Genomic DNA, 55,540 nt, shown 5'->3' with positions numbered 1-55,540 from the left:
CACGGCTTCGTTGTGGGCGTCGGCCTGGTTGGGCAGATCGATCCGCCCGAGAACCTCAGTGATCGAGAGGCCTTGGATGGCAAAGTAGAAGCGAGGCATCTCAACCTCCTTCCGAGAACTGGCGCCTGGTACAAGCTATAGAATTAAGCTCCCGCCGCTGCCGATCCAGGACCATGCAGGCCCTCTGAGAATTTCGCTGAAGGCCGCTCATGGAACAGCGAACCCCGGCCTCTTTTGGCCGTTGGTAAGCGAGGAACTCTATCGGAGGCATGAGTCATGTATGCGTTCCGCCCCGGCAAGGCGGCCGAGTATCGCCAGCAGGCTGAGAAGATTCGCACCCTTGCCGAGCAGGTCTCGCTCCTCGAAGCCAAGTTTCACCTGTTCGAGGCGGCCCAGCACCTTGACGAGCTGGCGGCAGACGAGGAGCGCCGATAGGCTGCCGTCGCGTCGGCGATCCTATGCTATCTCGACTGTTCGTCCGCTCGCTTAGCGCTGGTACCCGCCCGCCGATCAATCTCGCCTGCAACGGCTGACCAAAACCTAAAGCCCGGCTCGCTCCCTCTGGCCCGGCAATAAAAGGCCTGCTGCCGAGCGCGGGCATAGGCCGCTGTGCCCTCATACGCGATCAGGCATACAGCTTCGTACTCGACTGCCGTGAGGCCGTCTTGAGGCCGACGCTTGGCAAGGGAGCTGCGGATATAACTGATGAGGCGCTTCATCAGTGCCAGTATGGGCACGTGATGCGGCGGGTCAATCAGATGTGTAGCGAGCGAACTCTCAACCATAGTCGAGCGGTCGTGGTTCGGATCGGTGCCTGTCGACACGACCCGGGGTGCGATCCTGCCGCCTCAGCCGGGATGGTGGATTACCGTCCGCAGGTGCTGACGTGCCCAGATGCTTGACCCCGCAACGTATTTGGCGAACTGATTGCACCATACCCGGCAATGGGATGAGTTATGGATCAGGCAGAACAGCAGAAGCTGGATCTCACCAGCATCACCACCGACATCGTTTCAGCGTATGTTGCGAACAATGCAGTTCATCGGGCCGAGCTGCCGGCCGTGATCGCGTCCGTACATGCGGCGCTTCGAGGGTTAGTCGCTCCCAAGCGACTGGAGCCTGAGAAGCCCGAGCCCGTTGTTTCGATCCGCAGGTCTGTCACGCCTGACTACCTGATCAGCCTTGAAGACGGCAAGAAGTACAAGACGCTCAAGCGCCATCTTGGAAAGCTGGGGCTAACCCCCGAACAGTATCGTGCAAAGTGGGGACTTCCCGGTGACTATCCGATCGTCGCGCCAAACTACGCGCAGAAGCGCTCCGAGCTCGCCAGAAGCAGTGGCCTCGGCCAGCAGCGGCGGAAGACCGCCGCGAAAGCAGCTGCAGCGCTGGAGGAGACCGCAACGGCTCCGGCCAAGGCTTCAACACCCAAGCGTCGCGCACCTTCCAAGAAGAAGATCAGCGAGTAAGCTCCGAGGGTCCCTGGGTGGCTTGGCAAACCACCGTCCCAACCATCCAACTCAGGCGAGGCTTGCAGCCTAACCCGGCTTGCTTCTGCCTTTGCCAGGGATCGGGCGATGCAGATACCGTTGCCGAGAGGCAATCAACTTCGTGGAAGCCGCTTTTGGCAAGCCAAGGAACAGCGCGGAGTGCTCGGCCACCCTGACGGTTCATGAGGCGAACAGGCTACCAGAGATGACGGGCGGGGCTGTAAGGGTCCCAAGACACATTGAACAGGTATCCGGCCACTAAAGCGAGGATGGCCACGTTCAGAAGGGCGAGCACGAGCAGGATGATCCGGGTCCTTTTCTCATGCCCGAACAAACTGAATTGAGCGACCGTCAGCTTCTCGCGTTGCCTCTGTTCGTCGTGACGCTCATCCTGCATGGGTTACCTCCGAACCCCCTCGCTTTATCAGCCTCGCACGGGCGCGAAAGATCATCCAGAATTTCCGAGAAGCCTGTGTGGACAATGCCTTGGTCAGCGGAACTGAGGTCATCCTTCTCCGTTGAGACTTCTCTGAATCCGTTTGTAGATCGCTTTTCATATGTCTGTGTCCGAACCCCGGATGGTCGTCCTCGTGGTCGAGGACGAGACCCTGGTGCGCATGTTCATGGCCGACTTCCTGGATGAGGCCGGGTTCAAGGTCTTCGAGGCGGTCAATGCCGACGAGGCCCTGACCGTGCTCCAAGCCCGGCCCGATGTTCAGGTGGTGGTCACCGACATTGAAATGCCAGCCGGCTCCATGAACGGGCTCAAGCTGGCGCGAACCATCCAGGAACGTTGGCCCGGCGTCAGCGTCGTGATTTCCTCGGGCCGGGAGCGCCCCGGTCCTGACGATCTGTCGGACAAAGTCGCCTTCCTCGCCAAGCCGTATCTGCCCGACACCATCGTTGCCGTGCTCCGGCAGATGGCCACGCCCCAGATGGTTGAATCGCCCGTGGCTTAGAGCACCTGACAATTGTCAGGCGGTCAGCGGACAGTGGGATTCAGGGGGATCGACAGGAGGGACCGGCCGGAGGGATCCACGATATCGAGCCGCCAGCCCTCCCAGGATGCGCCGAGTTCGATTGCCTCGGTCCTGATATCCTCGATGGCCTGCAGGGCCATTTCCTCGGCCGTGGTCAAGTCCAAGACCTCGATGCCGATATCATCCGGGATGCTCTCGTGCCCGTTCACGAGATGAAAGTAGCAGCGCATCGAGGTCTCTGAATCCAAGGCGATGCCAAGCTGCTCGGCTAAGACCTCAGGATGGCATCGATATTGCTAAGGTCTTGGTCCGCTATCTAGCCGCAGGTCAGGGCTCTGCCAATACAACTACTTGGTCACCTGCGAGTAGGGAATAAAAGCCGCATCCTTCCCGTTAACCTAACTTATGATAGTCAGCCTGCCGAGGTGGTATCGCAGTGGCATCTACGTTGCGCTGCTGTTCGGGGACGTCCGTGACAATGAAGACGAGCCTTCGCAAGAGACCAGCAGCGGCGGAGCCGTGGAGCATTCCCATGGCCGCCGTCCTCGGCTTCCTAATAGGCGTTTTCCTCGCCACCATTCGGCACCTCAGTCACGCTCATTCCGGTTACACCCCCGACGCCCTGGTCGAGCATTTCGTTCCGCAGTTGATCGGAACTGTCACGGTCTGCGCGCTTGTGTCTGCTCTCGCGGCCATGATCCTCGACCGGCTCATGCGGAAGCACTGATTCCGCTCTGACCTTCATCAAGCGGGGTCCTGTTGGCTGTACGACAGCCATGGGATTTCCAAGAGTTGCCCCAGCACCACGGCGAGGGCGAGCACAGCCAGGACCATTAACAGAGCCAGGATCACGCCAAGTCGTCTGACCTGACGGGTCGCCTCGGCCTCAACGGCATCGATCTCGCACTGTCTTTCCCGCTCCTGGAACATAACATCCCGCCTCCGCCCACCCGACGTATCAGCCTCGCGTGTGCATGAGACTGTCCGGAGCGTGGCGAGAAGGCAGACCGTTGACGGGTGCATTGCTAAGTCCGGCTCAGGAAAAGAGGCCCGCTCGGTCTCTCCGGCTGGACGGGTTTCTGCTGATTGCCTGAGCAGGCAAGCCACGTGTGGACCGTACTGCACCTTTCCGGCGTTATCGGATGGGTTGCTGGTCTATGCGTCGGTCGGAGGCGCTGCCATGGCCCAGGTCCAGAGACTACCACGGCACCAAGACAACTGGCTCCTGGCGGCCCTGGAGCCGGAGGATCTGGCCCACCTTGAGCCGGACCTGGAGGTCGTGATCCTGCCGAAGGGCACCATCCTCTACGAAGCTGGCGACACCATCCGCTACACCTACTTCCCGCATGATGCCATCGTGGGCCTGATCAACGTTATGGAGGACGGCCAGTTCGTCGAGGTGGCGTCCTTCGGGCGCGAGGGACTGTTCGGCCTGATCAGTGCCATTGTCTCGCGGGAGGCCTTCGGGCGCTATAAGGTGCAAGTTCCCGGCACCGCCTCCCGCATCGCCCTCGACCGGATGCAGCAGGCCATGCGCACCCGGGCCACGCTCCGACGGCTGGTTCTCAGCTACTCTGAGGCGCTGCTGGCCCAGACCTTTCAGACCGCCTCCTGCAATGCGATCCACACGGCGGAGGCCCGCTGCTGCAGCTGGATCCTGAACACACGGGACCGGGTGGATGAGGACGTTCTGCCGCTGACCCATGCCGATCTGGCCGAGTTTTTAGGCGTGCAACGCTCCACGATCAGCATCGCTCTCGGCACGCTTCAGACGCGAGGCCTGATCACCCAGCAGCGCGGCGGCATCATCATCGCGGACCGGGCTGGTCTCGAAGAGCTCGCGTGCGAGTGCTACGGCAAGATCCGCCAGATCTTCGCACGCTTGCTGCCCATGCCGCCGTCCTGGGCTTCCTGACATCAAGGCGGGAGGTGAAGCAAATGCCTAATCCTCGGTGGGAATGCATCGGGGGATCGATCCGGGGACTGAGCTTGCCGTTTCAGACCTGGGAGGCTCTGCGGATCGAGGGCGTCACGACCCTGGACCGGCTCCGGGCTATGGCGGACCACATTCACACGCTGCCGGGCATTGGCCCCAAGACGGCGCGATTGATCCGGGAGGAACTCGCCCGTGTGACCGCCTCAAGGGAGGGCCGCTGATGAGGTTGGACGCGCCCTCGGATCGTAATTCCCGATCAGACTAGCGATGGACTGGCCGCTTCATCGCCTGTTCAGGCCAGATATGGCGCCCTCGCAGACCAAACAGAAGCAGGAGATGCCCGATGAAGCACCTGTTCGCCTTCTCAATGCTGGCCACCCTCGCCCTCGTAATTCCGGCCCAAGCGGGCAACACGTCCTCAAACTCTAGCTCGAACTCTTCCAACGGTGTTCACACCCGGGTCGACACCATCGTCACTGACGATGGATACGGACGACGCATCTATGAACGGCGTGTTGATCGCCAGCGTGACCGGGGCGATGACCGCTCTCAGCGCCGCTGGCGGCGCGTGCGGGATGACGATTGAGTCCACAGGGGACTGGTCTCCGGCCAGTTCTGCGCCACGCGACGGCACACCTATTATCCTCTGGCTGGTTGAGGATGAGACACCACCTGTTCTCCCGCTGACAGTCGGGTATTGGACAATCAGCTCAGGAGCTCGGGTCGGCTACTGGCAAATCTTCGGAGATCCGCCACGCGTCTGCTCCGACAGGCAGATTCGTGGATGGAAGCTACTTCTTCGTGAGTAGGAAGAACGCTCGTGTAGCTCGCGGAACTCGGTCTAGCACGGCGAACAAGCGGGCGCTTAGCGATCAGCGTCTTTGACTAAGACAGCCGTGTTCCGGACGGCGCTTCCTTGAAGCAGCGGCAAAGGTGCTTCTCGCAGCCGAATTCGCCTTCGAGCAGGACTTGCGACGCCTTGTGCTCGGCGCATCGGGTCTCAACCATCTCCCAGACGAACAACTCAGCCGAGGACCGTTGTGGGAAGCCTCCGACAAACTCATCGTCGCAGAAAATCAGCCAGCCAACATTGCTGCCGACGATTTTGTAGGCGGCGTGCGATTGCGGCAAAGACGGCCTCAAGTGTTCGGAGAACGGCAGGCGGAAAACCACCTCGCCTGTATCATTCGCGACGTCAATGGCATAGTCGCGTGGATCGTGGCCTCGGGCTGCGAACACCTGTTTGAGGTGTTGGGCCGCTCGCACCACTGCGCCCCAGGCCATCTCCACATCCGGGTAATCGAGGCCGGTCTCGTCGTAACTCATCCCCCGATCCTTGCGGCGGATGTGAAGGTAGAAGCGAGGCATGGCATCTCCAAGATGCTAATTAGTGGACGGCGGAAATAAAGCCCTGCTGGCGGAAGAGTTCCGGCCACCCGTAATTTCGCATAACACGCAACATGGAACACGTTTTGAAGTGTTCGAAAAGTCTTCGGACAGACTTATGGAACGCCACGCCGGCTATTGAGTAAAACTCACTCAGAAGCAAGCCTCACCAGCGCTCGAATACTTACAAATACCAGCCTCTTGTCTGGATCTAATCTCTTGTCTCGTTAACCTAAGTGATGGGGCGTCCACTTTTGGGATTGTAACGTCAAACTATCCAGATGAGTTCAGCTTCCTGAATAGCAATCAAATAGAATTCATGACGAGTAATAAGGCGACAATTTATCGTAGCACCACGCGTTAGCCTCTCTCGAATCCCTGTACTAGACCGGAGTTCGATAATACCTCTTAGCAGAACTGCAGTCGTGTAGCCATTGCGCGCTGCTAAATTGCTGACATCCCGTCGAGTTCCCGGCTTGAGAACCGTAGTCGCTATTCTCCTGTAAGTAATCAGCTCGTGATTCATCCTGGTCGGGTGATCTTCAGCGACTTTGGCTTCCGTGCTGGCCTCGCTTTGATTATTGTCCGCTAAATGAGGTTCGAGTTGAAGCACAGCCGCTATTTTCAGGACATTGTCCAGGGTTGGTGAGAGCTTCCCACTTTCAATCCGCGAGATTGTCGAGGCGGCTATGCCAGTGGCGTGTGCGAGACCTCGCATCGACAACTTCATCTCCTTTCGCCGAGCGGAAATCTGCAGAGCAAACACGTTGCTTGTCACATTATCCCTTCCGAGTTCACGAGACCCCAAGATAAAGAAAAACCCCGGCGTTGCCACCGGGGTTCTCTCATCCGATCAGGACAAGCCGATTAGAAGTCGCGCTGAACGCGGATACGGCCTTCCCAAACGTCGTTCTTCAGGTCGACCGGATCCGGACCGCGCGGATCGATGTTGGCGTAGAGAACCTCGACACCGAGGTCCAGGCCAGCAACCGGCGACCAGATCACGTTCGTGCCGGCGCGCCACTCGGTGAAGTCAACACCGATGCCGAGGCCACCCGGGAACACGGCCGGAGCCACGTTCGGGTACTCAACACGAGCCCACGAACCGAACACGTTCTGACGGATGGTCGGGGTCCAGTAGTGACGCAGACCACCGGCGATCGACCAGCCTTCGCCGGTGTGGATGTCGCCGTCCACGCCGACGTAAGCGTCGACAACCGACTCGGTGAGCGAGCCGACGGTGACCGACGAGCCGAAGCCGAGGTAGCCGAGCGCGCCGTCAGCGTAGGACGCGGCGAGCCAGAGGGCGTCGCCAGCGGCCAGCATCGGCAGGTTCACGGAGCCCTGGAGCGAGACCGACCAGCCGAGCTCGGAGTCCGGGAAGTCGAAGATGCCAGGAGCAACTTCAACCAGGTTGTCGCTGCGCAGCTGGTGCAGAGCACCGGAGAGCTGGAGCGAACCCCAGGTGCCGGCGTACTTCAGGTTACCGACAATGTCAGGCATCGTCTGACCGGCTTCGGCGAACACCGAGGTGCCAGCGAAGGTGGTGCCAGCGAAGCGGCCTTCTTCAGCCGACAGCGTGGCCGAGAAGCCGTTGCCGAACGAGAAGGTGTAGGCGAACAGGTTCACGGTCGGGGCGTCCGAGAAGCGGAGCGTGCCGAAGTGGCCCGTCGGCAGGTCGCTGTTGTCGTAGAACGACACGACGCGACCGGCGGTGAGGCCGCCGAACTGGATGAAGGCCTGGTCGACGTTGGCCGTCGTGGCGCTGAAGCCATAGACGCCGGTGTCGCGGGTCATCTCGAAGCGCACGAAGGTGCGGAGCAGACCGTAAGCGGTGGCAGTGCGGGCATCGAGCTGGATGCGGCCACGAGCACGGAAGCCGATCGCATCCTGGGCGCGATCGGTCGGCTCGAGGTAGCGGAACTCGGCGCGAACACGGCCGCCGACGCGGAGGCAGGTTTCGGTGCCGGGGATGTAGAAGAAGCCTGCGCCGTAGGTGGAGCAGACGCGCACGTATTCGACCGGCGCAGCTTTGGCCACGGGAAGGTCGGCGGCTTGAGCCCCGGCGACAGCCGCGAGACCCGCGACCGATCCGAGGAAGAGGCTCTTAGCGAGCTTCATGGTTAAACCTCCAAAGTTTCGAGACCCTGGGGGGCCGGGTTTTTGTGCTTCGGCAGCTTCAATGAAGCCTTCAAACACGCCCCTTTTCCCCTAGTAGCTGGCGGCCCGTTTTCATTCGAACTCACCAGGAGGACGACTGGAGTGCCCTGTCGTTGCAGCCACATTATCTATGGGGTGTTCACGATCAAGCGAATGGTCGTGCTTTTCAACGCAGTTAGGTCGGTTCTTCAAGACACTGTGGCCAAATTCCAACACTTTCGATGGCCAAGAGAGTTTCCAGATAGAACCTGTAGCCTCTTGTTTACTTTTCATTCACTTGGCACAGGCTGATCGCCATAGCTTGCCATTGTTAAATACAAGAACCAGATCATCGACCAGCCTTATGCCATACACAGCAAGGGTTCCGCGCAGTAGTGCGTGTAACTCAGTTTCTATGCCGCTTCAGTACGCTTTGAATCAGAGACTTTTTTCATACTCACAGAAGGCGATTCCTGATCATTGAGGTCAGCCGCAACCTCACCTCCTCGGCCGTGCCGAGCGCTTGCGTCACAGTCGGGCGCGCTCGGCACGGCGGCCTCCATCCCCGCTGATGGCGCGTACGCGAAGATGCTCTCCGACCGGATGACGAAAGGCAAGGCGCAGCGGCTGGCCGAACTGATGCGGGCGGGCGGCACACGCGAAGCGTTAGAGGGGCTGGACAACGCGCTTCAGCGCCTGGCCAAGACGAAACGCGATGCGCTCGCTCGCCTTCTCCTGTCTGGAGAGCTTTCGCGGGCCCCTTATGCAGTAGGCCAGGATTAGACCGATCACGGCCAGGGCGACGATATCGCCGGGATAGATGGGCCGGAAGCCGTGGTGCCAGCCGTGCAGCGCGATGGCGACGGCCAAGAGTCCAATCCAGTCGGCAGCATCATGCCGCATTGGGCTCCTCCGGCTTGCGACCGATGATCCGCACCACCGGTATCGGGCGGTCTCCCCAGCCATCGAGAGCACCCGATGCGTACAAGGCCTCCATCTGCCGATCAGCGTCTGCTGTGTCAGTCGCGCGGATGACGGGGTAATACAGCTTCTCGTCACTGGCAGCGGATGCCTGTTCCAGGCGGCGGGTCCGGGTCTTCAGAGTTCGGTTCATTTCAGTCTCGCCGCTTCGAGGCTTTCCAGCCGCTCCAGAATGTCAGTAGCCTCGACGGCTCGGACATACCGGTCGACGAGCCGGGACAGGTCCTCTGCCTCGGAGGGTGTGAGGTCGCCGGACGCGACCGCCGCGACGAGAGCAGCGGATGCCTTCACCGCGTCGGCGGGCGTCTCCAGTTTCGGCAGGGCGAACATCACGGGCCGATCCTTCCGGGGCGGCATGATCCGGTCCATCACCAGCCGCATCGCCGTCGTGTCGCCTTCCAGCGCCATCTCGACAGCCTTGCGGGTCAGGGCTTCCGCCTCGCCGTCGAGAAGAGCTTCCATGGCCAACGTCGCCTTGTTGCGCGAGCCCTTGGGACGTCCGGAGTTGCCTGGCTCGAATAGTCGCCCGCCCCTCGTTTTCTTCTCGTTTTTACGAGTATTGGCTTCGTACTCTGTCATGGCTGGCCGGTTTTAGTTCTCTATTTGTTCTAAGTATCATCTGTCCTGTCTTCTCCGTCTACCGGCCAAAGGGCCGCTTAGGGTTTTCTCTTCCCTCGCGGCTTGGGCTGATCCGCAGCTCCGAAGCCGTTCGCTGCGAGCGCCTGATCGAGCAAGGCTCGGATGGCTTCCGCCTCAGTGTTGATTTTCTTTGCGAACCGAAAGGCGCGGACACGCTCCCTGAGATCAGGTGGCATGCTCAGGATGATCCGCTGTGGTGCCATCACCTTTTCTTTGGCCATTGGGGTCTCGCCTCTCATCTAGCACGGCACATCAGTGATATCAAATTCATCGTTGACATCTCGTTAATGAGGGAGCAGCCTTATTACATAGTGATATCACCGATATCTCAATTGCCGCCTTCTGGTCTGCGTTCCCTTGTCATTGTCGCTTACGAACAGGAGATTGATCCATGGCTCGAAGCACATTCCACTCCACCACTCGCACGCTAACCAAGCCCGCAGCCCAGGCCCATCCCGACGCCGCGCTACTGCTGCTCATGGACGAGCACACCAAGACCCAGGCCCGCGTCGATGCGGCTGAAATTGTCCTGCAGGCTGATCCCGGTATCCTGCCGGACAAAGCCTTCTACCGGCTCTGCGACAAGGTTTCCGACATCGAAGATGCCATTCTGGCTACGCCCACCCGCACGCCGGACGGCCTTCGGATCAAGGCGCGGATCGCAGCCCGCTACCTGCAAGCGCCCGAGGATTGGGGATGGCGCGCCTACGATGTCTTCGGGCGCTTCGTCGAAAGCATTCTGCGCCAGACGGCCTCGGGCCGCAGCGGCACGCCGCACTCCAACACGAGGAGGTGAAATGACCATGACCGAGAACAAGGACTACCTGACCAAGAGCGCCGCGCTGCTGGCGCTCGACACCGGCATCGAGATCGACACCGACGAGGATGGCCTCATCGTGATCGACGGCACGATGAAGTACATGCCTACGGAGATGGACGACGTCTTCCGGCTCAACCCGTTCTACGCGCGGGTGATGGCCGAGGCGCTACTGGAGAATGCCAGCCTTGCCGAGGGCGGGAACCTGCTCCGCCTGCCGTCGAAAGGCAGGGCCTGATGCGCGCCTGGAGGCAGGGGTTTCGCGTGTCGTGCTGCGCAGCCACCTGGCCTTAAGCCGCGTGCGATGGAAGAGGAGGCATCGATGAAGCATAAATCCGGAGACATGGCGCGCCGCCGTCAGGCCGCCTACCGCAAGGGACGGCGCGACCTTGCTGATGACATCCTGGCTCTTCTGCGCGAGGGCAGGCTCGATGCCGTCCAGGAGCGACTGCGGGCAGAGACCAAGCAGGTGGGCGGCCACACCGCCCTCCACTCTCCCGGACAGGGAGGGGAGTAGAGCCTCCAGCCCCTCGTCAAATTGGATGACTAGGCCACCGGTGGCCTAGTCATCCGCATTTTCAGACTCATCAACCTCACCGGTGTATCGACGCCAAGCGGACGCGTTGCCTCTTTTCCCGGGAACGCGCTCGATGAGGCTCCTCTTATTTAGCCGGTAGAATACCTCTTTCATTGTATTTTCAGACCGTATCCCGGTTAGATCGCGCCCAATACTATTCGTAATCTCATCATGTGTTTCGAGGTATCCCATCACCGTGTCTTCCGGTGAAGCTAACGGCGCATGTGCAATATGAACAACGACCGAGTTTTCGCGCTCCTCAATCTCGGGTTCACGCAGCCGTAGCTTGGTCATAGCTTCGAATGCGGTATTCAGACCTTCGCCAACATCCTTGTTAGGAGGGTTCGGGAATTTGTTGATGAGCCGCACAATTTTCGGGTTCCGAGCGGACTGTTCACGAAGGATGTTGCTGATTGTTATGTGCCCCGGCAGCTTACCAGGACTCTCGATCTCTATCCTGTTGTCATAAATCCGGATGTGTATATCGGCAGTGATACTGTAATCTCTATGGAGAACCGCATTCGTTACTACCTCATGCAGCGTCTCATCGGGGTACACGACGTCTTCCAAGCCATGTACGCCAAGCTTTTTCATTCCCTCTATGAGTTCTTTTGTCTTTGCGACAGCTCGGGCGATTAGATCATATATGCATCCTTCAACGGTGATAGGATCGAACACCAAGGTGTCTCTGGTCCCCTCATCCTCTTTCGACCGATACCGATATATTTTGATTGCGGAACGTTTCGGAAGTGCTGCCTGAGGCTCGTCCGCATAAAGAAGTAAGCCTGCCACTGTCGGCCTCCCCTCGCTAAGTACAAACTGGCTTTCAAGCCAATCCTCCGGCTCCGCGCTTGGTACTACAGAGAGAGCGAAATCGATTATGACTTTTGAGTTTGTTACTGTCTTCGGGCTGATGTTAAGGGTCTCATCCTCGAACGTGACAATGCCTTTATCTAAACGGAGCCGATTTAACCCATCCTCTGTATCGATTCGAAGATTTTGAGCATTCCGTCTTACGTAGGGAAGCCCATCCGTAGCCTTGAGGATGTCTTTCGTTTTCGGGATCGTGAGGTGCAGCACATAACCTTCACGGTCAGGAGCCGACAGAAAGACAGCGCGATAATGGTTACCGAGTATCCCCATACTTTCGAGGACTTGTATGTGCGCGTTCGCAGCCTCCTGATCTGGAAATCCTGCCCACCGACGGGTCTTGGTAGCCCCGCTCTTGTCCTCTGCAATGCCAACAAAGAGTTCTCCGCCCGACGTATTGGCAAAAGCTGAAACCGATTCCGACAGCTTCGCGGGCCTTATCTCAACCCGCTTAACGTCGAGATAGTGGCCTTCTTCAAGCTGGATGACTTGGTCTGCTTCTTCAATCGAAATAGTTTTTTGCTCTGGCATATCGGGCACCGGTGGCAGGGGGGCGGATTAAATGGACAGCCCGAGTGCATGTCAATGGCAGCTAAGCTTAAGTACTCAACCCTCTCTCCACGCCTTCGCGCCTGACCTACTCTCGGCTCGAACACTGGACCTGATGAGTAACCCCCACTGGAAGCCCGATCCTGGGCAACCATGCCTGCTTTGTCACGTTAGCAGGTGACCCTTCGCAGGCTGTCGACAGCCCGCGGAGAGATTGGAAACCAGCATCCAGAAGAGGAGCGGCAGATGTACAAGCTCGCTTTAGCTCTGTGTGCCTGCGTAGCCATGGCAGCGTGTTCTCCCACGACCACCGGAACCGCAGCAGGAGCCACAACGGGGGCGCTCGTCGCGGGTCCTGTCGGGGCAGTGGTTGGTGGGGTCGGCGGTGCGGCGGTGGGTACGGCCGCAGGTGCTCGGACCGCCCAGGCTGCTCCGGGTTACTGCTACGTTTACGACCGGAACGGCCGCATGATGATGAATGCGTCCGGTCAGCCGCAGCTCCGTCGCTGCTAGCGCACCGTGCGGAAAACTGGGACTAGTTTTCCGCAGCTAATGATGCGCCGCTTGAGGAAGTGAGCGTCGGACCCAAAAGTGGAGTCCACAATTGGATCCGACGCTCTAGCGATAGCCGGCTAACACGCAGCAATATAGCCGTCCTACAATTCTAGTAATTATGGGAGCAGGTCAGGCTTTGTGCCTTCTCCGTTGGGCTGGGCCGTACGCACTTACTAAGCGCCTCTTCGTGCTCTTCTCCCACCTTTTCCAGCTGGCCACGGACCACATTCTGCCGCGGCGGCACCGCCGGTGGATTCGTGAAGCGCACATCCATCAAGTGACGAAGTTCTGGGGCTGCCAAGTCCATGATGTTTGCCTTGCGCCAACGGCGACAGTAGGTTTTCTTTCGCGTGAGGACGTCCCAGAAGCCGTTTGCGTCGTATTCGACCCACAGCCTGAGTTGGCCAGTCATAGTTCAGCGGAAATCAAAGCGTCCCGTTAGAGCCATGGGACACCCCCTGAGATTTGAGCGTGGCAAACCGGCTTGCAGCGCCTATGCCATTGATATCAGTATTGTAACACAGAGTGCTGTTCGCATTTACAGTTTATTGCCCGTCAGGCGCAGTCCCCTCCAGTGCCTTATTGGCACGGGCGCTTCCCCGAGACGGTCGCAACTGCGGCCCACCTAGAGCGCCAGACGAATGGGCGCTCTTTTTGCAGGGTATCTAGTGGTGATGGGACGGGAAGCGGCCGTTTAGGACCGGCTGAAGACCGGTTATCCCTCGCAGTGGGTCCGGACAAGCGGCTGAGCCTGATTGACCAGCTAGCGCGGGCGCAGGCTGACAACCCAATACCGAGCCGAGGCTTTGGCACTGGACAGCCCTGTCTCGCACTCGGTCGGCTTGGGAGCCCACGACCGGTCAAAGTGGAAAAGGTCATCCTCGGCGCGATGGCGGGCTGTCCCTCTATAGGTGGTGTTCTGCAGGCTTATGGACGTTCCCTCGGTTCTTTGGGCCAAGACAACGGCGGAGCTTCTGCAGAGTTCAAGGGTCGCAGTGAAGATAAGTTGGGCTGGTAAGAAACCCGAATCACCGCCCACGGCGTAAGTACCCCAGGAATGCGGATTTCTGGCTGAGCAGGCGCGATGGTTCGACAGCCAAGCCGACAGCAAAGGTGGGGAAAAAGGTGGGGAAGCCATAGATATCGTTGCGAATATGCTCGCAATGACAATAACTTAACCTCTGATAATGGCGGAGAGGGTGGGATTCGAACCCACGGTGGGCTTGCACCCACGGCGGTTTTCAAGACCGCTGCCTTAAACCACTCGGCCACCTCTCCCGGACATGGCACATCCGCCCAGGTCCTGAGCCCCTCTCTCTAAGGCCGCGGGCCCCGATGCGTCAACTGAAACGGACCGTCAGCCCGAGCAGAAAGTCGACGCCCGCCCTGGCTGTTCTCTCACGACCAGTTCGTCCGTGCGGTATCCACCTGGAAATCGTCGATCGGCTGAATGTGGTCGGCAGCAGGCTGGCCGAAGTCCACTGAGGAATGGGTCCCCGTGGCCGAGGCATCACCGGCTTCGACCTGCTCCGTCCATGCACCGACGGCCCCATGGCCAAGGTCGGTTGCGCCGTCCGCCATCAGCAGGAGAATGTCGGAGCCCGCCAGATCCTGCGTGGTTCCGGAATCCGCAGCGGCCATGAGACCATGAGCCGCCGACTGGGTCGGCGGCGGATCATCAACGACGACTTCCACCGTTCTCGGTGTCGAGGCTGCACCTTCACCATCCTGCAACGTCACCGTGATACTGCGTGCTCCGGCAGTGAGACCGGATGCATCTCCACTCTCCAGCACCAGAGCCCGTAGTACATCAGCATAAGTTGCAGGTGCAGCATTGCCGCTCAGGGTCAGGGTGCCGTTGGCGGTGGAATATCCACCGCCCACCACCTCGATCCCGGTATCGCCGATCATCATGCGCCCATCCTCGTGGCGGAGGGTGTAGCCGTCGAAGTCGAGACGGTCGCTATCCTGCGCTCCCGACAGCGTGATGGTCGCGCCACGGAGCTGCGAACTGTCGATATCCTTTGCATCGACGAGACCGATCGCATCTGCCTGGGGCGCTCCAGCCGTCACATGATCCGGTGCTGTCAGCGCGAGTTCGGGTGCGTCGTTCACGGCGTCGATCACTACCGTGAAAGACGTCGTTGTCGTCGCCGTTTGGCTGGAGCGCTCTGTGCTCGTGGCTTGAAGGGTGAGATTCAGCGTTCCATTCCAGTTCTGCGCAGGGATAAGCTGCAATTCGGGCAGGCTATCAGCAGGCACGCGCCACTGGCCATTTCCCAGTGCCTCACCGTGCGAAAGCTTGAAGCTTTCGGGAACCCCGAGGATGCTGACTATCAAGGTCTCGGATCCGTCGAGGTCTACGAGCGCCGCGGACAGGTTCAGCGCAATGGCGTGGTCCTCCTGCCCAGCCGCATCCTGTGCAGTCACCTCTGGCGCATCGGCCACGGCGCTCACAGTGATCGTATGCGTGCCGGTTACCTCCCGGCTCACCGAGATGCCGTTCCCGGAATCCGTGATCGTCGCCTTCAAAGTCAGCGTGAAATCCGCATCGCTATGCTCCGCCAGCTTGACCTCCACGAGGCCGGAGCGCAGATCGGCGGTCGAAACCTGCCATATGCCTGGCGTGAGTTCCGAACCGCGATTCAGACTGGCGCCGGTTGGGAGACCCGAGACTTGCGTGAACTCCGACCAGGTCTCGGAGCCGTCGTTGTCCTGAAGCGTGAAGGTCGGGTTGAGCGCGATCGAGGTATCCTCGCCTCCCGCGCTCGCACCATCGATCGTGCCGGCATCCGCCACGGGATTGAGACTTACGGTGAAATTTACCGAGGTGCGGGCAGTCGATCCCCCAGCACTCTCGGTAGCGATGCCGGTGAGAGTGAGGGTGAACTGCCCGGCCACTTGTGGTGGCGGCGTGAAGATCAACCCATTGAGCTCCGCCTGAGTGAGCAGCCAGCTACCGTCCGACTGCTGAGTGCCCGCATTGAGGCTCGCGCCATCCGGCAGGCCGCTCAGTACGAAGGTGAGGCTTTCCGATCCATCCGTGTCACGCAAGGCGCCACCCAGGCCCGTGAGGCTGATCGCCGTGTCCTCGTTGCCGGAGAAACTGAGCACTGTCACGTCCGGCGCATCGGCGACGGCTTCGACCTGCACCCGGAAAGTCGCCTCGCTCGTAGCAGTCTCGCCATTGGTCTCCTGAGTCGTGGCACGCACGGTGAGATTGAACGTGCCGGAGAAGTTCTGCGGTGGGGTGATCGCGAGATGCGGCAGGTCAGATGGGGACACAATCCAGGTTCCGTCAGCCTGGCGTGTACCATGGGTGAGGATGGCGCCAGCCGGCATACCTGAGATGACAACCGACAGCACTTCGGATCCGTCCCGATCTGTCAGCGCGGCCGACAGGTTCAGGGCGATCGGCTGGTCCTCGAGACCGGATGCGTCGCGGGCGCTTACAACCGGCGTGTCAGCCGCCGCATCCACCTGTACCTGGAGCGTCGTACGCGTGGTGGCCACCGAACCGTTGGAGCTCTCCCGCGCGTGCGCCAGCACGGTCAAATTCATGGTCCCGCTCCAATCGGCGGGTGGCGTCACGGTCAATCCGGCAAGCTGAGACGGCGTGAGAGTCCAGCTGCCATCGCCGTTGTTGATGCCTTTCGAGAGGCGCGCGCCTTCCGGTAATCCCTCGACGACCACCGAGAGCACTTCCGAGCCGTCGGTATCCGTGAGGGTCGCCGATAGGTCGAGGTTGATACTTCCGTCCTCCTGCCCGGTCGTGTCATGCACCATGACGATAGGAGCATCGGCCGCCGGCGCGATAGAAACGGAGATCATCCGACTCGTATCCTGCGTATCGCCGTTGCTCGCTTCCCGAGTTGTCGTTTCGATCTTCAGAACGAAGGTTCCGTACTTGTCCGCAGGTGGCACGAAGCGCAAGCTCGCGAGGTTTGCCGGATCGACCGACCATTTTCCGTTGCCGATATCGATGATGCCGGTCCCTTCGAGACGAGAGCCTGCCGGAAGATCGGAGATCACGATTGAGGTGACGGTCTCACTCCCGTCGCCATCTCCTGTCGTAACGGAGAGATTCAACGGCACGGCCGAATCCTCCAACCCCGTCGACGGGTTGGCGCTGATGACCGCATTATCCGCGATCGCGCCCACGCTCACATTCAGTGCAGCCTTCGTGGTCGTCTGGCTGCCTGTGGCTTCCGTGGAGACTGCGATGACATCGAGTTTGATTGTGCCTGAGAAATCTGCCGTAGGCGTCAGGGTCAATCCATCCAGCTGATCGGGGCGCAGAACCCAGGCCCCGGTAGCGGGGTTTCTCACACCAGCCGACAGACGCGCGCCATCGGGCACGCCTTCGATGCGAATGCCGAGAATTTCCCGACCGCCGTCTGTGTCGTCGGTGCTAGCCTTGATCGACAGGGCAACGCTGTCGTCCTCGGCCGTTGCTGCATCGGCGACTTCCAACTTGGGAGCCTGCGCGACTGGTGCGCCGCCAGGCGTCGTGCCCGACCCGCCGTCGCCGCCATCGCCTCCACCGGCTGGTGCGGTGATCGTCACCGGAACCAGTTCGGTCCAGTCGGATTGGTCACCCTCCCGCTCAACCCCAACGGCCGTTACCGTCAGATTGAAGCTTCCGCTAAATCCGGCAGGCGGACGGATGGAGAGTGTCGGAAGAGCTTCGACCGGAACCAGCCATAATTTATCGCCGGCCGGAATGCCGGCCGACAGAGTCGCTCCGTCCGGCACGTTCCGAATCCAAATATACAGCGTCTCGGACCCGTCACTGTCGCCGGGGACCGCCGTGATGTGGAGCGGGATTCGACCTTCGTCCGGATTCGCGCTGTTGTGGCCGGTGCCGTTCGACGCCGAGAACGTCAGGACGGGTTTGTCGGCATCGCCGAGTGGATCCACTCCCATCTGACCGCCGATCGTGGCCCGCACACCGCCGCTGTCCTCGATCGTCATTTTGACGGTCAGCGTAGCGGCCGTGTCACTGTCGCGCGGCATGGTCAGCGTTACGCCGGCCATGTCATCGGCGGAAATCTTGTAGATACCGGTTTCATCGGCACTGACGATTGTGCCGTCTGCCAACCGCAGGATGGCGCCGTTCGGAATGCCGCTGATCAGAATGTCGCCGACGACTTTCTCCGAGTTGTCGCTGTCCCTGAGACCGGGATTGAGGTGCAGCGCTATAGGCTGATCCTCTATTCCGTGCATGGTACCCCAGTTGCCGGAAATCCCGTCGAGACCGCCAACTGCGGGATTATCCACCACCGCGACAACTTTGACCGGAAAGTCCACCCGGGTCACGGCCTGATCGCCGCCCCTCGCCTCCTGCGAGACGGCCGACACGCTCAAGTCGATGAGGCCCGCGAAGTTCGCGGGCGGCCGCAGCGTCACCAGTTTCGCCTCCGCGGCCGTCAGCGACCACGTTTCGAAGCCATTGTGGGTCCCTTGGTAGGTGCCGTGGGACAGGATAGCGCCCTGAGGAACTCCTGAGATGACGAAGCTGAGCGACTCGGATCCGTCCGCGTCCGGCAGGGTGGCCGAGAGATTGAGATGGATGGGGGTGTCCTCGTCGCCCGTGGCACCCGTGACATTCATGATCGGAGCATCTGCCACGGCCCGGACCGTGACCACGATGTCCTGTGGCTCGCTTTCGGTGTCGTCCCCGTTCGGCTCCGCCGAGATCGCGACGACCTTCAGGGTGAAGTCTTCGTCTGAATGAGCGGGAGGCGTGATGGTCAGGCTGTTCACCAGGTCAGGATCGACCACCACGCTGCCATCGACGATTGCCAGCACAACACCGTTAGCTCGGACCGCAGCTCCGTCCGGAATGCCCGAAATCCGAAAGCCCGTAATGGTTTCGGATCCATCGCGATCCGTGGTCCAGGCTGCGATGCTGAGCGGGATTTCAGTGTCCTCGTCTCCCACGGCCGGACTGACGCGCAGACCCGGCTCATCGGCAACGGCTTCGACCTCCACCTGAAAATCGATGCTCTGTGTGGCTGTCTTGCCGGTCGAACTCTCTTGAGCGGTCGCCTCGATCTTCAGATTCAGCGTCCCTGAGAAATCCGGCGGCGGCCTGAGCGCGAGGTGCGGCAGGTCCTCCGCATCCACGATCCAGGAGCCGTCGGATTGGAGAATTCCTTTCGTGAGCGAGGCCTCTGCCGGCACGCCGTAGATTCTGACCGTCAGCGTCTCCGATCCGTCGGTATCGACGAGGCTCGCGGAGAGATCGAGCGGAATCTCCACATCTTCCTCCCCCTTTACGTTCTCGGCACTCACGTTCGGCGTGTCGGTCACGGCGTTGACCGTCACCACGTTGGTGCCCGTCACATCCTTGTCGATGGTTTTGCCATTGCCCGCATCGTTCAGGATCGCTTTGAACGTGAGGGTCATCTCCTGGTTGTTGTGCGCTGGCGGAAGGATTGCCACATCGCCGGCCTGGAGGGCGGCTGTCGGAACCTTCCAAACGCCATCTTCCAACACGCCGCGATTGAGCGTCGCTCCGGATGGCACGCCGGAAATATAAGTGAACTCCGACCAGGTCTCGGAACCGTCTCCGTCCGGCGTATTGAAGTTCGGATGGAGCGTGATCCATGTGTCTTCATCGCCGGTGGCGGAGCCAGTGATGGTGCCGTCGTCCAGAACCGGATCTAGGTTCACCGTGAACGTGGCCGAGTTGCTGGCCGTCGAACCACCGACCCGCTCGGTTGCTACTGCTGTGAGCGTCAGATTGATCGTGCCGGATTGGTTCGCGGGCGGCGTGAGGATCAGGCCTTCAAGCTGATCCTTCGTGAGCAGCCATCGGCCATCCGAACGCTTGGTGCCGACATTGAGCGTCGCGCCCGAAGGCACGGTGAGCAGGAAGCGCAAACTCTCCGAACCGTCGATATCCTTCAGCGCTCCGCCCAGTCCCGTGAGCGCGACGGGTTCGTCTTCGCGACCGGAAAAATTGGTGACTGTAACATCAGGCTTGTCGGCCACCGCATCGACCCGCACCTGGAATTCGACCTTTCTGGTCTCGGTTTCGCCGTTGCTCTCCGTGGCCGTCGCCTCGATACGCAGATCCAGGGTCCCCGAAAAATCCTCCTTCGGCGTGAGCTTCAGGTTCGGAACGTCGGAGGGTGATACGATCCAGCTGCCGTCCGATTGACGGACGCCGTGCGACAGGGATGCCTCGGCAGGCACGCCGAAGATGGTGACCGAGAGCTGCTCCGAACCGTCCTGATCCTTCAGCACTGCCGAAAGACCGAGCGGGATGGCCGTATCTTCCGGCCCCCGGGCGCCAGGCGCGACGATCAGCGGCGCGTCGGCGACCTCATCCACTTCGACTTTGAAGGGCGCGCGCACGATTTCTGTCGAACCATTGGAAAGTTCCCGTGCCTCCGCCACCAGGGTGAGCGACATGGTGCCACTCCAGTCGGCCGGCGGCGTGACGGTAAGGCCTGAGAGCTGTGGCGGTGTGAGGCTCCAGGTGCCGTCGCCGTTGTCGGTGCCAGCGGAGAGGCGTGCCCCCTCCGGCAGGCCCTCGATCGTGACCGATAGAACCTCCGAGTTGTCAGTGTCCGTCAGGGCGGCAGAAAGGTTGAGCGGAATCGCCTGATCCTCTTTTCCCGACGCGTCCTTCACGCTCACATCAGGAAGGTCCGCAATCGCCTCGACCTGCACCTGGAACGGGGCATCAGTGGTGGCCGTCGCGCCATTCGTGCTCACGGACGTGGCGCGGAGGGTCAGATCGATGGTGCCGGAGAAATTTTGAGGCGGCAGGATCGACAGATCGCCCAGATCGGCCGGAGATATCTTCCAGCTGCCATCGGCCTGGGGAACACCATGCGAAAGCGTGGCGCCTGCGGGCACATTGAGAACACTGATCGAGAGAGCTTCCGAGCCATCCGTATCGGTCAGGTCAGCCGCGAGGTTAAGTGCGATCCAGCGATCCTCCTGCCCCGAGGCATCGTGGACGTCGACCTCCGGTGCGTCGGACACATTGTCGACCTCAACCTGGAAGTTGGTGCTTCGCGTCGCCGTCGAACCGTTCGAGCTTTCGCGAGCCGTGGCCTGAAGCGTCAGGTTGATCGTGCCGGAGAAGTTGGATGGTGGCGTAATGGAAAGATGGTCCAGATCGGCTGGCGGCACATTCCAGCTTCCGTCAGGCCGACGGGTTCCGTGCGAGAGAGACGCGCCGGCCGGCACACCGAGGATGCTGACCGACAGGGTCTCTGAACCATCGACATCAACAAGAGCAGCCGAGAGGTCGAGCGGGATCGGCTGATCCTCGTCCCCAGACGCGTTGATCGCCGACACCACGGGAGCATCGGCGACGGCGGTAACGGTGACGGTGTGGGTTCCTGTCACGACTCGGCTGACGCTGGTGCCATTCGCAGAGTCCGTCAGCGTCGTTGTCAGGGTGAGCGTGAAATCCTCATCGCTGTGCTCAGCCGGCCGGATGCTCACGAGACCCGCGCGCAGATCGGCCGTCGAGACCTGCCATACACCGGGTGCGATCTCGGAGCCGCGATTGAGCGAGGCTCCAGGCGGAAGACCTGCGACCTGGGTGAATTCCGCCCAGGTTTCCGAACCGTCCGCATCCGGCGTGGCGAAGGCGGGCTGGAGCAGGATCGCGTTATCTTCCGCTCCTTGGCTCGTGCCGCCGACAGCGCCAGCATCCACGACCGCATCCAGGCCTACCGTGAAAGAGGCGGAGGTGCGGGCGCTCGGCACGCCCGGCTCACTCTCGGTCGCGATGGCCGTGAGCGTGAGAGTGAATGTCCCGGATACCTGCGGCGGCGGGTTCAGGGTCAGGCCTTCGAGTTGCTCTGGAGTGAGAGCCCAGCGACCGCCGCCAAGCGGTGTGCCGACGCTAAGCGTCGCACCGGCGGGAACGCCGCTGAGCACGAAGCTCAGGTTCTCGGAGCCGTCCGTGTCCCGCAATGCACCGCCCAGGCCGGCAAGACTCACCGGCATGTCCTCCTGGCCATGTGCATTGGCGACCGTCACGTCGGGCGCGTCGGCGACCGCGTGCACTTGCACTTGGAAGGTTGCGTCGACGAGAGCCGTGCCGCCATTCACTTCCTGGGAGGTGGTGCGTAGCGTGAGAGAAAGGGTGCCCGAGAAGTTCGGAGGCGGAATGAGAGCAAGATGCGGCAGGTCGACGGGAGAGACGCTCCAGCTGCCATCGGATTGACGTGTGCCGCGTGTCAGCGAAGCGCCTTCGGGAACCCCTAGGATGCTGATCGACAATACCTCTGATCCGTCCGTATCGGCCAGGGCCGCCAAGAGATCGAGAGAGATCGGCTGATCCTCCTGCCCTTCCGCATCGGTGACCTGCACGAGCGGAGGAGAAGCCGCCGTATCCTGCGGCTCTTCCGGCTCCGGCTCGTCGGCTCCAGGCGGAGTGATCGTAACCTGCTCGTCCGGATGAGTGCTCGGCGTCGTCAGGTGCTCAGGTGCGACTGCAAAATCGGGTGTAGAAGGAACGTGACCGGACGAGCCGCGGGACGCTGCGATCTTCGGCGAGGCAACGGGATGTGATGCGACCCGCGCAACCAGGGCGGGAGTCTCAGCCAACGCGGAATCCAGCATGACTGATGTGCGTGCTTGAGCAGGGATGTCCAGATGCGCCAGCGGCCCGTCCACCGGACGGGACATTGGCTCTGTGGGAAGAGATGCGATGCCATGCGTCCCACCCATACCTCCTCCGGATGGCGCTCCAGGCATCATGCCGAATGCCGCAACCGCCTCCGTTCCTCCGACGAGATTGCCGCTAGTGGCCCCATCGCCGGCGGGAACCGTGCGCTGCACGGCACGCAGGGCTCGCAGGGCCTCCTCGTCGACCACGCTGGCGTCGAAGGGAATGGACAGGTCGGGTTGCTGGGTCATGGATGTGCTCAGCGCTCGTGGAAGGATGCGGCCATGGCCGAATAGATCGGCTTCAGCAGATATTGCAGCACCGTTTTGGTGCCGGTGGTGATGTCCGCCTGAACCGTCATGCCCGCGACGAGCTGCGCATAGCGCGGATCGTGCCCGACATGCTGCTGCTCAAGGGCAATGCGCGCGCGGTAATGCGGCTGCCGCTGCTCGTCGAGGAAGGTGCCTGCTGACACGCGCTCCACCCTGCCCTCGACGGAGCCGAAGCGGGCGTAGTCGAAGGCCTGGACCTTCACATGCACCTGCTGCCCGACTTCGATGAATCCGATGTCGCGCGGCATCAGCCGGACATCGGCCACGAGTTGCGTATCCTGCGGCATGATCTCGGCGACCAGTCCGCCCGGCGGAAGCACGGTTCCGGGACGATGCACCGCAAGACCTCGCACGACTCCGCCGATGGGAGCGCGGAGCAGAATACGCTCGGCACGGTCCTCCATCCTCCGGACAACCTCCGTCGTCTCGGCAATTTCCAGAGCGACGCGCGCCGCTTCCTGGCGAGCCTCGTCGACCGCGGCCGATTGCGTCTCGACGACACGGGCTTCGGCTTCGGCGAGACTGCGTTGAGCGGTGGCACGCTGGCCGCTCAGCCGCTCATGCTCGGCTTTCGCGCTCATGAAAAGCCGCTGGGCTTCCAGGACCGATAGGCGCGTCGTGAGGCCGTTGCGGGCGAGATCCTCGCGAATGCCGAGTTCTTTGGAGTGCAGCTCCATCTGCTCCTGCACGGCGGCAATCTGTCCGGCCAGAGTTGCCAGATCGCCGCGGCGCTGTGCCACCTGCTCCTGCAGAACCGAAACACGGTCGGCCAGCGCCCGCAGGCGCGCGTTCAGCGCGGCGCGCTGAGGCTCGACGAAGAGTCTCGAGGTCAGGGGCGCTACGGTTTGCGCATCGCCACCGGCATGGGCGACGATCCCAGCCGTCGGTCCCTGGCGACCACGCAGGTCGAGAGCGACGATGTTGCCTTCTGCCGCCGCCGCAAGGCGCTGTGCCTGGAGTTGCAGGGAGTCGAGCCGGTGCCGGGCCTGCGACAGCTCGGCCTGGGCCGCCGCATCGCTCATGCGCAGCAGGGGCTGCCCTTCCTCCACCGCTTCGCCCTCGGTTACCAGCACTTCGGCGACGATTCCGCCCTCGAGGTGCTGAATGGGTGCTGGCGCCGCCACCGGTGCGATCTCGCCTACGCTGACCGCAACTTCGGGCACATGGGCCAAGGCCGCCCAGGTCAGGCCTAAGGCAACGAGAGCCCCTGTGCCTAGAACCACGGCACGTTCCAAGCCATGAACGCGCAGTTCCTCGAGCGCCAGCACATGGCTGTCAGGGCGCGGCTGACGATTGGCGCGCGGTAGGATACGGCGATCTGCCGTCGGGGGCAGGATTTCGCCATTGGCGGGAGATGTTGCGGTCTTGCTCATCATGCAACTTTCGAGCTGTTGGCAACGGACATGTTCGCGAAGGCGGCATTTGCCAGCGACGTGCCGATGGGGGCTCTTGTGGGACGGGGGCCAACGGGAGCCGTCTGCTGGTCGAGTTCTTCGACCTGTCCGTCGCGCAGGCGAAGGACACGGTCAGCCAGCCGGATGTGACTCGGCCGGTGGGTCGCCATGAGGATGGTGCAGCGGCCGCGGCGCGAGGCAATGACGTCGGTGAACGCTTTCGCGCAGGCATCGTCGAGTCCGGCCACAGGTTCGTCGAGCAGCAGGATCGGTGCATCGCGCAGCAATGCGCCGGCAAGAGCAATCCGTTGAAGGATGCTGCGAGGCAGACGGCCACTCTGGTTGTCGCCGACGCGGGTATCGAAGCCCTGTGGCAGCGACTCGATGGCTTCCAGCACGCCGGCCTCTTCAGCTGCTGCGCGGATCTCTGCGTCCGATGCGCTGGGGCGGGCGAGACGCAGGTTCTGCGCTACGGTGCCGTAAAGAAGTCCCGGCGATTGCGGCACCCAGCCGATGCTGCGGCGGAGCACGGCGGGGTTGAAGGAGCGTACGTCGTGGCTGTCGATCCGAACCAAGCCGCCCTGTGGCCGGTAGAGGCCCGCGATCAGCAGCAGCAGGGTCGACTTGCCGCTGCCTTCGGCCCCCGTCACCGCCACCACCTGTCCCGGTTGGATCGCGAAGCTGGCGCCTGCGAGAACCGGCTCGGATTGTGGAAGATAGCGCAGGGTCACGCGCTGGAACACGATGGCGCCCTGCTCCGGCGGCGCCATGCGCGCCTCGAGCGGCGGAGGCCGCTCCGTCTCCAGGGCCATCAGCCCATCGATCTGACGGATGGAGGCCTGCGTCTGCTCCCAGCGGGAGAGCATGACGAAGCAGGTTTGCATGGGACCAAGAATGCGCCAGATCAGCATCATGCCGGCGATCAACGCTCCGGCGGTCATGGCGCCTGACAGGACGGAGAGTACCCCCATGACCACCGCGGCCAGCCCCGACAGGGTGACGAGCGCCTGGCTGGTTGCGAGCACCGAACCCGCCAGCGTGTTGACCCGTGCCGAGGATACAGCGGCAGCGGCCGCAGCAGCCGAATAACGGTCGATCCAGCGCTCCTCGGCTCCGACGAGCTTCAAGGTCCGTACCGTTTCGAGGGCCTCAACCGCCAGCGCTTCCCTTGCCTGGTTGGCGCGGGCGGCCCGCTCGATCGCCAGCCGCATCGGTCCGCGGGTAACCAGGAACAGGATGACGAAGCCCGCAGCCGTGCCGACCGGCACGAGAGCAATCCAGCCACCCAGCACCACCATGAGCACGATGACGAGCAGCGTGAATGGCATGTCGAGCAGTGCAACGGCGAAACTGCCCGTCAGGAATTCGCGGATCGCCGCGAAGTCGCGCAGACGCGATACCTGGGAGGCCGTGCCGGCGCGCTCTACAAGTGCAGTCGGCAAGGACATGAGCTGCGTGAAAACGGCGCTTGGAACCAACCGGTCGAGACGTTCGGCGATGCTGAGCAAAGCGCGTTGCCGCATGGCACGGAAGGCGACCTCGAGAAGAATGGCCGCGGATGCGCCCGCAACCAGCATAGGCAAGGTTTCCGGGCTATAGCCGGCAATCACCGTATCGAACACCGCCATGGTGAAGACCGGCACGGCGAGACCGAGCACCGCCATCAGCCCGCTAATGGCTAGCAGGGAGGGCAGATCGCCGCGGAAACGGCGTGCGATGCCACTGAACCAGCTCTGACGCGGAGCCCCGGCATCCATATCGATGACGAGCATCAAAGTACCGCGCAGTGCCTTTGGATCGCAGGGCTCCACCTCACCCGTAGCACCATCGAGAATCAGGACCCGCCCTTCTTCGTCGCGATAGACGACGGCAGCCGCATCGCCCGCCGGCAGCAGGATGGCGGGCAGACGCCTCGGATCGAGAGAGCCTCGCGACACACGTTCCATCCGGGTTGGATAACCCAGGATGGCGAGGGTGTTTCGCACGTCGGTCAGGTCGATATCCGGTTTGACATGCGGCAGAGCCGACAGCAGATCGTCCGCGCTGCCGGGCCATTCCATCAGCCACAGCATGGTCGAGAGGCAGCGGGCAAGATCGGACGGAGCCAGCAGATCTTCCGGTAGTTCCAGCGGCGTGTGTGAGCGATTTTCTCTCAGTGCGCTCATGACACACGCTCCAATCGGCCGTTCTGGATCGCATAGACCCTATCGGCGATATTCAGGGTGGATGGCCGGTGCGTGACGATGACCACCGTCACCCTGCCCCGCAGGTCCGCGAGCAGGCGGGCGAGCCGCGCATCGCTGTCGCCGTCGATCTGCGAAGTGATGTCGTCGAGGAGTAGAATACGCGGCTCTTCAACGAGAGCACGAACGACGCCGATGCGCTGGGCGGCACCGCGCGGCAGCGGTGTGGCAGCCACACCAACCTGAGTGTGCCAGCCCCCCGGCAGAGCGCTGGCAACCTGATCGAGACCGAGTTCCGTTGCCAGACGAAGGGCCAAGACCTCGCGGTGGGGCTGGTGCATGGTCAGGTTCTGCAGCAGCGTGCCGCGCACCAGCGCCGGATCGGGCGGTGCCAGCGCTACCAGTCGGCGCGAAGGCCCGATATCGACCTCGGCGAGATCCTGTCCATCGATCTGGACCTGTCCGCTACTCGCCTTCAGGTCGCCCGCGATCAGACGCAGCAGAGCCGAACGGCCGGACCCGTTGGAGCCCGTGATGCCGACGATCTCGCCGGGCAGCGCTTCCAGGCCGAGACCGTCAAACAGCCAGTCGGTATAACGCGGGGTACGGAAGCGGACATCCTGCAGAGCGATGTGTCCCGCGGACACTTGCAGCAACGGCCTGCCGGGGCTGCGCTCCTGCGGCAGTGCGCCGATCTCTGCGACGCGACGACGGCTTTCCGCGAGCGATTGCAGGCGCGACCACAGGGCGACGCCGCCGAGCAGTGGCTGCATGGTGCGCCCGACCAGCATGGTGCATGCGCCGAGACCGCCGACACTGAGCTGACCGTTCAGCACCATGTGACAGCCGAAGGCCGCCACGCCGATTGTGGCTGCCTGAGCCAGCAGCATGCCGCCCTCCTGCCCCGTCGAGATGATGTGCGACAATCTCCGGCGCAGGTGAGCGGAGCCGTTCTGCAGACGTTCGTAGCGACGTTCGAGCAAGGGCTCGGCGCCGAGCACCTTCATGGAATGAATGCAGTTCAGAGTATCGAAGAGAAAGTTGAAGCGGCGCTCCTCTGCCATGGCGAGGTTATGTGCCGCTTGGCGCACCCGCTGGCCCGTCAGGATCGCCACCAGTCCGACGCCGGCGAGCAGAACCAGGGGCACTAGAACCAGCGGTCCAGCGAGATACCAGATGCCGATGAGGTAAAGCAGCGCGAAGGGCAGATCGAGCATGGCCTGCAATGCGGGGCCCGACCATGCCTCGCGCAGGGTGCCGATGGCGGAGAGACGTTCTGCATAATAGCCGTTTCCGTGTGCCTCCAGCGCGGAGAGCGGAGCACTCAGCAGGCGTTGCATCGCCTGACGATGGGCCTGTGCTTCGGAGGTTGCCGCGACACGCGCGAGAATCCGCCCGCGCACTTGACGCAACAGCGCCTCCAGCAGGATGGCGATAGCGACGATCGTTGCGAGCACTACCAGAGTGCCGACCGCTTTGTTCGGCAGGATCCGATCGTAGACCTGCAGCAGCGCAGCGGGCAGTGCCAGAGCCAGCAGGGTGATCAGCAGGGTCGCCTCGAGCACCGGAAGCAGGAATCCGATCCCGAATCGGGCAACCAGCCCCCGGAAAGGGCGTGTCAGCCAAGGGCCGGAGGACACCATCGATGGTGCCCCGGAAGAAACGGCGGACCGATCCATAACGCTACCAGTGGCCTTTCGGCCGAGAGAATACTGACGATATCTTTGGTGAAATATCCGGTCTCTCACCGGTATGGCGGGGCGGCATCATGCCTTTGGATCTGTCTCACCTCAGTGAGTACCCAATCCGCCATGAGTATGAGCGTATTGCTACACTAGAATTCGGAAATATTTTCTTATGTGTCAACGAAATGGCCTTTACGGGATGACGCTAATCATTCGGTAAAGTTAATGATAAGTACGCTCAAGCTTTCGCAAATTTATGATATGACGTTGCGATAGGCAAAGAATATCTGTGTGAGAATTCTTGGAGAGATCCTGATCGATCAGATCGGAAGCCCCGTATAGTTCTCCGCCAGCGAACACGCGGCGGCTTTTGAACTCTTGAGATAGTCGAACTCCGCCCGTTGGACTCGGCGGCTGAAGGTGTCCGTGTCCGGGAACGTGTGGAGGATGGAGGTCATCCACCAGGAGAAGCGCTCGGCCTTCCAGATTCGAGAAAGCACACGGGCGGAATAGCCATCGATTCCGGCCGAGGATCGCTCGGCGTAGAACTCAATGAGAGCTTCGGCCAGAACGCCGACATCGCTTGCGGCGAGGTTCAATCCCTTGGCACCTGTGGGCGGAACGATATGAGCCGCATCGCCTGCCAGGAACAGGCGGCCGAACCGGAGCGGCTCGGCGACAAAGCTCCTCAGCGGTGCGATGGACTTCTCGATGGAGGGACCTGTCACAAGATTATCGGCTGTTTCTTCATCGACCCTGCGGCGCAGCTCGTCCCAGAAACGATCATCCGACCATTCCCCCACCTTTTCATCCGCCGGCACCTGAACGTAGTAGCGGCTGCGGGTGTGCGAACGCATGGAACAGAGCGCGAAGCCTCGCTCGTGGTGCGCATAGATCAACTCATCGGCAACGGGTGGTCTTTCGACAAGGATGCCGAGCCAGCCGAAGGGATAGATCCTCTCGAACGTCCGGATGGAACCTGCGGGCACACCGGCGCGGGAAACGCCGTGGTAGCCGTCGCACCCGGCGATGAAATCGCAGGCAAGCTCATGCTCGACACCATCCTTGGTGTAACGCACCTTGGGCTTGTCGCTGTCGAAATCATGGATGGACACGTTCTCGGCTTCGTAGACCGTTTTCGCACCTGAGACGTCGCGGGCCTGCATGAGATCACGAGTGACTTCCGTCTGTCCGTAGATCGTCACCGTTCTGCCGATCAGCTCGCGAAAGTTGAAGCGGTGCTTGTCGCCGTCGAAGCAGAACTCGACGCCGTCATGGACGAGACCGTCCGCGTGCAGCTTCTCGCTGACGCCCGCCTTGTCCAGGAGTTCCACCGTGCCCTGTTCGAGAACGCCGGCGCGGATGCGTCCGAGCACATAGTCCTGGCTGCGCCGCTCGAGGATGACAGTGTCAACTCCGGCATTGTCCAGAAGGCGGCCGAGCAGCAGCCCGGCGGGGCCTGCGCCAATGATGGCGACCTTGGTCCGCATGCGCGATTTCCTCCGAAAACGGCGGCCAGAGCCACCTCTTTCATTTCGCGCAGAATGAACCTCGCCCGCCGAACGGCCAATAGACAAAGCGAGCATCAGATTGGACAATTCGAACATTCAACAGTACATGGCGAGCGAGCTAATCTTGGCTATCGGCGACATTCCAACCTACGCGCTCTATGGGGAAGTCGGTGACGATCCGACGGCGGACTGGGTTCATTGCGAAACCATCCAGATCCGCAGCCGCTTGCACAATTACAGGATTCTGCCTCATCGGCACGAGAAGCTGTTCCAGATCCTTCATCTGGCCGAAGGCACGGCGGAGATCGTGGTCGATGGCCGGAGCACGCAGCTGATCGGTCCCGCCATCGTCACCCTGCCTCCGATGACGGTGCATGGCTACACATTCTCGCCCGATGTGCAGGGGACGGTGCTGACCCTGTTCGACAGCCGCCTGACCCATATTCTCGCTGAGATGGACGGCGTTCGAGAGACTTTTCGATCCGTTCATTTGATCAGCCTTCATGACCACGAGGATGCTGCCCGCACCTTGACGGCTGATATCGCTTCTCTTGCGGCCGAACTTGCTGGGCGCGGATCCGCACGCTCGGAAGCGATCCAAGCCCGCCTAATGCTCATTCTGATCGCGCTTCATCGGATGCAGGGGGCGAGCCAGACAGACGGCGGTCGCAGTCCCGTGCGCCGGGCACTTCAGCATGCTCTGCGCTTTCGCGAACTCGTCGACCTACACTTCCGCAGCCATCAGCCGATCGAGATCTATGCCAGCAGGCTGGGCCTGACATCGCCTCATCTCAACCGCATCTGCCGCGAGCATCTCGGCGATACGGCGCTTGGTGTCATTCATCAGCGGATCATCCTTGAGGCCAAACGCTACCTGACCTTCACGAGCTTGAGCGCCAAGGAAATCGCCCTGGCCCTCGCCTTCGACGACCCGGCCTACTTCGCCCGTTTCTTCAAACAGAAGACCGGGCTTCCGCCCCTCGCCTTCCGGGCCATGCAGCAGGATGCGATGGCGTGACCTGACGCTGCTATCCGGCGGTTTTCGATGGCACGAAGCTCAGGCCTGCGATGAGGCCTTGAGCCCTGCTTAACGCCGCGGCCGAGGCGACGGCCATTTGCGGAAGCACCATCCATTCAAGCGTCCAAGCTGCTCCCGAGCGCTCGTTCTCGTGCACCAGCGCCTGATGCAGGGTACCGAGCAGGCCGGCATTGAAGCGGGCAAGCGTCACCAATACTTCCGCCGGAACTGGGTTGGACTTGTGCGGCATAGCGGACGATCCGCCGCCCGTTGCAAGCTGCACTTCACCGACCTCGTTCTGTGCCATGAGCGCAATATCCTGCCCGATCTTGCCGAGCGTGCCGGTGAGGAGCGAGAGAAACGCTCCGAACTCGCCGATCCTATCCCGCTGCGAATGCCAGGATGGAGCAAGGCCAAGCCCCAGGATCTCGGCCATGGCATCGGCTACCGCATCGCCGTAACCTTTCAACTCACTGCGGGTTCCAATCGGCCCGCCGAGTTGGAGGACCAGCAGACGCCGTGCAAGAGCCTCCAAGGTTCCCCTGTGCCGCTCCAGAGGTTGGATCCAGGTATCGATCTTGTCGGCTGCCGGAAAAGGGAGTGCCCGCTGCATCCGGGTATGCGCCATGAGGCACACTGAGCCGTCCCGACGCTTCAATCCGTCGAGGGAATGGATCACCGTATCGAGACGGTGCCCGAGGATCTCGAGCACTTCCTTGAGACGCAGCACCAATGCCGTATCGATGATGTCCTGACTGGTGGCCCCGAGGTGAACGGATTTGGCATGAGGTTCGCCGACCGCCGCGCGCAGCTGCCTGACGAACTCGGGAACGATGACGCCATCCCGCGCCAGGCCTTCGGCAAGCTTGGTCCAGTCCGCCTGAAAGGCGTGACAGACCTTGCCGATCCGCGATGCAGCCTCCTCGTCGATCAGCCCAACCTTGGCCTCGGCCTCGGCAAGAACGGCCTCGACCTGCAGCATGGCCGAGAGTTCGGCCTCATTGGAAAAGAACGCCCCCACCTCCTCGTCGCCGACGAGGGTCTGCAGCACGGGATATGGGAGCGCTTGTTTCATCAGGTGCCTCGCGTCATACGGCTTCGACGGCGACGGCGATGCCTTGGCCGACGCCGATGCACATGGTGGCGAGTGCGCGCTTCTTGCCCCTGATCTTCAGCTCGAGCGCCGCCGTGCCGGTGATGCGCGCGCCCGACATGCCGAGCGGATGCCCAAGCGCGATGGCGCCGCCGTTCGGGTTCACGTGCTCGGCATCCTCTGGAATGCCCAGTTCACGCAGGACCGCGATCCCCTGGCTGGCGAAGGCCTCGTTCAGCTCAATCACGTCGAAATCGCTCGGCTTGAGGCCGAGACGGGCGCAGAGCTTTTTCGAGGCAGGAGCCGGCCCGATGCCCATGATGCGCGGCGCGACGCCGGCGGTGGCGCCGCCGAGCACACGGGCGATGGGCTCGAGGCCGAACTTCCGGACTGCATCTTCGGAAGCCACGATCAGGGCGGCTGCACCGTCATTGACGCCGGAGGCATTGCCGGCGGTCACCGTACCATCCTTACGGAACGGGGTCGGCAGCTTCGCCAGCTGCTCGAGCGTGGTGTCGCCGCGGGGATGCTCGTCCTTGTCGACGATCACCGGGTCGCCCTTGCGCTTGGGGATCGTGACCGGCACGATCTCCTGCGCCAGCCGGCCATTGGCCTGGGCCGCGGCGGCCTTCTTCTGCGAGCGCAGGGCGAAGGTGTCCTGGTCCGCGCGCGAGACGTTGAAATCGGCAGCCACGTTCTCGCCTGTTTCCGGCATGGAATCGACACCGTATTGGCTCTTGATCAGCGGGTTGATGAAGCGCCATCCGATGGTGGTGTCGTAAATCTCGGCATTGCGCGAGAAGGCCATGTCGGCCTTCGGCATCACGAAGGGGGCGCGCGACATGGATTCGACGCCACCCGCGATCATGATCTCGGCCTCGCCCGCCTTGATGGCGCGAGCCGCAGCAATGATGGCGTCCATGCCGGAACCGCAGAGGCGGTTCATGGTGGTTCCCGGGATCGAGCCGGGCAGCCCGGACAGCAGCACCGCCATGCGGGCGACGTTGCGGTTGTCCTCGCCCGCCTGGTTGGCGCAGCCATAGATCACGTCGTCGATGGCCTCGAAGTCGAGGTTCGGCAGGCGCTCGCGCAGCGCCTTCAATGGCACCGCGGCGAGGTCGTCGGCGCGGACGCCGGAGAGAGAGCCGCCATAGCGGCCGATGGGCGTACGCACATAGGTGCAGATATAGGCTTCACGCATCTCAATTCCCCTTCTTGCCGCCGTGAGCTTTCTCGGTCCTGGCCTGAAGCTCGCGCAGGGTGGTGAGTTCGAGTTCGGACGGTGGAGGCGTTTCCTCGAGGCGCTCGGAGAATCGCACCTTCCAGCCGCAGGTTTCCTGCACCTTATCCCGGGTCACGCCGCGATGCATCGACACAACCGTGAATTCCTTGGTCTCGGGATCAGGCTTCCAGATCGCCAGATCTGTGATCAGGAGCGTCGGGCCCTTGGTGGTGATGCCAAGCCGCTCGCGGTGGTTGCCGCCCTCGCCATGGCCGAAGGAGGTGTAGAAATCGATCTTTTCCACCATGCCGCGGGTCGCCTGCTTCATGGTGACGAAGACCTGTTTGCAGGAACTCGCGATCTCGGGCGCACCGCCGCCGCCGGGCAGGCGCACCTTGGGCTTGTGGTAATCGCCGATCACGGTGGTGTTGATGTTGCCGAAGCGGTCGAGCTGGGCCGCGCCCAGGAAGCCGATGGAGATGCGTCCGCCCTGGAGCCAGTAGCGGAACATCTCCGGCACCGAAACCGTAGTCACGGCCGTCTCGCACAGCTCACCGTCGCCGATGGAGAGGGGCAGCACATTCGGCGCCGTACCGATGGTGCCACTCTCGTAGATGAGCGTGATGTCCGGCGCATGGGTTAGCCGCGCCACGTTGCAGGCAGCCGAAGGGGCGCCGATGCCGACGAAGCAGACATCGTCGTTCGACAAAGCCCGGGCTGCCGCGATGGTCATCATTTCGTTGGGCGTGAAGTCGGAGAGGCTCGTCATTCTTACAATCCCTTCACGCGGCCGGCGAAGGCCTCGGGTCCCACTTCGAGCACGTTCTCCTTCATCCATGCGGTGAAGAGATCGCGGTCGGCGGAGATCTTGTCCCATTCGAGATAGGCGGCGTTGTCGCGGTCATAATAGCCGTGGGTGTAGGACGGGTGCGCCCCGCCCGGCACATGCACGATCGAGGTCACCGTCCAGTGCGGCAGTATGCAGAGGTTCGGATGCAGGTCGTCGAAATCCTCCACGATTTCCTCGACCGTCACCACCGAACGCTTGGCAGCCAGCACCGCCTCCTTCTGCACGCCGATGATGCCCTCCACCAGCACGTCCCCTCGCCTGTTCGCCTTCTGGGCGTGGACGAAGGCGACGTCCGGACGATGCGCTGGCACGGCTGCGAGTTCCTCGCCCGTGAACGGGCAAGTGATGCTCTTGATCGCCGGGTTGACATCTTTAAGTCCTGCGCCGCGGTAGCCGCGAAACACGGCGCAGGGCAGGCCTGCGGCGCCCGCCTCGTAGGCATTGGCCATGGCGGCATGGCTGTGCTCGACCGTTTCGATGGAACGCGGCCAGCTGTTCTCGATGGCATCGCGCATGCGGCGCAGGAGGCCGACGCCTGGGTTGCCGGCGTAGGAGAAGATCACCTTCTTGGCGAGCCCCATACCGATCATCTGGTCGTAGATGATGTCGGGGGTCATGCGGATCAGGGTCAGGTCCTTGCGGCCCTGGCGGATCGCCTCATGGGCGGCCGCATGCGGAATGAGATGGGTGAACCCTTCGAAGGCGACGGTATCACCATCGCGCAGGTTCTCGGCAACGGCCTCCTTGAGGCTCTGGAATTTGGCCATGATATGCTTTCAGATCGGCAATCAGATATCGAAGAAGACGGTTTCCTTCTCACCCTGGAGGTGGATGTCGAAGGTGTAGGTCGGCATGCCGCTCTCCTCGCTGCGCGAGGCGATCAGGGTCGGAACACGGAACTTGTGCTCGATGCGCGCCAGAACCGGGCATTCCGCGTTGGCAGCCTCTTCGTCGCCGAAATACAGGCGCGTGTGCAGGCCGATATTGATGCCGCGTGCCACAATCCAGACCGTAATGTGGGGCGCCATGAGGCGGCCGTCCTTGTAGGGCACGCGGCCCGGCTTGATCGTCTCGAAGCGGTACTCGCCCGTGGTGCCGTCCGTCGGCTGGCGGCCCCATCCGACGAAGTTCGGATCGGCCTGGCCGCGCTTCTCCTCCGGGCTGTTGTAGAGCCCCTCCGCATCGGCCTGCCAGATCTCGAGCAGGGCGTCCTTGATCGGGTTGCCGCTGCCGTCGAAGACACGGCCCTTGACGATGATCCGCTCGCCCTTGGTGTCGGGACCGACGAGGACGAGGCCGAGATCCTCGTCCCACACGCCGGTGATCTCGACCCAGTTCGGCGTCGCGCCGATATGGACGTAGGGGCCCGCCGTCTGGGAGGGCGATTCCTTGAGCGTCGTGAGCTTCTGAAACATCAGTTCCCCTCCATCCGGTTCTCGAACATGGTCGAGCGGCGGCCGCGCAGGACGATGTCGAACTTGTAGGCGAGCGCGTCCATGGGCAGCGTGGCGTTGCGGTCGAGCACGGCCGTGAGTTGGTCGATGGCCGCCTTGTCCGAGATCGTCGAGACGATCGGACACTGCCAGATCATCGGGTCGCCCTCGAAATACATCTGCGTGATCAGGCGCTGGGCGAAGGCATGGCCGAAGAGCGAGAAGTGGATGTGGGCCGGACGCCAGTCGTTGACGCCGTTGGGCCAGGGATAGGCGCCGGGTTTGATGGTGCGGAACCAGTAGCGTCCCTCCTCGTCCGTGATCGTGCGCCCGCAGCCGCCGAAATTGGGATCGATGGCCGCAAGATAGGTTTCCTTCTTGTGCCGGTAGCGGCCGCCCGCATTGGCCTGCCAGAACTCGACCAGCGCGCCCGGCACGGGGCGAGCGTTCTCATCCAGCACGCGGCCATAGACGATGATGCGCTGTCCGATGGCTTCGCCGGTCTTGGCGAAGTTGCGGATTAGGTCGTTGTCGAGGGGCCCGATCTTGTTGTGGCCGAAGCGCGGGCCGGTCATCTCGGAAATCGTGTTCTCAAGCGCGAGAAGCGGGTATTGCGGCGAGCGCAGCACCGACGTCTTGTATTGCGGCGTGAGCGCGGCTGGGTGCCAGCTCCGGTCCCGCTGATAATATGATCCTTGATCCGACATTTGGCTCTCCCTGGCAGCGCCGGACAGCGCCGCGCCAACAACCCGTCCCGCTATTTCTTGGGCTCGGGATTTGCTTCCATTTCCGCAAAAGTCTTCTTGACGATCTTGATGGCATGGTTGGCTGCCGGAACGCCGGCATAGACCGCCACGTGCAGCAGCGCCTCCTTGATGTCTTCCTTGGTCGCCCCCGTATTGCGCGTCGCGCGGACATGCATGGCAACCTCGTCATCCTGGCCGAGCGCCGCCAGAAGCGCGATGGTCACGATGGAGCGCTCGCGCTTGGTGAATCCCGGCCTCGCCCATACCGAACCCCAGGCACCTTCGGTGATGAAGGTCTGGAAATCCTGGTCGAATTCCGTCATCTGCGCGCTCGCCCGGTCTACATGAGCATCCCCCAGAACCTGACGGCGCACCACCATGCCCGCCTTGTAGCGCTCGCTCTGTTCCTTTTCAGACAAGTCCGGCCTCCTGGAGATGCTGGCTGATGAGTTGCGACAACACGGCGGGCTTCTCGACGCAGGGAATGTGCCCAGCCCCATCGATCAGCGCGAAGCGCGCGCCAGGGATGAGGTCCGCCGTGCCCTTGACCACCTCAGCCGGTGTCGATCCGTCCTGATCGCCGGCGACGCAGAGGGTCGGGACTGAAATCCGAGCGGCATCCGTCCTCAGATCGGCGTCACGGATGGCGGCGCAGGTTCCCGCATAGCCATGGGCCGGCGTGCGCACCAGCATGTTGCGCCAACCTGCCACCTCATCGGCATGTGTCTTACGGAACAAAGGCGTGAACCAACGCTGCAGGACATTGTCCGCAAGCGGCTCGATGCCGCCGTTCTCGACACCGGAGATCCGCTCGACCCAGAGTTCCGGCGTTCCGATCTTCGCGGCGGTACAGCACAGGGTAATCGTCTGGACGCGCTCGGGGCAGCGCGTGGCCAGACGCTGCGAGATCAGTCCCCCGACCGACAGGCCGACGAGGGAGAAGCGCTCGATTTCGAGATGGTCGAGAAGCCCCAGAAGATCGTCCGCATGTTCGTCGATCGAATATGGAGCCGGCGGCGCATCCGAGAGGCCGTGCCCGCGCTTGTCGTAGAGAACGACGCGGAATCGGTCGGTAAAGGCTGGCACGACATCCTGCCAGATGCGGAAATCGCTTCCCAGAGAATTGATGAAGACGAGAACCGGTCCATCAGCTTGCCCGAGATCCTGGTAGTGCAGAACGATTCCGTTGTCGCGTGTAAATGCCATACCCCGCCTCAATGCAGCGAACCGACGCCGATATAATGCTCGACCAAACCCTGATCGGCGCGCAAAGCCTCGCTCGTCCCCTGCCAGGCGATCCGCCCCCGCTCTAAGACCAGGACGGATTCCGCGAAATCAAGCGCACTTTCGAGCCGCTGTTCGACCAGCAGGATCGTCATGTCGCCACCGGAGGCAAGCCGGGTAAAGGCGGCCATGAGCTCCTCGCAGATGACCGGAGCCAAGCCCTCTAATGGCTCGTCGAGGAGAAGCACGGACGGGCGGCCGAGGATGGTGCGAGCCGTCGAGAGCATCTGCTGCTCACCGCCGGACAATTGCCAGCCGAGGTTGCTCCGTCGCTCGTGGAGGCGGGGAAACATGTCGTAGGCTTCCTGAATGACGCTGCGCGGCCGGTCCTTCAGCCCGACGATCAGGTTCTCCTCCACCGTCAGCGAGCGGAAGATATCCCGCGTCTGCGGCACGAGGCCGATGCCTCGGCGGGCACGCTCTGAACTCTTGAGGGATGACACATCGGCACCGCCGATTAGGATCTCGCCGCCATAGCGCCGGTTCATGCCCATGAGCGTGGAGAGCAGCGTGGTCTTGCCCATGCCGTTGCGGCCGAGAATGGACAGGCGCGCGCCGGACGGCACGGAGAACGACACATCCTCCAGGACCACCGTCGGGCCGTAGCCCGCACTCAATCCGCGGACTTCAAGCGACGCTGCGGGCATGGGCATAGTTCCCCAGATAGGCCTCACGGACCTTTTGGTTGGCGGCGACCTCCGAGGGCAGCCCCTCGAAGATGATCTCGCCGGCGGCCAGCACGACCACACGCTTGGCGAAGCGGAAGACGAGATCCATGTCGTGCTCGATCATCAGAACAGCGAGGCTCGGTGGAAGCCGCTCCAGCGCCTGTTCAATTCTCGGCGTGTCGCTCGACGGCACGCCGGCGGCAGGCTCGTCGAGAAGCAGCACTTTCGGCCGCAGCGCCAGCGCGATGCCGATCTCCAGCAGGCGCTGCTGTCCATAGGCGATCTCGCCGACCCGGCGCCGCGCCACATCCAGCAGGCCGAGGGTGGAGAGGATGCCCTCGACCTCGCCTGCCACTTCGGAATTGCCCGTGAAGCGGCTGAGAATCCGGTTGGCCTTGCCCTCCCGCTGCAGCACGGTCAGGGTCACGTGCTCCTCGGGCGTCATCTGCGAGAACAGCCGCGTGACCTGGAAGGTGCGCACGAGCCCTTTTCGGACGCGCTGCACGGCGCCGAGGCTGGTGACCTCCTCGCCGTTGAGGACGACGCTCCCTGCGCTCGGGCGAATCTGTCCCGTCACCAGATTGACGAAGGTGGTCTTGCCGGCACCGTTCGGACCGATCAGGGCGACGCGCTCTCCGGGCACCATCGTCAGAGAGATATTCCTGCTGACGGCGAGGCCGCCGAAATTCTTGGTCAGGCCCTCGACGCGAAAGAGATCGCTCATGCCTTCCCCCTCTTCGCGCGATGGCCCGATGCGGAAAACCTGTCCAGGAGCCCGCTCAGCCCGCCGGGGGCTGCCAGCACCACCGCGATCAGCAGCGCGCCGACCATGGTCATCCAGTGGAACGGGTTGATCGCCGAGACGATGTGCTCGAAGCCCATGAAGATCACCGTGCCGACCAGCGCCCCGTAGAGGGTGCCGAGCCCGCCGAGCACCAGCATGACGAGGGCATTCGCGGACAACTCGAAGCTCACGCTGTCGAGGCCGACCACCTGGGTGGAGATCGCTGCCAGTGCGCCGCCCATGCCGGCGACGCCCCCCGAGATCACGAACATCTTCAGGAGCACCGGGAACACGAAGGAGCCCATGGCGCGAATGCGGATCGGGTCCTGCTTGATGCCCCGGCACAGCATGCCGAAGGGCGAGGCGACGATGAATTTCAGGACGATGAAGACGAGAACCAGCAGGGCGAGGCCGAAGAGATAGGCGGTGCGGCCCCACAGGTCGAACTCGAACATGCCGAAGAGCGGGCTCACCATCAGGCCTGCCAGCCCGTCGCTGCCACCGGTATAGGTGGACGCCTTGTTCGCGGCCTCGTGGAAGAGCTGGACGATGGCAATCGAGAGCACGAGCTGAGCGAGCCCGTGCGCCCGCAGCATGATCGTGCCCATGAGGAGCCCGGCGACCGATCCGGCAACCGCCCCAATGGCGATGAGCGTCAACGGCTCGGTAATCCCGTTCACGCAGGCGATGCCGGCCGCATAGGCACCGGCGCCGAAGAGCGAGGCTTGTCCCAGGGTCGCGACACCGCAATAACCGGTGATCAGATCGATCGACAGGACGAGCAGCGCCACGGCGATGACGCGTGTCAGGAGCGCCAGGTTGTCGGGGAAGAGCCAGTAACCTGCCAGCCCTGCTGCGATGATGAGAGCAACGCCGATGACATCCCGCAGCCAGCGGCGGTCGGTGGAAGCAGGCACCGCAACTCTCTCTGTTTGTGCGACCACCTGCACGTTACTGGGCCCTTCCGAAGAAACCGCGCGGGAACACGCAGACGATGGCAATCACGGCGGCATAGAAGAAAAAGTTGCCGAATTCCGGCATCAGGTAGCGCCCAGTCGTGTCCACCGCGCCGAGCAGAAGGCACGCAACGACGGCGCCAGGAATCGAGCCCGCCCCGCCGACAGAGACCACGACAAGGAAGGTCACCATGTAGCGCAGGGCATAATAGGGCTCGATGGGCAGGAACTCGGCGCCGACCACGCCGCCGAGCGCCGCCAGCCCGATGGCGATGGCGAAGCTGATCGCATAGACCACCTGCGTGCGCACGCCGAGCGCATCGGCCATGGCCGCATTGTCCACGGTCGCCCGCAGCTTGATGCCGAAATCCGTCTTCTCGATGAGAAACCAGAGCCCGCCGGCCACGATGACACCGCAGGCCATGACGAAGAGCCGGTGCGCGGCGATGGTCTTGAAGCCGACATCTACCGGCTGGCTCAGGCTCCCGGGCAGCGGAATGGTCTTCAGGGTTGGTCCGAAGAAATAGTTGGTGATGCCGATCACGCAGAAGGTGATGCCGATAGTCATCAGCACCTGGGTGAGTTCGGGACTACCGTAGATCCGGCGGTACAGCAGCCGCTCCAGTGGAATGGAGATGATGACGGTGCCGATGATTGCCAGGAAGATCGCGACAGCATAGCCCATCCCGAGATCGCGCGCCGCGTAAGAAGCGATGTAGCCCGCGATCATGGCGAAGGCGCCATGCGCCAGGTTCACCACCCGCATCAGGCCCATCGTCAGTGACAGGCCGATGCAGATGATGAACAGAGCCATGCCGTAAGCAAAGGCGTCGATCGCGATGCTGAGGATGGTCTGCATGGAATATCCCGGACGCGTGGCGGATCGGCTGATGGGAGAGCGCGGCTTCAGATGCAGCGCCCTCGGAGTTCACTTGTGTCGCGCTTACTGGGTCGCGAGACCAGGATCCTTCTGGTTCGGGAAGGTCTGGATTTCCTTGTTGATGGACTTGCCGTCCGCACCCTTGGCGACTTCGCGCAGATAGATGTTCTGCGTGATGTGTCGCGTATCAGGCTCGATCCGCGCAGGCCCGCGCGGGCTCGTCCACGCGAGTCCCTTTACGGCGTCCACCGCCTTCTGGGCATCCTGCTTGCCGCCCGTGGCCTCGATCATCTTGTAGATGACGTGCATGCCGTCATAGGCGCCGACGGACGGGAACGAAAGCTGGTCGGCCGAGCCGATGGCCTTGGTGGCGGCCTCGACGAACTTCTTGTTCTCCGGGCTGTCATGCGACACCGCGTAATGGAAGCTGGTCTTCAGGCCGTCCGCCGCATCGCCGAGTGCCGGCAGATCGGATTCCTGCGTGAGATCGCCCGGCGCATAGAACTTGATGCCGGCCTTCTTGAGGCCCGTCTCGTTATAGGCCTTCGCAAAGCCGAGGGTCGGCGGGCCGGAGGGAAGGAAGGCGAAGAGGCCCGCCGCGCCGGAATCGCGCACGCGCTGCATGATCGGGCTGAAATCGGTCGTGTTCATCGGCATGCGGATGGATTCGACCACCTGCCCGCCGGCAGCCTCGAAGGCCTTCTTGAAGGCGTTCTCCGCATCGACGCCCGGGCCGTAATCGCTGACGATCGTGATCACCTTCTTCACGCCTTCATCGACGGCAACCTTGCCGAGGGGCGTCGTCGTCTGCGCCGTGGTGAACGAGGTGCGAACCACGAGCGGCGAGGTGTTCATGATCGCGGAGGTCGCCGCGTTGAAGATGACGAGCGGCGTGTTGGCCTGAGCGAGCAGCGGCGTGATCGCCATGGCATCAGGCGTGAAATAGACGCCGCCGAGATACTGCACCTTCTCCTTCACCACCAGTTCCTGCGCCAGGGCGCGCGACTGGGCCGGGTTGGCGGCGGGAAGATCGCGGTAGATCACCTCGATGTCGTTGCCCTTCACCGACTTGCCGTTCAGCGCCATGTAGGCCTCGACACCGGCCTGGAAATTCTTGCCCTGCAGCGCGAAGGGGCCCGAGAACGGGCCGATGATGCCGATCTTGATCGTCTCGGCATAGGCCGGGACCGAACCCATCAGCAGCGCGCCGATGGCGGCGCCCAGAATTCTCTTTGAAGCTCTCATAAGCCGTATCCTCCCTCTGAACTGTCCCGATCTCATGCCGACGGATCGCGGTTCCTGTTAGTCCATCGTCTAGCTTCTTGTGCGCACTGCGAACATTGAAAGCTATATCGCACATGTAGTACGGTTTGGGCAGGCGGTGTCAAGGCTACCAAAGTCCAGCATACGCCTGTCGGAGCAGAAGATGCAGAGCGAAGAGACCGGAGATCAGACCGCCGACCGCGATTTCGTCGCGAGTCTGGAGAAGGGCCTGATGGTGATCGAGGCGTTCGATGCCGGCCGGCAGCGGCTGACCCTGTCCGACGTGGCGAAGCTCACCGGCATCACCCGCGCTGCGGCGCGGCGCTACCTGCTGACGCTGACCAAGCTGAACTACGCGGATTTCGACGGGCGCTATTTCACCCTGAGCCCGCGCATCCTGCGTCTCGGCTACGCCTATCTCGCATCCGCTTCGCTTCCGGCCCGGGTCCAGCCCTTCCTGGAGCGGATTTCCGAAGAGACGGGCGAGTCGAGTTCGGCCGCGATTCTGGATGGGGACCATATCGTCTATATCGCCCGTTCCGCCACGCGCCGGATCATGTCCATCGGTTTGGGGGTGGGAAGCCGCCTCCCCGCCTATTGCACGTCCTTGGGCCGCGCGATCCTGGCCTACCAGCCCGAGGCCGTGATCGAGGCCTACCTCCAGCGCGTCCGCCTGGAGGCGAGGACGCCAAAGACCATCACTGACAAGTCCGAGTTTCGCGCCGTCCTGGAAGCCACGCGAAACCAGGGCTATGCCCTCGTGAATGAGGAACTCGAATTCGGCCTGCGTTCCATTGCCGTGCCGGTGGTGCAGAAGAACGGTCAAGTGACGATTGCGCTCAACCTCAGCGCCCAGGCCGGGCGTGTGTCGGCGGATGAGATGCGGGAGCGCTTCCTGCCTTCGCTGAGCGCGGCGAGTGAGGCACTTCGATATATGCTCTAAGGTATGGCGACAGGCTGGCAACCGAGCAGAGCGCGAGCCTCCTCGGGCGTTGCGATGCGATGCCCGTGCCGCTCGACGGCGAGTACCGCATGCTCGACCAGTTCCGCATTGCTGGAAGCGAGCCGCTCCTTGTTGGTGCGGATATTGTCCTCAAGCCCGGTACGCACCGCGTCTGCTCCACGGGCGAGAGCCCAGTCCATCACCTTGGCCTGCTGACGGCCGATTCCCGCCGCCGTCCAGGTGCAGTTCGGGAAAAGGTGCTTGGCTTCTTTCAGAAGAATGTCGAGCAGCCGCTCCTCGGCCGGCAGCGCATTCTGCACGCCGAGGACGAACTGGATATGCGGCTGTTCGTCGAGCAGCCCTTTGTCGACCAGACGCCTGGCGCTGTGGAGATGGGAGAGATCGAAGATCTCGATCTCCGGGCGGATGCCGAGCTCCCTCATCTTGTCGGCCATCTCCTCGACCAGCACCGTGTGGTTCTCGTAGACGATGGCGGGAAAATTCACGGATCCGGTCGCGAGCGAAGCCATATCGGGACGCAGCGCGAGGGCGCTGCTGCGCTGGCTCGGGTCACGCCCTCGCCCACCGGTCGAGAACTGGATGATCATGCCCGGGCAGTGCCTGACGATCCCGGCTTGCACGGCGGCGAAGCGCTCCGGATCGGATGAGGGCGTCTCGTCGTCGTTGCGCACATGGATATGGACCAGGGTGGCGCCGGCTTCAAAGGCCTGCCGGGTCGACTCGATCTGCTCGGTCGGCGTGATCGGCACCGCCGGATTGTCCGTCTTGCGCGGGACCGATCCTGTAATCGCAACGGCAATGACGACGGGCTTCACGCGTTTTCTCCCCACCGGCTCTGAAGGCTGCATGGGCTCCAGCGGGACATAGGGCATCCACCTGGAAGAGCGAGGAGAAGGATTGAAAATTCTGCTTGGGCTAAGACACATCCGATTGCGGGGTCCAACCGGTCTTTGATTTGGATCAAGGCCTCTGACATTTCTGTTAGGCACGATGTCGACGCCCCCTGAACCCCTCGCCTGCTGCATAGGCACATCTACTCTGCACCAAGTTTCCCACTGCTCTTCATTTCAAGCCGGGTATGACCCGCGGGGTCGCGCATTCGGGCTAGAAAACCAGGCGTCGGACGGTTTTTGTCCCTGTCCTTGTAAGATGCCGGACAGGTGGGCCGCTTGAGAGCCGCCAGTCTCGTTTGATCTGCATCAATGCCCCTTCCCAGCCCCCTCCTTAAACGAATCTGCTGACGGCAAAGCTCGCGGCTTCGCCGATGTTCTCAAAAGGTTGAAGCCTATGGCTCAAGCGGTAGCACCCTCAAAAGGAATGACTTTCGGCGAAATGGGCTCGGCCCTTGCCTTCGCCGGATTGGCGCTCCTCAGCATCATCATCGCGGCGAAGGCCTATACGCCCGAATACGCCTTCCATGCCTATCTCTTTGCAGCAGCCAGTGTGGCGGCGGTTTTCGCCATCGTGAACCGCTACTACGAGCGCCCTGCGGAGCTGCCCCCGCTGACCATCGGCGGCAAGCCGAACTACAACATGGGCCCGGTGAAGTTCGCGACCATCGCCTCTGTGGTCTGGGGCATCGCCGGCTTCACCATCGGTCTTCTGATCGCGACCCAACTCGCCTTTCCGGCGCTCAACTTCGACACATCCTGGCTGTCGTTCGGGCGCATGCGGCCGCTGCATACGTCGGCGGTGATCTTCGCCTTCGGCGGAAACGTGCTCATCGCCAGCTCGTTCTATGTGGTGCAGCGCACCTGCCGCGCACGCCTCGTCGGCAACATCGCACCCTGGTTCGTGGTTCTCGGCTACAACTTCTTCATCGTGATCGCGGGCACGGGTTACCTGCTCGGCATCACGCAGGGCAAGGAATATGCGGAGCCGGAATGGTATGCCGACCTTTTCCTGACCGTCGTATGGATCACGTACTTCCTCGTCTTCCTCGGCACCGTCATTCGCCGCAAGGAGCCTCATATCTACGTGGCGAACTGGTTCTATCTCGGGTTCATTCTCGCCATCGCGGTCCTGCACCTCGGCAACAACCCGGCGATTCCCGTTTCGATTTTCTCGCCGAAGAGCTACATCCTGTGGTCCGGCGTCCAAGATGCCCTGGTGCAGTGGTGGTACGGTCATAACGCGGTCGGGTTCCTGCTCACTGTGCCCTTCCTTGCCATCGTGTACTACTTCATCCCGAAGCGGGCGGAGCGGCCGGTCTATTCCTACCGCCTCTCTATCATCCACTTCTGGTCCCTGGTCTTCATGTATATCTGGGCGGGACCCCACCACCTGCACTACACCGCCCTGCCCGACTGGGCGCAGACGCTGGGCATGGTGTTCTCGGTCATGCTGTGGATGCCCTCTTGGGGCGGCATGATCAACGGTCTCATGACCCTCTCAGGCGCCTGGGACAAGCTTCGCACCGATCCCGTACTGCGTCTCATGGCCGTGTCGCTCGCCTTCTACGGCATGGCGACCTTCGAGGGCCCCCTGATGTCGGTGAAGGCCGTGAACTCGCTGTCGCACTACACTGACTGGACCATCGGCCACGTGCATGCCGGAGCTCTCGGCTGGGTCGCCTACATCTCCTTCGGAACCGTCTACTGCCTAGTTCCTTGGCTGTGGAACAAGAAAGAGCTCTATTCCATGAAGGCCGTTTCCTGGCACTTCTGGGTCTCGACCCTTGGCATCGTGCTGTACATCTCGTCGATGTGGGTCGCGGGCATTCTCCAGGGCCTCATGTGGCGCGCCTATACCAGCCTCGGCTTCCTCGAATACTCCTTCATCGAGACCGTTGAAGCGATGCACCCCTTCTACATCATCCGTGCACTCGGTGGCGCTCTCTTCGTGGCCGGCAGCCTGATCATGGCCTGGAACGTCTGGAAGACGATCACCTCGGCTGAATCGGTTGTTGCGGAGGCCCTCCCTGCACAGCCCGCGCTCATCGCTGCGGAGTAAAGGAAACGATCATGTCACTCTGGTCCCGTCACAAGATATTCGAGACCAACTCGATCATCCTCATCATCGGTGTGCTGATCGTCATATCCATCGGTGGCCTCGTGGAAATCGTGCCTCTTTTCTACCTGAAGAGCACGATCGAGAAGGTGGAGGGCGTCAGGCCCTACACTCCGCTCGAGATGGCCGGCCGCAACATCTATGTGCGTGAGGGCTGCTACAACTGCCACAGCCAGATGGTCCGCCCCTTGCGCGACGAGGTGGAGCGCTACGGTCACTACTCGCTCGCGGCCGAGAGCATGTACGATCGGCCGTTCCAGTGGGGCTCCAAGCGCACAGGCCCGGATCTCGCCCGTCTCGGCAACAAGTATTCCGACGACTGGCACAGGGATCACCTGAAAGATCCCCGCGCCGTCGTGCCCGGCTCGATCATGCCGAGCTATCCCTGGCTTGAGAAGACCGAGCTCGATGCATCGGCGATTGCTCAGGAGCTGAAAGTGCAGGCGACCCTCGGCGTGCCCTACAGCGAGGAGATGCTGAAGAATGCGGAGAGCGACATCCGCGTCCAGGCCAATGCCGACGACCCGAATGCCATTGATCTCGCCAAGCGCTACCCGAAGGCCCAGTCGCGCACCTTCGACGGCAATCCGCAGAAGGTGACCGAAGCCGACGCTCTGATCGCCTATCTGCAGATGCTGGGCACGCAGGTCGACTTCAAGCTCTACGACAACAAGGCCAATATGCGCTGAGGACGAACGATCATGCCAGCAGCCTACAAATTCTTCGCTGAACTCGCCCAGACCTGGGGGCTCCTCTACTTCGTCGCCGTCTTTCTGGCGGTGCTGATCTACGCCCTCGCTCCTTCGCGGAAGGACCGCTTCGATGCGGCCTCGCGCATGCCTCTCCAGGAGGATTGATCCCATGGCCCAAGGAAACTACGAAGGGCATCATGAGCAGGTCGACGCCGTCACCGGCGTCGCCACCACCGGGCATAGCTGGGACGGCATCCAGGAGCTCAACAATCCGTTGCCGCGCTGGTGGCTATGGACCTTCTATGCCAGCATCGTCTGGGCGATCGCCTATTGCATCGCCTATCCGGCTTGGCCGCTGGTCTCGTCCTATACCAAGGGCGTCCTCGGCTGGCAGTCGCGGGATGCGGTTGTCGCTGATCTCGACGCTCTCAAGCAGCAGCGTTCCGGCATGACGGCGAAGCTCGCCGGAGCTTCTCTGGAAGAGATCAGGCAGAATCCTGAAATGTTCGCCTTCGCACTGGCTCAGGGCAAGGCGGCGTTCGGCGACAATTGCGCCCCCTGCCACGGCGCGGGTGGCGCTGGTGCAAAAGGCTATCCGAACCTGAACGACGATGATTGGCTCTGGGGTGGCTCGCTCACGCAGATCGAGCACACGATCCGCTACGGCGCCCGCTCGACAAGCGATCAGGGCCATACCGGTTCCATGCCCGCCTTCGGTCGCGACGGGATGCTCAAGCGCGAGGAGATTTCCCACGCGGCCGACTACGTCCGCTCACTGTCGGGCTTACCGACGGACAAGGGAGCCAATCTGGCAGCCGGTGCCAAAGTCTATGCCGACAATTGCGCGGCCTGCCACGGCGACAAGGGCCAGGGCAGTCAGGATCTCGGTGCGCCCAACCTGTCGGATAAGATCTGGCTCTTCGGCTCCGACAAGGCAACCATCGTGGAGGGCCTGATGAACGGGCGCGGCGGCGTCATGCCGACTTGGCACGGACGTCTGGACGACACGAGTATCAAGGCACTGACCCTCTACGTTCATTCTCTGGGCGGCGATCAGAGGCCTTGAACCTGTTCGGATACCGATCGGTAAGCGGCCGGAGGGTGACCTCCGGCCGTCGCTTGATTTGAATCAAGGCAGCTTGGCTTGTCGCATCGTATCCCGTCTTCATTCAGATCGAGACGATTGCGACAGATTCGATGGCTGACGCCCCCCTTCCTCATAATCTCGGAGCTGCCGCCCCAGCCCAGGCGGATGACGCACCGCTCTACGCTCCCCGCAAGCAGATCTACCCCCAGGCCGTGAAGGGCCGTTATCGCACGATCAAGTGGATCGTGCTCGCCGTCACCCTCGGCATCTATTACTTCCTGCCCTTCATTCGCTGGGATCGCGGCCCAAACGCGCCCGATCAGGCCATCCTGGTCGATCTCGCCAACAGCCGGTTCTACTTCTTCTTCATCGAGATCTGGCCTCAGGAGGTCTATTATCTCACCGGCCTCCTGGTGCTGGCGGCTCTCACACTCTTCCTCATGAACGCCGTCGCGGGCCGCATCTGGTGCGGCTATCTCTGCCCGCAGACTGTCTGGACCGACCTGTTCTATGCCGTCGAGCGCTGGGTTGAGGGCGACCGGCGCGAACGGATGCGCCATGACAAGGAGAAGCTCACCATTGGCGTTCTCAGCCGGAAGGCCCTGAAGCACTTCATCTGGCTCATGATCGCTTGGTGGACCGGCGGTGCCTGGGTGCTCTATTTCGCCGATGCACCTACTCTCGTCTATGAACTGGCGACCTTCCAGGCGCCCTTCGTGGCTTATGTCTGGATCGGCATTCTGACCTTCACGACCTACACGCTCGCCGGTTTCATGCGCGAGCAGGTCTGCACCTACATGTGCCCCTGGCCGCGCATTCAGGCTGCGCTGACGGACGAATATGCGCTGAACGTCACCTACCGCTATGACCGCGGTGAACCCCGCGGCTCGGTGAAAAAGAACGAGGCTCTGAAGCTCCAGGGACTGCCCGCAGGCGACTGCATCGACTGCAATCAATGCGTGGTCGTGTGCCCGACGGGCGTCGACATCCGCAAGGGCCTGCAGCTCGACTGCATCCAGTGCGGCCTGTGCATGGATGCCTGCGACAGCGTGATGGACAAGATCGGCCGTCCGCAGGGCCTGATCGCCTACGATACGGACATGAACGTCCAGGCGCGCATCGAGGGGCGCCCGGAGGTTCGCCGCATCCTGCGTCCGCGCACCCTCTTCTATGCCAGTCTCATCGCCCTCGTCGGCGCGGTGATGATCGCCTCGCTTGCCATGCGCCAGAGTCTGTATCTGACGGTAATGCATGACCGCAACCCGCTGTTCGTGCGCCTCTCCGACGGCTCGATCCGCAACGGCTTCACCATCCGGATCGCCAACAAGAACCTCGACGTACGCCGCTACGCCCTCAGCGTGGAAGGCTTACCCGAGGTGAAGGTCGATGTGGTGGGCGGCGAGATCGACCAGCAGGGCCGTTCCATCGTCACCGTCGGACCGGACCAGACCCTGGAGGCCCGCGTGCTGGTGACGGACACCACGTCGACAGCGGAGGACTCGACCTCGCTCCGGTTCGTCCTGATCGACCTCTCCACCGGCGATACCGCCAGCACGAGCGATCACTTCAAGGCACCTTAAGGATAGACTCATGTCCACCACAGCCGCCACAACGCGGTCGCCGAGACCCATCACCGGACGCACGGTCCTGCTCTATTTCGTGTCCTTCTTCGGCGTTATCTTCGCCATGAATTTCTACATGGTCCGCGTCGCCATCTCAAGCTTCAGCGGCGTCGAGACGGAGAGCGCCTACAAGGCCGGATTGTCGTTCAAGAACGATGTCGCAGCGGCCCATGCTCAGGACGCACGCCACTGGTCGGTGGATGCCGCCCTGCAGCGGGGAGATGCCGCTGGTCTCATCATCACAGCAAGGGACTCCCAGGGGCAGGTGCTGGTGGGCCTCATCCCGGAGATCCGGTTGGCTCATCCCACGGACAAGCGCCGCGATATGCCGCTCGAGTTCGTCGAGCTGACACCGGGCCGGTTCAAGAGCCTCACCCCCATGCCGGAGGGCCAGTGGGATCTCGTCATCAATCTGAAGCGTGAGACGGAAACCGTCTTCCGCTCCAAGAGCCGCATCTCGCTCTGAGGATTTTCGCAATGGCCGAGACCCTCGACCTCTCCATCTACGTGAAACGCCAGGACGACGGCACAGCCCATCTCGACCTCGCGGTCGAAGGCATCGACTGCGCCGCCTGCATCGACGAGATCGAGAGCGGCTTGTGCCGGCTGCCGGCCGTTCTGGACGCGCGGCTGAACTACACCAACCATCGCCTTGCCGTTGAATGGCGCGACGGAGAGCTTTCACCAGGCCGCGTGGTGGAAGAACTGCAGCGGCTCGGTTACCGGGCCCATCCTTTCCAGTCCAGGCTTGTGGAGGAAGAGGAGGACCGCCGCGCCAAATGGCTTTTGAAGTGCCTCGCGGTGGCAGGCTTTGCCTCCATGAACATCATGCTGCTGGCGGTCTCCGTCTGGTCGGGCAACGTCACGGATATCACGCCTGAAACCCGTGACTTCTTCCATTGGCTTGCTGCGCTCATCGCCCTCCCGGCTGTCGCCTATGCCGGTCAGCCCTTCTTCCAGAGCGCCATGAATGCGTTACGCAACCGGCGCACCAACATGGACGTGCCAATCGTCATTGGCATTCTGCTGGCACTCACCGTGTCAGTGGTCGAGACAATCAATTCTGCCGAGCACACCTATTTCGACTCGGTGGTCATGTTGCTCTTCTTCCTGCTCTGCGGCCGTTATCTCGATCAGGCCATGCGCCGGAAGACCCGTGCGGTCGCGAGCAATCTCGCGTCGTTCCGGGCTGAAGTCGCTCACAGGATCGAAGAGAATGGCGAGGTCGTCCTGCTGCCGACCGCTGCTTTGAAGGCCGGCGACCGAGTACTCGTGCGTCCGGGCGAGCGCATTGCGGTTGACGGGATCGTACTCTCCGGCTCTTCCGAGGTCGACGAGAGTCTCGTGACCGGCGAGACAGCCCACCGCGCTGTCAGAGCCGACAGCCAGGTCTATGCGGGAAGCATGAACTATAATGGTACCCTGACTCTGCGTGTGACCGCTGCGGGCAAGGGCACCCTGCTCGATGAGGTCGAAAGGCTTCTGGAGAATGCGGCCGCCGCGAAATCACGCTATGTGCAACTGGCCGACCGGGTCGCGAAGATCTATGCGCCGGTCGTGCATACCGCAGCAGCAATCACGGCCCTGGCCTGGATCGCGACCGGCGCCTCCGTTCACGATGCGCTGATCACCGCCATTGCCGTCCTCATCATCACCTGCCCCTGCGCCCTGGCGCTGGCGGTGCCCGTGGTCCAGGTTGTCGCCTCCGGCGCGCTCTTCCGCTCCGGCGTTTTCCTCAACGCGGGCGATGCCTTCGAGCGCTTGGCGAAAGTGGACACCATCGTCTTCGACAAGACCGGCACTCTCACCCTGCCCACCATGAGCGTGGTCAATGCGTCCGATGTGGAGCCCGGTCTTCTGGAGGCAGCGAGCCGGCTCGCGCTCTCGAGCCATCATCCTCTAGCCGCGGCTGTAGCGCAGCTGACTCATGATCGCCGCCCCTACGACGGTGTGACCGAGGAGCCTGGCCAGGGCGTCCGGGCCGTAGTTGATGGCATGGAGATGCGCCTCGGCAGTCCCGCCTTTTGCGGCGCTGAAGACGTTGCAAACGAAGCTGCTGCGACCGATCCGACGGCTTCCGTGATCGCCTTTTCCTGGGGCAGGCAACAGGCTGTTCTGCTCGTGCGACAGGCCCTGCGGCCGGATGCCGTCGCTATCGTGCAGAATCTTCTCCAGCGAGGCTTTGACTGTCGCATCCTGTCCGGCGACCGGCCAGAGGCCGTGGCTCCCATCGCCGCGACGCTCGGCATCACGTTGTGGCGCGGCGGCTGCAAGCCGGCCGACAAGATCGAAGCGCTTGAGGCGCTCAAGAGCGAAGGCCGCAAGGTATTGATGGTCGGCGACGGCCTTAATGACGCTCCGGCGCTCGCCGCAGCACATGTGTCGCTGTCGCCGATCAATGCGGCCGATCTGACCCAGGCCCAGGCCGATGCCGTCTTCCTTGGCGACAGGCTGAAGCCTGTGCAGGACACCATCGAGATCGCCTGCCGTGCCCACAGCCTCATGCGTCAGAACCTGGGCGTCGCCCTCATCTACAACCTGATCGCGGTCCCCCTCGCCTTTCTCGGCTATGTCACGCCCCTGGTTGCGGCGCTCGCCATGTCGGGCTCCTCGACCATTGTGACCCTCAATGCCCTTCGAGTCCGCGGAAGCACACCTGCATCGCGCCCGGCGCCAGCGCAATCTGATGTCATTCCGGCGGTACAAGGAGCCTGATCCATGGAAGTCCTGCTCTATCTTGTTCCGATGGCCCTTCTGCTCGGCCTGTCCGGCCTTGTGGCCTTCATGTGGTCGCTGAAGAACGGTCAGTATGACGATGTGCAGGGCGCGGCCGTGCGTGTCCTGTCTGACGACGATGTCCGGAAATGACCTCTCTGACGGCCATGCCCCGGGCGGGACAGCTCGAATGCATCTGTGAACCGGGAGCGCTGGGCGACACGGCCTCGGATCACCGCGGGACGGCGCTTCTCGCGGCCGGCTTTGCCTTCTCCGTGCTGGCCCAGGTCCTGACCCTGAGCATTCTGCCCTTGGCTGGCCTGTCGTTCGCACCGGGTGGGAGCTTGGCTACCCTTCCCTATGCCGCCTTCTATGTCGGTGCGGCTGTCGCGAGCCTTCCCGCCTCGTTCCTGCTCGATTCCTTTGGTCGCCGGGCGGCTTTTTCTCTTGGAGCAAGCCTCGGTGCCGCCGGCGGCTTGGTACTTGTCTGGGCGCTCGTGTCTCTGCATTTCGGGGCCCTCGTGCTGGGCGCGTTCTGGCTCGGAATCGCAGGCGGTTTCAGCCTGTTCTACCGCCATGCCGCCGTGCCAGTTGGCGGCAGGGGAGCCAGCACACTCCTGATCATCTTCGGCGCCGCAACCCTTGCAGGCTTGATTGCTCCGACCATCGCTGGCCTAGCCGAGACGCTGGCCTCGCCGCGGATCTTTGCGGGCACGGCTGCTGCAGCCGCTCTGGCACATGTGGGCTCTCTCATGATGACCGCATCGCTGTCCTATCAGAGGCACCGGGAGCGGGGCGCAGAAACGACAGGCTCGCAGGATTGGCGCTCTATCCTTTTGCCGACCGCCATCGGCGCCCTCGGATGGTTCGCCATGACGGCCCTCATGGGTGCGACTCCCCTGGCCGTGATCGGCTGCGCGCCTTCCGATGCCGTCGTGGGCGCCGTGGCATGGCATGTCATGGCCATGTATGCTCCGTCGCTGGCCCTGGCCGTCCTGCCGCGCCTTGCCCTACCAGTCCCTCTGTCTGTCGTCGGATGCCTTCTGCTGATGGCTGGGGCTCTGGCCTTCATGCTAGCCGGTACAGCGGGAGGGTTCTCCGTCGCGGCGGCCCTTGCCGGCGCCGGATGGTCGTTGGTCATGCTTGGCACCACGCTCTGGGTCCATGGAGGCGCTCCCGTCTCGCGGGTTCTTCTTGGCCTTCACGACGGCACGCTGCTGACAGGAGCGATCCTGGGTGCCCTGGCAGCCAACGTCTTTGCGTAGTTTTCAGCCGCTGGAAGCCGCCTTGATCATACTGCGCTCGACCTAAGGAAAACCCCTTAGGTATCAGACCTGAATTTCAGCCCAGCCTCGGCGGCAGTACCCATGAACTCACATCACGTTCACGAGTTCGCGAGGGTTCGATGCACACTGCGCTCCTCACCAAAGCCTCTTCTTCGGCCCTTCCTCTATTCGCCCTGGAAGTTCCTCAGTTTCGCAAGCCCGCCGATGCGCCTCCCGCGTCGGTCGGTTCGGTACATTCCTTCGCCAAGGATGAGGAAATCTTCGCCGAGGGCAACAGAGCCGCTTTCGTCTACAAGGTTCTCTCGGGTGTGGTACGCACCTCCAAGCTCCTGACCGACGGACGCCGTCAGATCGACGCTTTTCATATGGCCGGAGATATCTTCGGCATCGAAGCCGGGGACGAGCATCGGTTCTGCGCCGAGTCCGTCGGCGATTGCGTCGTCGTCGCCTATCGCCGCAGCCATCTCGCGGCCTTGACTGGAAGAGACGCTCAACTCGCTCAGGACATGACGATGGGAATGATGCGCGCTCTCGTTCGTGCCCAGAACCATATGCTGCTGCTCGGCCGCAAGTCGGCCCTGGAGAAGATCGCGACCTTCCTTCTCGACCTGGCGGAGCGCACAGCCGATGACGACGCTCTGGATCTTCCCATGTCGCGCATGGATATCGCAGACCATCTTGGATTGACGATCGAGACCGTTTCTCGCTCCTTCACGCAGCTCGAACGGCAGGGTGTCATTGAGCTTCCTTCCGCTCGTCATGTGGTGCTGAGCAACAAGGCTGCCCTCGAGCGCCTGAACGCATAGACGAGACTCAGGAACCTTTCTGGATGCAGCAGATCTTCCCAAGCTCAAGCATACCTATCGCGTCCTGCCGTCATAGCAACAGCAGGGCGCGATGCATTTTAGAAGAAGATGGTGCATTGAGCCGGCATAGAGCGATGCCGAAGCCTCAAACATATCGCTAAGAAAATGTCACGCGAGGGCCGCGTGAATGCTGTCGAGCAACTCACTGTCATGCAGCGGCTTCTCCAGCACGACCCGAAAGCCCGACCGGGCGGCGCGGCTATAGAGATCGTCGCTGACTTGGGAAGCGATGAGAATTGCGGGGCAGTCGATCCGGCGCTGCCGCAATTGTCCGACCAGTTCGATCCCAGTCATGCCCGGCATGTTGTAATCGATCACGAAGCAACCACCCTGCGGTAGATCCGACGCCGCAAGAAGTTCCGCGCCATCCTTGAACAGATGCACGGACAGGCCCTCAAGCTCCAGGGCGAACTTCAATGAGTTTCGGACCGCGTCATCGTCATCCACGACGATGACCGGTCCCGAGAGCTGAGACATCCGGAAAGCCTGTGTGATCCGTGGTCGTGGCCTGAAGATAAGAGCACTCGGCCAACATCGCGGATTATGCACAGCGCTTTCCGTTTCCCTACTCAGGAATATTCCTTAAGGGGCTATTTCGCCTCGATCAGGAGAGCGAGGCGGACGAGTTCCGACAGACTCTTGGCCTGCATCTTCGCCATGACATTTGCCCGGTAGATCTCCACCGTACGCGGGCTGATTCCGAGATCGTAGGCAATCATCTTGTTGGCCTTGCCAGCCACGAGCCCGTCGAGAACCTGGCGCTCCCGTTCCGACAGAGCATCGAACCGGCCTTGGATCTCGGCCACCTGGGCACCATGATGGCTGTTCCTTTCCTGGCGCGCGAGAGCGGAACGGACAGCGGCGAGGAACACTTCGTCTCCGAACGGCTTTTCGAGGAAGTCGATTGCCCCCTCCTTCATGGCCTCGACCGCCATCGGCACGTCCGCATGACCGGTCATGACGATGACGGGGAGCGCAATCCCGCGTTCCTTCAGGCGCCGGATCAGTTCGATGCCGTCGATGCCCGGCATGCGCACGTCGGTAACGATGCAGCCCGCCTCTACACTTGGCGCATCATCGAGAAAGGCCGAGGCGGATTCGTGCAAGCGGACCGGAAGTCCCTCTGAGGCCAGCAGGAATGCCAGCGACTTGCGGACAGCCACATCGTCATCAACCACATGCACGGCCACATCATTCTGCATGCGCCATCTCCTCCCGTCCGACAATTCTTAGTGTGAAGCGGAATGCGGTTCCCTCGCCCTGCTTCGATACGGCCCAGATCTTACCACCATGCGCTTCCACGATCGTACGGCAGATCGACAGGCCGACACCCATTCCATGCTTCTTGGTGGTCACAAAGGGTTGGAAGAGCTGAGAGGCCACCTCGGGCGCAAGACCAGGGCCGGTATCTTCAACACTCAGCTCGACATGTCCCTCG

The 55,540-nt window shown here is 62.3% G+C and carries 57 protein-coding genes and 1 tRNA gene (2 of these 58 running past the window's edge); 23 read left to right on the top strand and 35 right to left on the bottom strand.

Annotated features, from left to right (window positions below):
* Nucleotides 1-99 carry the beginning of a hypothetical protein gene (locus tag JO965_RS13755; protein WP_203439460.1) on the bottom strand. The gene continues 123 nt to the left of window position 1, outside the view, so only the first 99 of its 222 coding nucleotides appear in the window; it begins with the start codon at nt 97-99; its stop codon lies beyond the left edge, outside the window.
* Nucleotides 100-276: 177 nt separating this feature from the next.
* Here JO965_RS13755 and JO965_RS13750 point away from each other — a divergent pair, with 177 nt between their 5' ends.
* A complete protein-coding gene (locus tag JO965_RS13750; RefSeq protein ID WP_203439459.1) occupies nt 277-435 on the top strand; it encodes a hypothetical protein in 159 nt (52 codons plus the stop codon).
* Between the two features lie 521 nt (nt 436-956).
* Nucleotides 957-1,466 (top strand): MucR family transcriptional regulator, encoded by a 510-nt coding sequence (locus JO965_RS13745; protein ID WP_203439458.1) that lies wholly within the window; start codon nt 957-959, stop codon nt 1,464-1,466.
* A 217-nt stretch (nt 1,467-1,683) separates the two neighbouring features.
* Here the strand turns inward: JO965_RS13745 and JO965_RS13740 are convergent, their stop codons facing one another.
* Complete coding sequence (locus JO965_RS13740) at nt 1,684-1,884, bottom strand: hypothetical protein (protein ID WP_203439457.1); 201 nt, start codon at nt 1,882-1,884, stop codon at nt 1,684-1,686.
* A 160-nt stretch (nt 1,885-2,044) separates the two neighbouring features.
* Between JO965_RS13740 and JO965_RS13735 the strand changes: the two genes are divergently transcribed.
* Nucleotides 2,045-2,446 carry a response regulator gene (locus JO965_RS13735; protein WP_246776550.1) on the top strand — a complete coding sequence of 134 codons (402 nt, stop codon included), beginning with the start codon at nt 2,045-2,047 and terminating at the stop codon, nt 2,444-2,446.
* 23 nt (nt 2,447-2,469) lie between these two features.
* On the opposite strand, the gene JO965_RS13730 is transcribed toward JO965_RS13735, so the two are convergent.
* A complete protein-coding gene (locus JO965_RS13730; protein ID WP_203439456.1) occupies nt 2,470-2,697 on the bottom strand; it encodes a hypothetical protein in 228 nt (75 codons plus the stop codon).
* A 248-nt stretch (nt 2,698-2,945) separates the two neighbouring features.
* On the opposite strand from JO965_RS13730, the gene JO965_RS13725 reads away from it, so the two are divergent.
* Nucleotides 2,946-3,194: a hypothetical protein gene (locus JO965_RS13725; RefSeq protein ID WP_203439455.1), complete on the top strand. Its 249-nt coding sequence runs from the start codon at nt 2,946-2,948 to the stop codon at nt 3,192-3,194.
* Nucleotides 3,195-3,211: 17 nt separating this feature from the next.
* Here the strand turns inward: JO965_RS13725 and JO965_RS13720 are convergent, their stop codons facing one another.
* A complete protein-coding gene (locus JO965_RS13720; protein ID WP_203439454.1) occupies nt 3,212-3,397 on the bottom strand; it encodes a hypothetical protein in 186 nt (61 codons plus the stop codon).
* A gap of 250 nt (nt 3,398-3,647) precedes the next feature.
* Here JO965_RS13720 and JO965_RS13715 point away from each other — a divergent pair, with 250 nt between their 5' ends.
* From JO965_RS13715 to JO965_RS13705, 3 genes are all read left to right on the top strand, one after another.
* Nucleotides 3,648-4,382, top strand: coding sequence for a Crp/Fnr family transcriptional regulator (locus JO965_RS13715; protein WP_203439453.1), 735 nt, complete (start codon nt 3,648-3,650; stop codon nt 4,380-4,382).
* A 23-nt stretch (nt 4,383-4,405) separates the two neighbouring features.
* The gene (locus JO965_RS13710; RefSeq protein WP_203439452.1) at nt 4,406-4,624 is read left to right on the top strand and encodes a helix-hairpin-helix domain-containing protein; all 219 of its coding nucleotides are present in this window, start codon (nt 4,406-4,408) and stop codon (nt 4,622-4,624) included.
* Between the two features lie 122 nt (nt 4,625-4,746).
* On the top strand, nt 4,747-4,989 hold the full coding sequence (locus JO965_RS13705) for a hypothetical protein (protein ID WP_203439451.1): 243 nt from the start codon (nt 4,747-4,749) through the stop codon (nt 4,987-4,989).
* Nucleotides 4,990-5,288: 299 nt separating this feature from the next.
* Here JO965_RS13705 and JO965_RS13700 read toward each other — a convergent pair whose 3' ends face one another.
* The 7 genes from JO965_RS13700 to JO965_RS13670 all read right to left on the bottom strand — a co-directional run bounded on the left by JO965_RS13700 (nt 5,289) and on the right by JO965_RS13670 (nt 9,769).
* The gene (locus JO965_RS13700; RefSeq protein ID WP_203439450.1) at nt 5,289-5,771 is read right to left on the bottom strand and encodes a hypothetical protein; all 483 of its coding nucleotides are present in this window, start codon (nt 5,769-5,771) and stop codon (nt 5,289-5,291) included.
* 286 nt (nt 5,772-6,057) lie between these two features.
* Complete coding sequence (locus tag JO965_RS49350) at nt 6,058-6,507, bottom strand: helix-turn-helix domain-containing protein (protein WP_371826880.1); 450 nt, start codon at nt 6,505-6,507, stop codon at nt 6,058-6,060.
* Nucleotides 6,508-6,656: 149 nt separating this feature from the next.
* Entirely contained in the window at nt 6,657-7,910 is a 1,254-nt protein-coding gene (locus JO965_RS13690; protein WP_203439448.1) for a porin, read from the bottom strand.
* Between the two features lie 684 nt (nt 7,911-8,594).
* Nucleotides 8,595-8,831: a hypothetical protein gene (locus JO965_RS13685; protein WP_203439447.1), complete on the bottom strand. Its 237-nt coding sequence runs from the start codon at nt 8,829-8,831 to the stop codon at nt 8,595-8,597.
* Nucleotides 8,821-9,042 (bottom strand): hypothetical protein, encoded by a 222-nt coding sequence (locus JO965_RS13680; RefSeq protein WP_203439446.1) that lies wholly within the window; start codon nt 9,040-9,042, stop codon nt 8,821-8,823. The genes JO965_RS13685 and JO965_RS13680 overlap by 11 nt, the downstream gene beginning before the upstream one ends.
* The gene (locus JO965_RS13675) at nt 9,039-9,488 is read right to left on the bottom strand and encodes a DUF5681 domain-containing protein (protein ID WP_203439445.1); all 450 of its coding nucleotides are present in this window, start codon (nt 9,486-9,488) and stop codon (nt 9,039-9,041) included. The genes JO965_RS13680 and JO965_RS13675 overlap by 4 nt, the downstream gene beginning before the upstream one ends.
* A 77-nt stretch (nt 9,489-9,565) precedes the next feature.
* Entirely contained in the window at nt 9,566-9,769 is a 204-nt protein-coding gene (locus JO965_RS13670) for a hypothetical protein (protein ID WP_203439444.1), read from the bottom strand.
* A gap of 170 nt (nt 9,770-9,939) precedes the next feature.
* Between JO965_RS13670 and JO965_RS13665 the strand changes: the two genes are divergently transcribed.
* From JO965_RS13665 to JO965_RS13655, 3 genes are all read left to right on the top strand, one after another.
* Entirely contained in the window at nt 9,940-10,344 is a 405-nt protein-coding gene (locus JO965_RS13665) for a hypothetical protein (protein ID WP_203439443.1), read from the top strand.
* A gap of 7 nt (nt 10,345-10,351) precedes the next feature.
* Entirely contained in the window at nt 10,352-10,603 is a 252-nt protein-coding gene (locus JO965_RS13660; RefSeq protein WP_203439442.1) for a hypothetical protein, read from the top strand.
* 84 nt (nt 10,604-10,687) lie between these two features.
* Nucleotides 10,688-10,882, top strand: a complete 195-nt coding sequence (locus tag JO965_RS13655) for a hypothetical protein (protein ID WP_203439441.1) — start codon at nt 10,688-10,690, stop codon at nt 10,880-10,882.
* A 45-nt stretch (nt 10,883-10,927) separates the two neighbouring features.
* Here the strand turns inward: JO965_RS13655 and JO965_RS13650 are convergent, their stop codons facing one another.
* The gene (locus tag JO965_RS13650; RefSeq protein ID WP_203439440.1) at nt 10,928-12,343 is read right to left on the bottom strand and encodes an ATP-binding protein; all 1,416 of its coding nucleotides are present in this window, start codon (nt 12,341-12,343) and stop codon (nt 10,928-10,930) included.
* A 264-nt stretch (nt 12,344-12,607) separates the two neighbouring features.
* Between JO965_RS13650 and JO965_RS13645 the strand changes: the two genes are divergently transcribed.
* A complete protein-coding gene (locus tag JO965_RS13645; protein WP_203439439.1) occupies nt 12,608-12,874 on the top strand; it encodes a hypothetical protein in 267 nt (88 codons plus the stop codon).
* Nucleotides 12,875-14,104: 1,230 nt separating this feature from the next.
* On the opposite strand, the gene JO965_RS13640 is transcribed toward JO965_RS13645, so the two are convergent.
* The 6 genes from JO965_RS13640 to pobA form a co-directional block, all read right to left on the bottom strand.
* Nucleotides 14,105-14,194, bottom strand: a tRNA-Ser gene (locus JO965_RS13640).
* 120 nt (nt 14,195-14,314) lie between these two features.
* Entirely contained in the window at nt 14,315-22,810 is an 8,496-nt protein-coding gene (locus JO965_RS13635; RefSeq protein ID WP_203439438.1) for an Ig-like domain-containing protein, read from the bottom strand.
* Between the two features lie 8 nt (nt 22,811-22,818).
* On the bottom strand, nt 22,819-24,267 hold the full coding sequence (locus JO965_RS13630; protein WP_203439437.1) for an HlyD family type I secretion periplasmic adaptor subunit: 1,449 nt from the start codon (nt 24,265-24,267) through the stop codon (nt 22,819-22,821).
* On the bottom strand, nt 24,264-26,450 hold the full coding sequence (locus tag JO965_RS13625) for a peptidase domain-containing ABC transporter (RefSeq protein ID WP_203439436.1): 2,187 nt from the start codon (nt 26,448-26,450) through the stop codon (nt 24,264-24,266). Before JO965_RS13625 ends, JO965_RS13630 begins: the two co-directional genes overlap by 4 nt.
* Nucleotides 26,447-28,111 carry a peptidase domain-containing ABC transporter gene (locus tag JO965_RS13620; RefSeq protein ID WP_203439435.1) on the bottom strand — a complete coding sequence of 555 codons (1,665 nt, stop codon included), beginning with the start codon at nt 28,109-28,111 and terminating at the stop codon, nt 26,447-26,449. The genes JO965_RS13625 and JO965_RS13620 overlap by 4 nt, the downstream gene beginning before the upstream one ends.
* Before the next feature lie 362 nt (nt 28,112-28,473).
* On the bottom strand, nt 28,474-29,643 hold the full coding sequence (pobA, locus tag JO965_RS13615) for a 4-hydroxybenzoate 3-monooxygenase (RefSeq protein WP_203439434.1): 1,170 nt from the start codon (nt 29,641-29,643) through the stop codon (nt 28,474-28,476).
* Between the two features lie 100 nt (nt 29,644-29,743).
* Here pobA and JO965_RS13610 point away from each other — a divergent pair, with 100 nt between their 5' ends.
* Nucleotides 29,744-30,682: a helix-turn-helix domain-containing protein gene (locus JO965_RS13610; RefSeq protein WP_203439433.1), complete on the top strand. Its 939-nt coding sequence runs from the start codon at nt 29,744-29,746 to the stop codon at nt 30,680-30,682.
* A gap of 10 nt (nt 30,683-30,692) precedes the next feature.
* Here JO965_RS13610 and JO965_RS13605 read toward each other — a convergent pair whose 3' ends face one another.
* The 13 genes from JO965_RS13605 to JO965_RS13545 form a co-directional block, all read right to left on the bottom strand.
* Nucleotides 30,693-31,757, bottom strand: a complete 1,065-nt coding sequence (locus JO965_RS13605) for a 3-carboxy-cis,cis-muconate cycloisomerase (RefSeq protein WP_203439432.1) — start codon at nt 31,755-31,757, stop codon at nt 30,693-30,695.
* 13 nt (nt 31,758-31,770) lie between these two features.
* Nucleotides 31,771-32,976, bottom strand: a complete 1,206-nt coding sequence (pcaF, locus tag JO965_RS13600; protein ID WP_203439431.1) for a 3-oxoadipyl-CoA thiolase — start codon at nt 32,974-32,976, stop codon at nt 31,771-31,773.
* A 1-nt stretch (nt 32,977) separates the two neighbouring features.
* Nucleotides 32,978-33,766: a CoA-transferase subunit beta gene (locus tag JO965_RS13595; protein WP_203439430.1), complete on the bottom strand. Its 789-nt coding sequence runs from the start codon at nt 33,764-33,766 to the stop codon at nt 32,978-32,980.
* A gap of 2 nt (nt 33,767-33,768) precedes the next feature.
* The gene (locus JO965_RS13590) at nt 33,769-34,614 is read right to left on the bottom strand and encodes a CoA transferase subunit A (RefSeq protein WP_203439429.1); all 846 of its coding nucleotides are present in this window, start codon (nt 34,612-34,614) and stop codon (nt 33,769-33,771) included.
* A gap of 21 nt (nt 34,615-34,635) precedes the next feature.
* Nucleotides 34,636-35,262, bottom strand: coding sequence for a protocatechuate 3,4-dioxygenase subunit alpha (pcaG, locus tag JO965_RS13585; protein ID WP_203439428.1), 627 nt, complete (start codon nt 35,260-35,262; stop codon nt 34,636-34,638).
* On the bottom strand, nt 35,262-35,987 hold the full coding sequence (gene pcaH / locus JO965_RS13580; RefSeq protein WP_203439427.1) for a protocatechuate 3,4-dioxygenase subunit beta: 726 nt from the start codon (nt 35,985-35,987) through the stop codon (nt 35,262-35,264). Before pcaH ends, pcaG begins: the two co-directional genes overlap by 1 nt.
* A gap of 50 nt (nt 35,988-36,037) precedes the next feature.
* Nucleotides 36,038-36,406: a 4-carboxymuconolactone decarboxylase gene (pcaC, locus tag JO965_RS13575; RefSeq protein ID WP_246776881.1), complete on the bottom strand. Its 369-nt coding sequence runs from the start codon at nt 36,404-36,406 to the stop codon at nt 36,038-36,040.
* A gap of 31 nt (nt 36,407-36,437) precedes the next feature.
* Nucleotides 36,438-37,232, bottom strand: a complete 795-nt coding sequence (gene pcaD, locus JO965_RS13570; protein ID WP_203439425.1) for a 3-oxoadipate enol-lactonase — start codon at nt 37,230-37,232, stop codon at nt 36,438-36,440.
* An 8-nt stretch (nt 37,233-37,240) separates the two neighbouring features.
* Nucleotides 37,241-37,957 (bottom strand): ABC transporter ATP-binding protein, encoded by a 717-nt coding sequence (locus JO965_RS13565; RefSeq protein ID WP_203439424.1) that lies wholly within the window; start codon nt 37,955-37,957, stop codon nt 37,241-37,243.
* A complete protein-coding gene (locus JO965_RS13560; protein ID WP_203439423.1) occupies nt 37,938-38,702 on the bottom strand; it encodes an ABC transporter ATP-binding protein in 765 nt (254 codons plus the stop codon). Before JO965_RS13560 ends, JO965_RS13565 begins: the two co-directional genes overlap by 20 nt.
* Entirely contained in the window at nt 38,699-39,679 is a 981-nt protein-coding gene (locus tag JO965_RS13555; protein ID WP_246776549.1) for a branched-chain amino acid ABC transporter permease, read from the bottom strand. Before JO965_RS13555 ends, JO965_RS13560 begins: the two co-directional genes overlap by 4 nt.
* 34 nt (nt 39,680-39,713) lie before the next feature.
* On the bottom strand, nt 39,714-40,577 hold the full coding sequence (locus tag JO965_RS13550; protein WP_203439421.1) for a branched-chain amino acid ABC transporter permease: 864 nt from the start codon (nt 40,575-40,577) through the stop codon (nt 39,714-39,716).
* A gap of 84 nt (nt 40,578-40,661) precedes the next feature.
* Entirely contained in the window at nt 40,662-41,843 is a 1,182-nt protein-coding gene (locus tag JO965_RS13545; RefSeq protein ID WP_203439420.1) for an ABC transporter substrate-binding protein, read from the bottom strand.
* A 181-nt stretch (nt 41,844-42,024) separates the two neighbouring features.
* On the opposite strand from JO965_RS13545, the gene JO965_RS13540 reads away from it, so the two are divergent.
* Nucleotides 42,025-42,804 carry an IclR family transcriptional regulator gene (locus JO965_RS13540; protein ID WP_203439419.1) on the top strand — a complete coding sequence of 260 codons (780 nt, stop codon included), beginning with the start codon at nt 42,025-42,027 and terminating at the stop codon, nt 42,802-42,804.
* Here the strand turns inward: JO965_RS13540 and JO965_RS13535 are convergent.
* On the bottom strand, nt 42,801-43,673 hold the full coding sequence (locus JO965_RS13535) for a 3-keto-5-aminohexanoate cleavage protein (RefSeq protein WP_203439418.1): 873 nt from the start codon (nt 43,671-43,673) through the stop codon (nt 42,801-42,803). The genes JO965_RS13540 and JO965_RS13535 overlap by 4 nt on opposite strands.
* Before the next feature lie 439 nt (nt 43,674-44,112).
* Between JO965_RS13535 and ccoN the strand changes: the two genes are divergently transcribed.
* The 10 genes from ccoN (at nt 44,113) to JO965_RS13485 (ending at nt 54,042) form a co-directional block, all read left to right on the top strand.
* A complete protein-coding gene (gene ccoN / locus JO965_RS13530; protein WP_203439417.1) occupies nt 44,113-45,777 on the top strand; it encodes a cytochrome-c oxidase, cbb3-type subunit I in 1,665 nt (554 codons plus the stop codon).
* 11 nt (nt 45,778-45,788) lie between these two features.
* On the top strand, nt 45,789-46,523 hold the full coding sequence (gene ccoO, locus JO965_RS13525; RefSeq protein ID WP_203439416.1) for a cytochrome-c oxidase, cbb3-type subunit II: 735 nt from the start codon (nt 45,789-45,791) through the stop codon (nt 46,521-46,523).
* Between the two features lie 12 nt (nt 46,524-46,535).
* A complete protein-coding gene (locus tag JO965_RS13520) occupies nt 46,536-46,691 on the top strand; it encodes a cbb3-type cytochrome c oxidase subunit 3 (protein ID WP_203439415.1) in 156 nt (51 codons plus the stop codon).
* Nucleotides 46,692-46,695: 4 nt separating this feature from the next.
* The gene (ccoP, locus tag JO965_RS13515; RefSeq protein ID WP_203439414.1) at nt 46,696-47,592 is read left to right on the top strand and encodes a cytochrome-c oxidase, cbb3-type subunit III; all 897 of its coding nucleotides are present in this window, start codon (nt 46,696-46,698) and stop codon (nt 47,590-47,592) included.
* Nucleotides 47,593-47,723: 131 nt separating this feature from the next.
* On the top strand, nt 47,724-49,193 hold the full coding sequence (gene ccoG / locus JO965_RS13510; RefSeq protein ID WP_203439413.1) for a cytochrome c oxidase accessory protein CcoG: 1,470 nt from the start codon (nt 47,724-47,726) through the stop codon (nt 49,191-49,193).
* Between the two features lie 10 nt (nt 49,194-49,203).
* The gene (locus JO965_RS13505) at nt 49,204-49,701 is read left to right on the top strand and encodes a FixH family protein (protein ID WP_203439412.1); all 498 of its coding nucleotides are present in this window, start codon (nt 49,204-49,206) and stop codon (nt 49,699-49,701) included.
* 11 nt (nt 49,702-49,712) lie between these two features.
* A complete protein-coding gene (locus JO965_RS13500) occupies nt 49,713-51,950 on the top strand; it encodes a heavy metal translocating P-type ATPase (protein WP_203439411.1) in 2,238 nt (745 codons plus the stop codon).
* Nucleotides 51,951-51,953: 3 nt separating this feature from the next.
* Nucleotides 51,954-52,103 (top strand): cbb3-type cytochrome oxidase assembly protein CcoS, encoded by a 150-nt coding sequence (ccoS, locus tag JO965_RS13495; protein ID WP_203439410.1) that lies wholly within the window; start codon nt 51,954-51,956, stop codon nt 52,101-52,103.
* The gene (locus tag JO965_RS13490; RefSeq protein ID WP_203439409.1) at nt 52,100-53,215 is read left to right on the top strand and encodes an MFS transporter; all 1,116 of its coding nucleotides are present in this window, start codon (nt 52,100-52,102) and stop codon (nt 53,213-53,215) included. Before ccoS ends, JO965_RS13490 begins: the two co-directional genes overlap by 4 nt.
* A 140-nt stretch (nt 53,216-53,355) precedes the next feature.
* On the top strand, nt 53,356-54,042 hold the full coding sequence (locus JO965_RS13485) for a helix-turn-helix domain-containing protein (RefSeq protein WP_203439408.1): 687 nt from the start codon (nt 53,356-53,358) through the stop codon (nt 54,040-54,042).
* A 168-nt stretch (nt 54,043-54,210) separates the two neighbouring features.
* On the opposite strand, the gene JO965_RS13480 is transcribed toward JO965_RS13485, so the two are convergent.
* The 3 genes from JO965_RS13480 to JO965_RS13470 form a co-directional block, all read right to left on the bottom strand.
* Nucleotides 54,211-54,579, bottom strand: coding sequence for a response regulator (locus JO965_RS13480; protein ID WP_203439407.1), 369 nt, complete (start codon nt 54,577-54,579; stop codon nt 54,211-54,213).
* A 113-nt stretch (nt 54,580-54,692) separates the two neighbouring features.
* Nucleotides 54,693-55,304 (bottom strand): response regulator FixJ, encoded by a 612-nt coding sequence (gene fixJ, locus JO965_RS13475; RefSeq protein ID WP_203439406.1) that lies wholly within the window; start codon nt 55,302-55,304, stop codon nt 54,693-54,695.
* Nucleotides 55,294-55,540, bottom strand: partial view of a PAS domain S-box protein gene (locus tag JO965_RS13470; protein ID WP_203439405.1) — the 3' portion only. 1,289 nt of this gene lie beyond the right edge of the window; only the last 247 of its 1,536 coding nucleotides appear in the window; the start codon falls outside the window, past its right edge — the gene reads right to left on this strand; its stop codon occupies nt 55,294-55,296. The genes fixJ and JO965_RS13470 overlap by 11 nt, the downstream gene beginning before the upstream one ends.

The sequence above is a fragment of the Microvirga sp. VF16 genome (assembly GCF_016864375.1).
Lineage (GTDB): Bacteria > Pseudomonadota > Alphaproteobacteria > Rhizobiales > Beijerinckiaceae > Microvirga.
Note: the sequence above shows the minus strand (reverse complement) of the source record. Positions and strands in the feature narration are given on the sequence as shown.

Excerpts from the sequence above, each read along its gene's own strand:
- JO965_RS13730 (WP_203439456.1), bottom strand. The coding sequence starts at position 2,697 with ATGCGCTGCTACTTTCATCTCGTGAACGGGCACGAGAGCATCCCGGAT.
- JO965_RS13565 (WP_203439424.1), bottom strand. The coding sequence starts at position 37,957 with ATGCCCGCAGCGTCGCTTGAAGTCCGCGGATTGAGTGCGGGCTACGGC.
- JO965_RS13655 (WP_203439441.1), top strand. The coding sequence starts at position 10,688 with ATGAAGCATAAATCCGGAGACATGGCGCGCCGCCGTCAGGCCGCCTAC.
- JO965_RS13620 (WP_203439435.1), bottom strand. The coding sequence starts at position 28,111 with ATGGTGTCCTCCGGCCCTTGGCTGACACGCCCTTTCCGGGGGCTGGTT.
- JO965_RS13700 (WP_203439450.1), bottom strand. The coding sequence starts at position 5,771 with ATGCCTCGCTTCTACCTTCACATCCGCCGCAAGGATCGGGGGATGAGT.
- ccoN (WP_203439417.1), top strand. The coding sequence starts at position 44,113 with ATGGCTCAAGCGGTAGCACCCTCAAAAGGAATGACTTTCGGCGAAATG.
- JO965_RS13715 (WP_203439453.1), top strand. The coding sequence starts at position 3,648 with ATGGCCCAGGTCCAGAGACTACCACGGCACCAAGACAACTGGCTCCTG.
- JO965_RS13490 (WP_203439409.1), top strand. The coding sequence starts at position 52,100 with ATGACCTCTCTGACGGCCATGCCCCGGGCGGGACAGCTCGAATGCATC.
- JO965_RS13685 (WP_203439447.1), bottom strand. The coding sequence starts at position 8,831 with ATGCGGCATGATGCTGCCGACTGGATTGGACTCTTGGCCGTCGCCATC.
- JO965_RS13645 (WP_203439439.1), top strand. The coding sequence starts at position 12,608 with ATGTACAAGCTCGCTTTAGCTCTGTGTGCCTGCGTAGCCATGGCAGCG.
- JO965_RS13635 (WP_203439438.1), bottom strand. The coding sequence starts at position 22,810 with ATGACCCAGCAACCCGACCTGTCCATTCCCTTCGACGCCAGCGTGGTC.
- JO965_RS13720 (WP_203439454.1), bottom strand. The coding sequence starts at position 3,397 with ATGTTCCAGGAGCGGGAAAGACAGTGCGAGATCGATGCCGTTGAGGCC.
- JO965_RS13520 (WP_203439415.1), top strand. The coding sequence starts at position 46,536 with ATGCCAGCAGCCTACAAATTCTTCGCTGAACTCGCCCAGACCTGGGGG.
- JO965_RS13500 (WP_203439411.1), top strand. The coding sequence starts at position 49,713 with ATGGCCGAGACCCTCGACCTCTCCATCTACGTGAAACGCCAGGACGAC.
- fixJ (WP_203439406.1), bottom strand. The coding sequence starts at position 55,304 with ATGCAGAATGATGTGGCCGTGCATGTGGTTGATGACGATGTGGCTGTC.
- JO965_RS13650 (WP_203439440.1), bottom strand. The coding sequence starts at position 12,343 with ATGCCAGAGCAAAAAACTATTTCGATTGAAGAAGCAGACCAAGTCATC.
- pcaF (WP_203439431.1), bottom strand. The coding sequence starts at position 32,976 with ATGCGTGAAGCCTATATCTGCACCTATGTGCGTACGCCCATCGGCCGC.
- ccoO (WP_203439416.1), top strand. The coding sequence starts at position 45,789 with ATGTCACTCTGGTCCCGTCACAAGATATTCGAGACCAACTCGATCATC.
- JO965_RS13740 (WP_203439457.1), bottom strand. The coding sequence starts at position 1,884 with ATGCAGGATGAGCGTCACGACGAACAGAGGCAACGCGAGAAGCTGACG.
- pcaG (WP_203439428.1), bottom strand. The coding sequence starts at position 35,262 with ATGTTTCAGAAGCTCACGACGCTCAAGGAATCGCCCTCCCAGACGGCG.
- JO965_RS49350 (WP_371826880.1), bottom strand. The coding sequence starts at position 6,507 with ATGCGAGGTCTCGCACACGCCACTGGCATAGCCGCCTCGACAATCTCG.
- JO965_RS13630 (WP_203439437.1), bottom strand. The coding sequence starts at position 24,267 with ATGATGAGCAAGACCGCAACATCTCCCGCCAATGGCGAAATCCTGCCC.
- JO965_RS13735 (WP_246776550.1), top strand. The coding sequence starts at position 2,045 with ATGTCTGTGTCCGAACCCCGGATGGTCGTCCTCGTGGTCGAGGACGAG.
- JO965_RS13675 (WP_203439445.1), bottom strand. The coding sequence starts at position 9,488 with ATGACAGAGTACGAAGCCAATACTCGTAAAAACGAGAAGAAAACGAGG.
- JO965_RS13750 (WP_203439459.1), top strand. The coding sequence starts at position 277 with ATGTATGCGTTCCGCCCCGGCAAGGCGGCCGAGTATCGCCAGCAGGCT.
- JO965_RS13535 (WP_203439418.1), bottom strand. The coding sequence starts at position 43,673 with ATGCAGCCTTCAGAGCCGGTGGGGAGAAAACGCGTGAAGCCCGTCGTC.
- JO965_RS13550 (WP_203439421.1), bottom strand. The coding sequence starts at position 40,577 with ATGCAGACCATCCTCAGCATCGCGATCGACGCCTTTGCTTACGGCATG.
- JO965_RS13605 (WP_203439432.1), bottom strand. The coding sequence starts at position 31,757 with ATGAAACAAGCGCTCCCATATCCCGTGCTGCAGACCCTCGTCGGCGAC.
- JO965_RS13725 (WP_203439455.1), top strand. The coding sequence starts at position 2,946 with ATGAAGACGAGCCTTCGCAAGAGACCAGCAGCGGCGGAGCCGTGGAGC.
- pcaC (WP_246776881.1), bottom strand. The coding sequence starts at position 36,406 with ATGGTGGTGCGCCGTCAGGTTCTGGGGGATGCTCATGTAGACCGGGCG.
- JO965_RS13545 (WP_203439420.1), bottom strand. The coding sequence starts at position 41,843 with ATGAGAGCTTCAAAGAGAATTCTGGGCGCCGCCATCGGCGCGCTGCTG.
- JO965_RS13540 (WP_203439419.1), top strand. The coding sequence starts at position 42,025 with ATGCAGAGCGAAGAGACCGGAGATCAGACCGCCGACCGCGATTTCGTC.
- pcaH (WP_203439427.1), bottom strand. The coding sequence starts at position 35,987 with ATGTCGGATCAAGGATCATATTATCAGCGGGACCGGAGCTGGCACCCA.
- JO965_RS13480 (WP_203439407.1), bottom strand. The coding sequence starts at position 54,579 with ATGTCTCAGCTCTCGGGACCGGTCATCGTCGTGGATGACGATGACGCG.
- JO965_RS13485 (WP_203439408.1), top strand. The coding sequence starts at position 53,356 with ATGCACACTGCGCTCCTCACCAAAGCCTCTTCTTCGGCCCTTCCTCTA.
- JO965_RS13665 (WP_203439443.1), top strand. The coding sequence starts at position 9,940 with ATGGCTCGAAGCACATTCCACTCCACCACTCGCACGCTAACCAAGCCC.
- JO965_RS13595 (WP_203439430.1), bottom strand. The coding sequence starts at position 33,766 with ATGACGAGCCTCTCCGACTTCACGCCCAACGAAATGATGACCATCGCG.
- JO965_RS13705 (WP_203439451.1), top strand. The coding sequence starts at position 4,747 with ATGAAGCACCTGTTCGCCTTCTCAATGCTGGCCACCCTCGCCCTCGTA.
- JO965_RS13710 (WP_203439452.1), top strand. The coding sequence starts at position 4,406 with ATGCCTAATCCTCGGTGGGAATGCATCGGGGGATCGATCCGGGGACTG.
- JO965_RS13745 (WP_203439458.1), top strand. The coding sequence starts at position 957 with ATGGATCAGGCAGAACAGCAGAAGCTGGATCTCACCAGCATCACCACC.
- JO965_RS13625 (WP_203439436.1), bottom strand. The coding sequence starts at position 26,450 with ATGAGCGCACTGAGAGAAAATCGCTCACACACGCCGCTGGAACTACCG.
- JO965_RS13690 (WP_203439448.1), bottom strand. The coding sequence starts at position 7,910 with ATGAAGCTCGCTAAGAGCCTCTTCCTCGGATCGGTCGCGGGTCTCGCG.
- pobA (WP_203439434.1), bottom strand. The coding sequence starts at position 29,643 with ATGCGGACCAAGGTCGCCATCATTGGCGCAGGCCCCGCCGGGCTGCTG.
- JO965_RS13680 (WP_203439446.1), bottom strand. The coding sequence starts at position 9,042 with ATGAACCGAACTCTGAAGACCCGGACCCGCCGCCTGGAACAGGCATCC.
- JO965_RS13560 (WP_203439423.1), bottom strand. The coding sequence starts at position 38,702 with ATGAGCGATCTCTTTCGCGTCGAGGGCCTGACCAAGAATTTCGGCGGC.
- JO965_RS13590 (WP_203439429.1), bottom strand. The coding sequence starts at position 34,614 with ATGGCCAAATTCCAGAGCCTCAAGGAGGCCGTTGCCGAGAACCTGCGC.
- JO965_RS13505 (WP_203439412.1), top strand. The coding sequence starts at position 49,204 with ATGTCCACCACAGCCGCCACAACGCGGTCGCCGAGACCCATCACCGGA.
- JO965_RS13670 (WP_203439444.1), bottom strand. The coding sequence starts at position 9,769 with ATGGCCAAAGAAAAGGTGATGGCACCACAGCGGATCATCCTGAGCATG.
- pcaD (WP_203439425.1), bottom strand. The coding sequence starts at position 37,232 with ATGGCATTTACACGCGACAACGGAATCGTTCTGCACTACCAGGATCTC.
- ccoG (WP_203439413.1), top strand. The coding sequence starts at position 47,724 with ATGGCTGACGCCCCCCTTCCTCATAATCTCGGAGCTGCCGCCCCAGCC.
- ccoS (WP_203439410.1), top strand. The coding sequence starts at position 51,954 with ATGGAAGTCCTGCTCTATCTTGTTCCGATGGCCCTTCTGCTCGGCCTG.
- JO965_RS13660 (WP_203439442.1), top strand. The coding sequence starts at position 10,352 with ATGACCGAGAACAAGGACTACCTGACCAAGAGCGCCGCGCTGCTGGCG.
- ccoP (WP_203439414.1), top strand. The coding sequence starts at position 46,696 with ATGGCCCAAGGAAACTACGAAGGGCATCATGAGCAGGTCGACGCCGTC.